The sequence below is a fragment of the Stenotrophomonas sp. K-6 genome (assembly GCF_056861555.1).
In genome coordinates this window covers 178,015-235,685 of record NZ_JBSPUC010000004.1, presented here as the reverse complement: position 1 = coordinate 235,685, position 57,671 = coordinate 178,015, and the positions used below count along the sequence as shown (strand labels likewise).

Annotated in this window: 40 protein-coding genes (2 of these 40 only partly in view); 18 read left to right on the top strand and 22 right to left on the bottom strand. The window is 68.1% G+C overall.

Annotated features, from left to right (window positions below; all coding sequences use genetic code 11):
* The 5 genes from AC13F7_RS14015 to glnA form a co-directional block, all read right to left on the bottom strand.
* Positions 1 to 9,333, bottom strand: partial view of a hemagglutinin repeat-containing protein gene (locus tag AC13F7_RS14015; RefSeq protein WP_483001443.1) — the 5' portion only. The gene continues 7,128 nt to the left of window position 1, outside the view; only the first 9,333 of its 16,461 coding nucleotides appear in the window; its start codon is at positions 9,331 to 9,333; its stop codon lies beyond the left edge, outside the window.
* A gap of 69 nt (positions 9,334 to 9,402) precedes the next feature.
* Positions 9,403 to 11,115 (bottom strand): ShlB/FhaC/HecB family hemolysin secretion/activation protein, encoded by a 1,713-nt coding sequence (locus tag AC13F7_RS14010; RefSeq protein ID WP_483001785.1) that lies wholly within the window; start codon positions 11,113 to 11,115, stop codon positions 9,403 to 9,405.
* A 403-nt stretch (positions 11,116 to 11,518) separates the two neighbouring features.
* Positions 11,519 to 12,952: an ammonium transporter gene (locus AC13F7_RS14005; RefSeq protein ID WP_123731038.1), complete on the bottom strand. Its 1,434-nt coding sequence runs from the start codon at positions 12,950 to 12,952 to the stop codon at positions 11,519 to 11,521.
* An 18-nt stretch (positions 12,953 to 12,970) separates the two neighbouring features.
* On the bottom strand, positions 12,971 to 13,309 hold the full coding sequence (locus AC13F7_RS14000; RefSeq protein WP_019184907.1) for a P-II family nitrogen regulator: 339 nt from the start codon (positions 13,307 to 13,309) through the stop codon (positions 12,971 to 12,973).
* Between the two features lie 339 nt (positions 13,310 to 13,648).
* Complete coding sequence (gene glnA, locus AC13F7_RS13995; RefSeq protein ID WP_346471594.1) at positions 13,649 to 15,058, bottom strand: type I glutamate--ammonia ligase; 1,410 nt, start codon at positions 15,056 to 15,058, stop codon at positions 13,649 to 13,651.
* A gap of 223 nt (positions 15,059 to 15,281) precedes the next feature.
* Between glnA and AC13F7_RS13990 the strand changes: the two genes are divergently transcribed.
* On the top strand, positions 15,282 to 16,076 hold the full coding sequence (locus tag AC13F7_RS13990; RefSeq protein WP_481467798.1) for an undecaprenyl-diphosphate phosphatase: 795 nt from the start codon (positions 15,282 to 15,284) through the stop codon (positions 16,074 to 16,076).
* Positions 16,077 to 16,147: 71 nt separating this feature from the next.
* A complete protein-coding gene (locus AC13F7_RS13985) occupies positions 16,148 to 16,984 on the top strand; it encodes a DUF4377 domain-containing protein (protein ID WP_483001440.1) in 837 nt (278 codons plus the stop codon).
* Between the two features lie 133 nt (positions 16,985 to 17,117).
* On the opposite strand, the gene AC13F7_RS13980 is transcribed toward AC13F7_RS13985, so the two are convergent.
* The 9 genes from AC13F7_RS13980 to AC13F7_RS13940 all read right to left on the bottom strand — a co-directional run bounded on the left by AC13F7_RS13980 (position 17,118) and on the right by AC13F7_RS13940 (position 26,135).
* Positions 17,118 to 17,729, bottom strand: a complete 612-nt coding sequence (locus AC13F7_RS13980) for a YbhB/YbcL family Raf kinase inhibitor-like protein (protein WP_483001438.1) — start codon at positions 17,727 to 17,729, stop codon at positions 17,118 to 17,120.
* 10 nt (positions 17,730 to 17,739) lie between these two features.
* Positions 17,740 to 19,809: a tetratricopeptide repeat protein gene (locus AC13F7_RS13975; protein WP_483001436.1), complete on the bottom strand. Its 2,070-nt coding sequence runs from the start codon at positions 19,807 to 19,809 to the stop codon at positions 17,740 to 17,742.
* Between the two features lie 63 nt (positions 19,810 to 19,872).
* Positions 19,873 to 20,868 (bottom strand): YheT family hydrolase, encoded by a 996-nt coding sequence (locus AC13F7_RS13970; protein WP_483001783.1) that lies wholly within the window; start codon positions 20,866 to 20,868, stop codon positions 19,873 to 19,875.
* Between the two features lie 57 nt (positions 20,869 to 20,925).
* Positions 20,926 to 21,717: a lysophospholipid acyltransferase family protein gene (locus tag AC13F7_RS13965; protein ID WP_265309910.1), complete on the bottom strand. Its 792-nt coding sequence runs from the start codon at positions 21,715 to 21,717 to the stop codon at positions 20,926 to 20,928.
* A 181-nt stretch (positions 21,718 to 21,898) separates the two neighbouring features.
* A complete protein-coding gene (locus tag AC13F7_RS13960) occupies positions 21,899 to 22,336 on the bottom strand; it encodes a hotdog fold thioesterase (protein WP_483001434.1) in 438 nt (145 codons plus the stop codon).
* A 19-nt stretch (positions 22,337 to 22,355) separates the two neighbouring features.
* Positions 22,356 to 24,416: a phospholipase D family protein gene (locus tag AC13F7_RS13955; protein WP_483001432.1), complete on the bottom strand. Its 2,061-nt coding sequence runs from the start codon at positions 24,414 to 24,416 to the stop codon at positions 22,356 to 22,358.
* Positions 24,413 to 24,970 carry a YceI family protein gene (locus AC13F7_RS13950; protein WP_481467898.1) on the bottom strand — a complete coding sequence of 186 codons (558 nt, stop codon included), beginning with the start codon at positions 24,968 to 24,970 and terminating at the stop codon, positions 24,413 to 24,415. The genes AC13F7_RS13955 and AC13F7_RS13950 overlap by 4 nt, the downstream gene beginning before the upstream one ends.
* A gap of 42 nt (positions 24,971 to 25,012) precedes the next feature.
* Complete coding sequence (locus AC13F7_RS13945) at positions 25,013 to 25,489, bottom strand: SixA phosphatase family protein (RefSeq protein ID WP_123731027.1); 477 nt, start codon at positions 25,487 to 25,489, stop codon at positions 25,013 to 25,015.
* 13 nt (positions 25,490 to 25,502) lie between these two features.
* Positions 25,503 to 26,135: a ParA family protein gene (locus AC13F7_RS13940; protein WP_483001429.1), complete on the bottom strand. Its 633-nt coding sequence runs from the start codon at positions 26,133 to 26,135 to the stop codon at positions 25,503 to 25,505.
* A 132-nt stretch (positions 26,136 to 26,267) separates the two neighbouring features.
* Here AC13F7_RS13940 and AC13F7_RS13935 point away from each other — a divergent pair, with 132 nt between their 5' ends.
* Positions 26,268 to 27,752, top strand: coding sequence for an AAA family ATPase (locus AC13F7_RS13935; protein WP_481467786.1), 1,485 nt, complete (start codon positions 26,268 to 26,270; stop codon positions 27,750 to 27,752).
* Positions 27,753 to 27,777: 25 nt separating this feature from the next.
* Here the strand turns inward: AC13F7_RS13935 and AC13F7_RS13930 are convergent, their stop codons facing one another.
* From AC13F7_RS13930 to AC13F7_RS13920, 3 genes are all read right to left on the bottom strand, one after another.
* Positions 27,778 to 28,710: an AEC family transporter gene (locus AC13F7_RS13930; RefSeq protein WP_483001427.1), complete on the bottom strand. Its 933-nt coding sequence runs from the start codon at positions 28,708 to 28,710 to the stop codon at positions 27,778 to 27,780.
* Between the two features lie 110 nt (positions 28,711 to 28,820).
* Positions 28,821 to 29,459, bottom strand: coding sequence for a tetratricopeptide repeat protein (locus AC13F7_RS13925; protein WP_481467782.1), 639 nt, complete (start codon positions 29,457 to 29,459; stop codon positions 28,821 to 28,823).
* A 92-nt stretch (positions 29,460 to 29,551) separates the two neighbouring features.
* Positions 29,552 to 30,175 (bottom strand): DUF938 domain-containing protein, encoded by a 624-nt coding sequence (locus tag AC13F7_RS13920; protein ID WP_483001425.1) that lies wholly within the window; start codon positions 30,173 to 30,175, stop codon positions 29,552 to 29,554.
* A gap of 144 nt (positions 30,176 to 30,319) precedes the next feature.
* Between AC13F7_RS13920 and AC13F7_RS13915 the strand changes: the two genes are divergently transcribed.
* The 9 genes from AC13F7_RS13915 to AC13F7_RS13875 all read left to right on the top strand — a co-directional run bounded on the left by AC13F7_RS13915 (position 30,320) and on the right by AC13F7_RS13875 (position 42,896).
* A complete protein-coding gene (locus AC13F7_RS13915) occupies positions 30,320 to 31,948 on the top strand; it encodes a TldD/PmbA family protein (RefSeq protein WP_483001423.1) in 1,629 nt (542 codons plus the stop codon).
* A 132-nt stretch (positions 31,949 to 32,080) separates the two neighbouring features.
* The gene (locus AC13F7_RS13910; protein WP_483001421.1) at positions 32,081 to 33,715 is read left to right on the top strand and encodes a TldD/PmbA family protein; all 1,635 of its coding nucleotides are present in this window, start codon (positions 32,081 to 32,083) and stop codon (positions 33,713 to 33,715) included.
* Between the two features lie 20 nt (positions 33,716 to 33,735).
* Positions 33,736 to 35,070, top strand: a complete 1,335-nt coding sequence (locus tag AC13F7_RS13905; RefSeq protein ID WP_346471609.1) for a TldD/PmbA family protein — start codon at positions 33,736 to 33,738, stop codon at positions 35,068 to 35,070.
* A 67-nt stretch (positions 35,071 to 35,137) separates the two neighbouring features.
* Positions 35,138 to 35,839 carry a DUF4159 domain-containing protein gene (locus tag AC13F7_RS13900; RefSeq protein ID WP_481467773.1) on the top strand — a complete coding sequence of 234 codons (702 nt, stop codon included), beginning with the start codon at positions 35,138 to 35,140 and terminating at the stop codon, positions 35,837 to 35,839.
* A gap of 63 nt (positions 35,840 to 35,902) precedes the next feature.
* Positions 35,903 to 36,886, top strand: a complete 984-nt coding sequence (locus AC13F7_RS13895; protein ID WP_483001418.1) for an AAA family ATPase — start codon at positions 35,903 to 35,905, stop codon at positions 36,884 to 36,886.
* A gap of 10 nt (positions 36,887 to 36,896) precedes the next feature.
* Positions 36,897 to 37,793, top strand: a complete 897-nt coding sequence (locus tag AC13F7_RS13890; protein WP_483001416.1) for a DUF58 domain-containing protein — start codon at positions 36,897 to 36,899, stop codon at positions 37,791 to 37,793.
* Positions 37,790 to 38,908, top strand: coding sequence for a BatA domain-containing protein (locus AC13F7_RS13885; RefSeq protein ID WP_483001414.1), 1,119 nt, complete (start codon positions 37,790 to 37,792; stop codon positions 38,906 to 38,908). The genes AC13F7_RS13890 and AC13F7_RS13885 overlap by 4 nt, the downstream gene beginning before the upstream one ends.
* Positions 38,905 to 41,067 carry a hypothetical protein gene (locus tag AC13F7_RS13880; RefSeq protein WP_483001412.1) on the top strand — a complete coding sequence of 721 codons (2,163 nt, stop codon included), beginning with the start codon at positions 38,905 to 38,907 and terminating at the stop codon, positions 41,065 to 41,067. Before AC13F7_RS13885 ends, AC13F7_RS13880 begins: the two co-directional genes overlap by 4 nt.
* Entirely contained in the window at positions 41,064 to 42,896 is a 1,833-nt protein-coding gene (locus tag AC13F7_RS13875) for a hypothetical protein (RefSeq protein WP_483001410.1), read from the top strand. The genes AC13F7_RS13880 and AC13F7_RS13875 overlap by 4 nt, the downstream gene beginning before the upstream one ends.
* 33 nt (positions 42,897 to 42,929) lie before the next feature.
* Here the strand turns inward: AC13F7_RS13875 and AC13F7_RS13870 are convergent, their stop codons facing one another.
* Positions 42,930 to 43,436 carry a hypothetical protein gene (locus AC13F7_RS13870; RefSeq protein WP_483001406.1) on the bottom strand — a complete coding sequence of 169 codons (507 nt, stop codon included), beginning with the start codon at positions 43,434 to 43,436 and terminating at the stop codon, positions 42,930 to 42,932.
* Positions 43,437 to 43,581: 145 nt separating this feature from the next.
* On the opposite strand from AC13F7_RS13870, the gene AC13F7_RS13865 reads away from it, so the two are divergent.
* The 3 genes from AC13F7_RS13865 to AC13F7_RS13855 are packed head-to-tail and all read left to right on the top strand — an operon-like array spanning position 43,582 to position 47,561.
* On the top strand, positions 43,582 to 46,062 hold the full coding sequence (locus AC13F7_RS13865) for a DEAD/DEAH box helicase (RefSeq protein ID WP_483001403.1): 2,481 nt from the start codon (positions 43,582 to 43,584) through the stop codon (positions 46,060 to 46,062).
* Entirely contained in the window at positions 46,059 to 47,177 is a 1,119-nt protein-coding gene (locus AC13F7_RS13860) for a ribonuclease H-like domain-containing protein (RefSeq protein WP_483001401.1), read from the top strand. Before AC13F7_RS13865 ends, AC13F7_RS13860 begins: the two co-directional genes overlap by 4 nt.
* A gap of 48 nt (positions 47,178 to 47,225) precedes the next feature.
* Positions 47,226 to 47,561, top strand: coding sequence for an I78 family peptidase inhibitor (locus tag AC13F7_RS13855; RefSeq protein ID WP_483001399.1), 336 nt, complete (start codon positions 47,226 to 47,228; stop codon positions 47,559 to 47,561).
* 49 nt (positions 47,562 to 47,610) lie between these two features.
* Here AC13F7_RS13855 and AC13F7_RS13850 read toward each other — a convergent pair whose 3' ends face one another.
* The 3 genes from AC13F7_RS13850 to AC13F7_RS13840 form a co-directional block, all read right to left on the bottom strand.
* Complete coding sequence (locus AC13F7_RS13850) at positions 47,611 to 49,446, bottom strand: M56 family metallopeptidase (protein ID WP_483001397.1); 1,836 nt, start codon at positions 49,444 to 49,446, stop codon at positions 47,611 to 47,613.
* A 15-nt stretch (positions 49,447 to 49,461) separates the two neighbouring features.
* Positions 49,462 to 49,848: a BlaI/MecI/CopY family transcriptional regulator gene (locus AC13F7_RS13845; protein ID WP_481467756.1), complete on the bottom strand. Its 387-nt coding sequence runs from the start codon at positions 49,846 to 49,848 to the stop codon at positions 49,462 to 49,464.
* Between the two features lie 269 nt (positions 49,849 to 50,117).
* Positions 50,118 to 51,239, bottom strand: coding sequence for an SDR family oxidoreductase (locus AC13F7_RS13840; protein ID WP_483001394.1), 1,122 nt, complete (start codon positions 51,237 to 51,239; stop codon positions 50,118 to 50,120).
* A 209-nt stretch (positions 51,240 to 51,448) separates the two neighbouring features.
* On the opposite strand from AC13F7_RS13840, the gene AC13F7_RS13835 reads away from it, so the two are divergent.
* Positions 51,449 to 51,790, top strand: a complete 342-nt coding sequence (locus AC13F7_RS13835) for a hypothetical protein (protein ID WP_481467752.1) — start codon at positions 51,449 to 51,451, stop codon at positions 51,788 to 51,790.
* A 9-nt stretch (positions 51,791 to 51,799) separates the two neighbouring features.
* On the opposite strand, the gene AC13F7_RS13830 is transcribed toward AC13F7_RS13835, so the two are convergent.
* Positions 51,800 to 52,864 carry a DNA topoisomerase IB gene (locus tag AC13F7_RS13830; protein ID WP_483001388.1) on the bottom strand — a complete coding sequence of 355 codons (1,065 nt, stop codon included), beginning with the start codon at positions 52,862 to 52,864 and terminating at the stop codon, positions 51,800 to 51,802.
* A gap of 135 nt (positions 52,865 to 52,999) precedes the next feature.
* Between AC13F7_RS13830 and AC13F7_RS13825 the strand changes: the two genes are divergently transcribed.
* Together AC13F7_RS13825 and gltB are read left to right on the top strand one after the other, a co-directional pair.
* Positions 53,000 to 53,401, top strand: coding sequence for an I78 family peptidase inhibitor (locus AC13F7_RS13825; protein ID WP_483001382.1), 402 nt, complete (start codon positions 53,000 to 53,002; stop codon positions 53,399 to 53,401).
* Positions 53,402 to 53,572: 171 nt separating this feature from the next.
* Positions 53,573 to 57,671 carry the 5' portion of a glutamate synthase large subunit gene (gltB, locus tag AC13F7_RS13820; protein ID WP_481467747.1) on the top strand. 356 nt of this gene lie beyond the right edge of the window, so only the first 4,099 of its 4,455 coding nucleotides appear in the window; it begins with the start codon at positions 53,573 to 53,575; its stop codon lies beyond the right edge, outside the window.

Below are 57,671 nucleotides of genomic sequence, written 5' to 3'. Positions count from 1 at the left end.
GTAATAGACCTCGTAGGGCTGGAAGTTGGAGGTGTCGCGCAGATTCCGGGCGGTGTTGTTGCCGTTCTTGAACCAGCCCGGCTGGTTGAGCGTGACCGGCCCATGCTGGATGGTCTGCTGCTGCACCACCACGTTCTCGCGGATGTTGTTCACCGCCAGCGCGGACATGTCCAGGTTACCGGCGATCTCGATGGTGGAGCTGAGGTTGTCGATGCGCTGTGCGCTGCCCACGGCCGTCAGCCCGTTGAGCGCCCCGCCGATGGCCGCATCGCCATCGCTGAAGATGAGGCTTTGGCCGCGGTTGTTCAGCACGCCCACGCCGAGGTCCAGACGCTGGCGTGCGGCGATGGTGGCCGAGCGCTGGGCGCCGCCCACGTTTTCGGCCAGGTTGTTGAGGGTGCCGGCCTGGATGGCGATGTGGTCGCCGTAGATGCGGCCGGTGCCGATGTTGTTCAGCGTGCCGGCGTCGATGTGGGTAATGCGGCCGTCCAACAGGCCGCGGTTGAGCAGCTCACCGCTGGCCACCAGCCGGGTCAGGCCGACGCTGCTGATCTCGCCGGAAGCGGCGTTGTGGATGTTGCCGGCGCTGATGTTCACCCCGGCGCCCTGCAGCTTGCCCAGGTTGTCCAGGTTGCCCTGGATGGCCAGGGTGAGGGTGCCGTTGGCGGCGAGCTCGCCGGTGTTGGTGTGGCTCTGGCCCAGCTCCAGGGTCATGTCGCCCTGCGAGAGCAGCTTGCCGTCACCGGTGATCTCACGCGTGCGCACGATCTGGTTGCTGCCGGCCACCAGTGAACCGCCGGCGTTGGCAATGCTGTCGGCGCGGATATCAGACGTCTCGGCGGCGGATATCTGGCCGCCGCTGTTGTTCAGCAGCCCGCCCACCTGCACCACCATGGTGTCGGCCAGGATCTGGCCCTGCTGGTTGTCCAGGCTGCCTGTGCCCAGCTGCAGGTGCTTGCCCTGCAGGCCCAGTGCCGGGCCAGTGGGCGCGCTCAGGGTGTATCGGTTATCGATGTTGCCCGCCTGCAGGGCGAGCGTGCCACCGGCGGCCACCAGGCCCCCGCGGTTGTCCAGCGCGCCGGGCAGGACGATGTCCGCATTGCGGCCCACCGTGATCTTGCCGCCGGCGTTGGCCACCGATTGCGCACGCAGGGTCAGGTCGCCTGCGCCCACCAGCGCGCCGCCGGCGGTGTTGTCGATGCTGCTGGCAGTGACGGTGATCGCGCCCTGGCCAAAGACCGAACCGGCACGGTTGTCGAACGCACCGCTGTGGATCTCCAGCGTACCGCTGCTGTTGATGCCGTTGCCGTTGGCATTCGTGTTGATCAAGGCCTGGCCGGCCGTGTCGATACGCAGGTTGCCGGCGGACTGCAGCAGCCCACCGCTGTTGTCCAGCTGGCCGGTGCGCAGCGCGGCGCCCCCGGTCAGGCTGGCCACGGTGCCTGCGCGGTTGTCCAGGGTGTAGCCGCGGGTATCCAGATCCACCGTGCCGGCGATGATCCGGCCGCTGTGGTTGTCGATGCCGCTGCTGCTCACGCGCAGATCGGTACCGGCCTGGATCAAGCCGGTGGTATTGCGTACCTGCGTGGCCGTGTCGAGCTGCAATGCGGCCCCGGCGGCCAGGGTGCCCGCTTCATTGTTCAGGGATTGCGTGGTGATGTGCGCGTTGCCACCCGACGACACCGTGCCCTGCGCGCTGTTGTCGAGCAGGCCATCGACGGTCACCGTCAAGCTGGAGCTGCCATCGCTGTGCAGGGTGCCACCGCGGTTGTCCAGGCCGGTGGCGGTGACCGTGGCATTGCCGGTGGTCAGGATGCGACCGCCCCGGTTCTCCAGTGCACCGCCGATGGCCAGCTGATTGCTCCCCGCCCCGGCCGCCTGCACGGTGCCCTGGTTGTTGAGCAGCTGCGCGGCGCGCAGATCCAGCGTGCCATTGCTGGCGAGGGTGCCGGCGGTGTTGTCCAGCCGGCCGCGCACCTTCAGCGCCAGCACGTCGGTGCCGGTGGCGGTGAGTGTGCCGCCTGCAGTGACCAGTTCCCCGGTCTCGATACGGATGCGCTGCGCGGCGGTAGTGCCATCGCGCAGGTCGGTGTTCTCGCCGATCAGCGCCAGGCTGCCATTGCTGAGCAGCCTGCCGCCTTGGCCGTTGAGGGTGTGAGCGTTGATCGCCAGCGTACCGGTGCCCGCCTGCTGCACGGTGCCACCGGCATTGCCGAGGGTGGCCGCGGTGATCTGCAGGTCGCCATTGCTGGCCAGCGTGCCGCCGTTGCCATTGTCGAGCACGCCACTGACGGTCAGGCTGCTGGCCTGCCCGCTCGTGGCCAGCACGGTGCCGCCCTGGTTGTTGAAGGCCTCGGCCTGGACGGTCAGCTGGGTCGCGTTGAGGGTGGCACCGCGGTGGTCCACCGCACCGGCGTGCAGCGCCAGTGCACCCGCACTGACGATCGTGCCCTTCGCACCATCGAGCTGGCCGACCGTCAGGCTCAGTGACTCGGTACCGCCGTGGCTGAGGGTGCCGTGCTCATTGATCAGGCGGGCGGCATCGATCTGCAGCTGGCGGCCATTGCTGGCCACATCGCCGCGGGTGTTGTCGAACGTGCCGAGCACGTTGATGCGGGTATCACCGGTGCCAGCTGCGCTCAGCGTGCCGTCGATGTTGGACAGCGAACCAGCCGTAATCTGCTGAGCGCCATTGGCGGCGATGGTGCCGCCGTTGTTGGTCAGCGCCCTGTCCACCTGCAGGGTCATGGCCTGCGTGCCGGTGGAGGTGAGCGTGCCCTTGCTGGTATCCAGGCTGCCAGCGGTCACCGTGACCTGGCGCGCGCCGGTGGTGGCGCCACTGACATCGAGCGTATCGCCCTTCAGTTGCAGCGCACCGTTGCCGACGATGCGGCCACCCGCACCGTGCAGGTCGGTCACCTCGATGGCGAGCGTGCCTTCACCGGCGTGCTCGATGCTGCCGGTCTGGTTGTCCAGGGTGGCGGCGGTGAGGTGCGCATCGCCGCCGCTGGCGATGACACCCTGGCCGCTGTTGTCCAGCCGCCCGTCCACGCCGAGGGTCAACGCCCCGCCGGTCTGCAGGGTGCCGCCGTGGTTGTCCACGCTGGCCGCACCGATGACGGTCGCGCCGGTGGCGAGAATGCGCCCGCCTCGGTTCTCCAGCGCCTGGCCCACCTGCAGCTGGTTGCTGCCCGCGCCAGCCGCCTGCAGCGTGCCCTGGTTGTTGATGAGGGTGGCCGCGTGCAGGTCCACCGTGCCATTGCTGGCCAGGGTGCCGCCGGTGTTGTCCAGGCGGTTGCGCACGTTCAGCGCCAGCGGCCCCGTGCCGGTGGCGACAAGGTTGCCGCCGGCGGTGGTCAGGTCACCGGTGTCGATGCGGATCTGCTGCGCCGAGGTGGTGCCGTTGCGCAGGTCGGTGGTATCGCCGCTGAGCGCCAGCGCGCCATTGCTGACCAGCGTACCGCCCTGACCATTGAGGGTCGCGGCGGTGATGCTCAGCGTGCCGGTGCCGGCCTGCTGCACGGTGCCGCCGGCGTTGCCGAGGGTGGCCGCGGTGATCTGCAGGTCGCCGTTGCTGGCCAGGGTACCGTCGTCGCCGTTGTCCAGGGTGCCATCCACCCGCACCGTGTTGGCCTGGGTGCCGGTGGAGAGCACGGTGCCACCACGGTTGTCGAGTGCGGTCGCGACGATGTCCAGCTGGCCGGCGCTGAGGGTGGCGTCGCGGTGATCGATCGCGTCCGCACGCAGGGTCAGCGTGCCGGCGGTGGCGATGCTGCCTTTCTGGCCCTGCAGGCTGCCGGTCTGCAGGGTGAGGCCGTTCTGGCCGGCGTGGTGGATCCGGCCGGTGTCATTGACCAGGCTGCCGGTCTGCACCGTCAGGGCGCCGCCGTTGCTGGCCAGGGTGCCGCGGGTGTTGTCGAACTGGCCAGCGACTTCAATGCGGGTGTCTGCAGTTCCTGCCGAACTCAGCGTACCGGCAATGTTGGACAGCGTACCGGCGCTGATCTGCTGCGCGCCATTGGCAGCAATGGTGCCGCCATCGTTGCCCAGCGCATCGCGCACCTGCAGCAGCATGGTCTGCTCACCGGTGCTGCTGAGCGTGCCACCGGCGTTGTCCAGGCTGCCGGCGGTCACCGTGACCTGGCGCGCTGCAGTGGTGCCCCCGCGGATATCCAGTGCTTCGCCCTGCAGGGTCAGCGCGCCATTGCTGATGATGCGGCCGCCAGCGCCCTGCAGCGTGCCGGTATCGATCTGCAGCTGGCCCTCGCCGGCCTGTTCGATGCTGCCGCTGCGGTTGTCCAGCGTGGCCGCGCGCAGCTGCGCATCGCCGCCACTGGCGATCAGGCCGGTGTTGCTGTTGTCTAACAGGCCATCCACGCCCACGCTCAGGTCGGTGGCGCTGTGGACCGTGCCGCCCTGGTTGTCCAGGCTGGCCGCGGTGACGTCGAGATCGCCGCTGGTGAGGATCTTGCCGCCGCGGTTCTGCAGCGCCTGGTCGATGCTCAGCTGGCTCGCGGCGGTCCCTGCGGCCTGCAGGTTGCCACCGGTGTTGAGCAGCGTGGCGGCGCGCAGATCCAGCGCACCATTGGTCGCCACGGTGCCGCCGCTGTTGTCCAGGCGGCCGCGGACCTGCAGCGCCAGTGCGTCGGTGCTGGTGGCCGTGAGCGTGCCGCCGGCGGTGGTGAGATCGCCGGTCTCGATGCGGATGCGCTGGGCCGAGGTGGTGCCAGCGCGCAGGTCGGTGGTATCGCCCTGCACGTGCAACGTGCCGTTGCTGAGCAGAGTGCCGCCGGCACCGTTGAGGGTGGCGGCGTTGATCGCCAGCAGGCCATTACCGGCCTGCTGCACGGTACCGCCGGCATTGCCGAGTACCGCTGCATTGAGGGTCAGGTCGCCATTGCTGGCAATCAGGCCGTCAGCGCCGTTATCCAGCGCGCCGGCCACGTCGATGCGGTTGGCCTGGGTGCCGGTGGCCACCAGTTGCCCGCCGCGGTTGTCGAATGCCTGTGCGGTCAGCGCGATCTGCGTGGCTTGCAGGCTCGCGCCGCGGTGGTCCACCTCGCCCGCGGTGAGCGTAAGGGCGCCGGCGGTGACGATGTGGCCATCCTGGCCCAGCAACTGCCCGGTGCTCAGGGTCAGGCCCTGGGTGCCGGCATGGCTGAGGGTGCCGTCGATGTTGTGCAGGCTGCCCGTTGCCACCTCCAGTGCAGCGGCGTTGCTGGCGATCACGCCCTTGCTGTTGTCCAGCTGACCCGCTACGTGGATCTGGCTGTTGCCGGTGCCGGCCGAACTCAGCGTGCCACCCCGGTTGGACAGCGCGCCGGCCTCGATGTGCTGGGCACCGTTGGCAGCGATCGTGCCGGCATCGTTGGTCAGCTGCTCGCGCACCTGCAGGCGCATGTCCGCTGTGCCGGTGGCGCTGAGCGTGCCACCGCTGTTGTCCAGGCTGCCGGCCTGCACGGTGATCTGCGTGGCACCCACCGCACCATCACGCAGGTCCAGCGTCTGCCCCTGCAGGTGCAGCGCATCGGCCGCGACCAGGGTGCCGTCGGCATTGCGCAGCACCTCGGCCTCGATCCGCAGATCGCCATTGCCCGAGATCGCGCCGCCGGTGTTGTCCAGCAGCTGCGTCACGCGCACCTGCGAGGCGGCCTCGCCAGCGGCGATGAGCTTGCCGTGGTCATTGATGAAGCGGCCGGCGTTGATGTCCACGGCGCCGTTGCTGCCAAGGGTGCCGCCACTGTTGTCCAGCAGGGTGCGTGCCTGGACCTGCAGTGCCTGGGTGCCCAGCGCGCTGAGCTGACCACCGGCGGTGATCAGGCGCTCGCTGTCGATGCGGATCTGCTGTGCCGAGGTGGCGCCATTGCGCAGATCCAGCGTGTCGCCCTGCAGGTCGAGCACGCCGTTGCTGAGCAGCGTGCCGGCGTGGCCGTTGAGCGTGTCCACCTCGATGGCCAGCGTGCCGGTGCCGGCCTGCTGGATCGTGCCGCCGGCGTTGCCGAGGGTGCTGGCGCTGATGGATAGATCGCCATTGCTGGCCAGGGTGCCGCCCTCGCCGTTGTCCAGCGTGTCTGTGACCTGCAGCGTGTTGGCGGCGGTGCCGGTGGCGATGATGCTGCCACCGCGGTTGTCCAGCGACTGCGCGGTGATGTCCAGCTGCTCGGCGGCCACGGACGCGCCGCGATGGTCGACAGCTCCGGCGCTGAGCTCGAGCGCGCCAGCCGTGCCGATGCGACCACGCTGACCGTCCAGTCGGCCAGTGGTGATGGACAGTCCGTTCTGACCGGCATGGCTGATCGTGCCATCGGCATTGACCAGGGCACCTGCCTGCAGCTGCAGTGCGCCTGCATTGCTGGCCACGGTGCCACCGGTGTTGTCCAGCGTGCCGGCCACGATCAGGCGGGTATCGGCGGTGCCAGCCGAGTTCAACGCGCCGCCCCGGTTGGACAGCGCGCCTGCCTCGATCTGCTGCGCGCCGTTGGCGGTGAGCGTGCCGCCGTCATTGACCAGGCTGCCACTGATGCGCAGCTGCATGGCCTGCTCGCCCAGCGAGAGCAGGGTGCCGCCGGTGTTGTCCAGCGACCCCGCACGAATGTCGACCTCGCGGCCGCGGGTCGTGGCCTTGTGCAGGTCCAGCGTCTGCGCCAGCAACTGCAACAGGCCGTTGCTGGCGACGTTGCCTTCGCCGCCGCTCAGGGTGGCCGTGGTGATCTGCAGCGTGCCGTTGCCGGCATGATCGATGCTGCCGCCGCCATTGAGCAGACGCTCGGCATCGATGCGCAGGTCGCCATTGCTGGAAAGCGTGCCGCCCTGATTGTGCAGCGCCTCGCTGGCGTGCAGCGTGGTCTGCCCGGTGCCGGCGGCGATCAGCTTGCCGCCGGTGTTGATCAAGGTGGTGCTGTCGATGGCCAGCGCGCCGTTGCTGCCCAGCGTGCCCCCGGTGTTGTCCAGGGTGCGGGCCACCTGCAGGTCCAGTACCTCGGGGCCGGCCGAGGTGAGCGTGCCACCGGCAGTGATCAGATCGCCGGTGGTGATCGCGATGCGCTGCGCGGAGGTGGTGCCATCGCGCAGGTTGGTGGTGTCGCCCTGTACCACCAGGCTGCCATTGCTGAGCACGGTGCCGCCCTGGCCCTGCAGGTTGACCGCATCGATACGCAGGCTGCCGGTGCCGGCCTGCTGCACGGTGCCACCGGCATTGCCCAGCTGCGCTGCGGTGATCTGCAGGTCGCCGTTGCTGGCCAGGGTGCCGCCGTCGCCGTTGTCCAGCGTGCCCTGCACACTGAGCGCGCTGGCCTGCTGCCCGGTGGACAGCACCCGCCCGCCGCGGTTGTCGAAGTCGCCGGCGGCAAGGCTCACCTGGTTGGCGATCAACTGCGCCTTGCGGTGGTCGGCACTGCCCAGCTGCAGGGCGATGTCGCCGGCGGTGGCGATGGTGCCCTGCACACCGTCCAGGCGATCAGCGCGCAGCTGCAGCCCGTTGCTGCCCGCATGGCTGAGGCTGCCGCGGGTGTTGATCAGATGGCCCAGGTCCAGGCCGAAGGTCGTGGCGTTGCTGGCCAGGCTACCGTCGCTGTTGTCCAGCGTGCCGATGGACCAGGCGGTGGCCGCGCTGCCACCGTGCGCGAGGGTACCGCCGCGGTTGAACAGCGACTGTGCCTGCAGCTGGAAGGTCTGCGCCAGCGCCATGTGGCCGCCGCTGTTGTCCAGCGTCTGCACCTGGGCCGAGGCCGTTCCCTGCACCTCCAGCCGGCCGCCGACATTGCGCAGCGCGTCGCCCTGCACCTGCAGGGTCTGTACCCCCAGCGTGCCGCGGGTGTTGTCCAGGCTGTTGCGGGCGCTCAGCTGCAGGATGCCGGTGGCATCGATGGCACCGCCGTCGTTGTCCAGCGAGGTGGCGATGTTGAGCGTGCCTGCCGCCAGCGGGGCGGTGGGCGTGGGCGGTGTGGTACCGCCGGTGCCGCCCTGGCCCGGCGTGGGCGTGCCGGTGCCGGGGGTGCTGCCGCTGCCCGGCTGTCCGGTAGTGCCGCCGGTGGTGCCGCCGCCGGTTTGCTGCCCCGGCGAGGTGCTGGCCACCGTGCCGATCCTGCCCTGCTCGTTGCTGATGTCCGCGCCGCTCAGTTGCAGCGTCTGGGCACCCACCTGTTCGATACTGCCGCCGCGGTTGCGCAGCGCATCGGCGTTCACCTCGATGCGGCGGGCATTGAGCGTGCCGCCGCTGTTGTCCAGATCGGCGGGCGTGTCCACGCGCAGCTCGCGCTCGGCGCTGAGCGTGCCCGCATTGGCCACGCCGCCGGCGGCGGTGATCCGGGTGTCCTGCTGCGCGTGCAGCGCACCGGTGTTCTCCAGCCGCCCATCGGCGGTGACCACCAGTTCGCCTGCCTGCGCGCCGATCTTGCCGGCGTTGCTCATGCCGACGCCATGTTCGTTACCGACCAGCCAGATGCGGTTGGCATACATGCCACCGAGCGCGCCGACATCCAGCGCGAAGGCCGGTGTGCCACCGGTGGGGGTCTGTGCGGTCACGCTGCTGTGGTCGGTACTGACCACGTTGGTGCCCAGGCTGGCCTGCAGCTGGTTGGCCCAGATGCCGGCGTTGACCTGCAGCGAGCGGGTGATGATGTCGGTGTAGTCGGTCAGGCTGGCATCCAGGCCCGCGCCGGATACGCGGATCGCGCCGCCCTCGACCCGGTAGCCATCCAGCGCGCCGTTGTTGAGGATGGGCGTGCCGGTGGTCAGGGTGACCCTGCTCGCATTGAGGAAGCCGGCACCGTCGATCTGGATGCCGGCCGGGTTGGCGATGACCACCTGGGCACGGGCACCGGCCACTTCGACATAGCCGTTGAGGTGGCTGGGGTTGCTGCCGTTGACTTCATTGAGGATGACCCGCGCGGCGCCGGTGGCCAGCCAGGGATTGCCCTGCACCCAGCCACCGATCTGCGTCTGCACGTCCGTGCGCGAATTGTTGAGGATGACGCCCTGGCGGCCGACATCGAGCTGTTGGTACTGGTTGCGCGAGACACCGGCCGCGCTGGGCGTGGTGATGTTGATCTGCGGTGTGCCGTTGGCCGAGGTGATCACGGTGGGCCGCTGCTGGGCCGGTGCGCCGGGGTCGGCGATGATGCGGCCGGCATCGGGCACCTGCTGCGCGGACAGCGGCTGTACCAGCCCTACCCAACCGAGCACCAGCCACAGCGCAAAGCTCATCGGCCGCAGCGTGGCCATCGTGTTGCCGCCGCGTGCATCGCAGCCCCCGCGGGGTGCGGTCACCAGTTCGGAGGCGACCTGCATGACACCCAGGGTACGGTTGAAAACCAGGCGATAGACTCGATTCACGGCGTTGCTTCCTTTCAATGCGGTGTGGGGTCGCGCACCGCAGCGGCGCGCAGGGCCGGACAGCTGGCGTCAGAACGAGATGCCGAGGTTCATGCCAAAGGTGGTGTAGGCGGTCTGGAAGCCATCGGGCTTGTGCAGCGGGCTGCCGACGAAGCCTTCCCATTGCACGTGACGCGAGCCGCCACGCAGGCCCAGCGCCATGCCGGTGAGGCGGTCGCCGAGCAGCCACTCGGTCGAGGGTCCGCCCACCTGGCCATGGTCCACGGCCACGAAGCTCTCGACACCGCCACCCATGGCAAAGGCCAGTTCATTGCGCAGCAGCCAGCCGCGTTCGCCGGTGAGCGAGAGTTCCCCGTCGAAGCCACGCACGGTGTAGCGGCCGCCGATGGAGAAGCGGTCCTGCGGTACCAGCCGCGAACGGTTCCACTGCGCGCGCCAGCTGCCGGTATAGCGCAGTGCCTGCCGGCCCCATTGCATCGGCACGGTGAGCTGCGCATCGGCGGTCACCACCTTGCCGCGCGCGGTGCCTTCACCAAAGCCCTCTTCCGGTGCCTGCAGCGCGTTGAACGCGCCGGTACCGCGGCGGTAGGCCAGGTTCGCATCCAGCGTGGCCTTGCCGATGAAGTGGCGGTGCGCGATCCCCAGCTCCCACCCGGCCATGCGCCGGCGCTGCACAAGGATCTCGGTGTCGTCGATGAAGTTGTCCGATTCACGGTACCAGCCGCGCGCGTGCATGCTGGTCTTGGCATGCGCATTGCGGAACAGCATGCGGGTCAGGCGCAGCTCGGCATTGCGGCTGGAGCCGCTGTACTCATAGCTCTCGTACGCGCCGGCCACGGTCTGCCGGTAGTCGTATTCGCTGGCGTTGGCCCCCAGCAGCCACCAGCCCAGCGGCACGCTGTAGTGGGTGGACCAGCTGTCGGTGCCGCGGTCGCTGCCGTTGAACACGGACTTGCCGGCATTGACGTAGAACAGGTCGCTCAGCCCGGCCAGGTTGTCCAGCGACAGCGTGGCGCCGGCCTGCAGCTTGCCGGTGGACTGGCTGCCGGCATCATCCAGGGTCAGGCTCACGCGCACCGGTGCGCGCTGCGCCCAGCTGATGACCAGATCGCTTTCACCGGGTTTGTCCTGTGCGCCCTCCTTCGGCGGGGCGATCTGGATGTCGACCGTGGCGGTGGGGACGCGCTGCAGGTTTTCCAGCGCCTGTTCGATATCGCGCAGGTTGAGCAGATCGCCGGGGCCCACCGCCAGCGCATTCCACAAGGCGGGCATACGCCCTTCCTCGCTGGAGAAGCGGACCGCATTGATGCGGCCGGGCACTACGGTGAGTGTCAACGTGCCGGTCTTCAGGTCCTGCGGGGCGGCCAGGATGCGGGTGGTCACGTAGCCGCGCGCGATGATCGCGTTCTGCATGCGCTTGATCACGATGTCCACGCCGCCGGTGCCCAGGCAACGGCCGGTGGCCGGATCGTCGCTCGGATCGGCCGCGCGCAGTGACCAGCGGAAATGATCGGCCAGTTCGCCCTCCAGCGCGATGCGCTGGATCGGGAAACAGGGCGATTCGTCAGCCGGGAGGCGACCCACCGCTTCTTCCGGCGTGGCTTGCAGGCGCACGTCGGGCGTGGCTTCCTGTTGCTCGCGCAAGGCGCGCTCGCGCTCCTGCTGGCGCAGCAGTTCCTGATCCGGGGGGGCGACCTGCGCGCACACGGTGGCCTGCATGCAGGCCACGACCAATGCGACACCCACAGCCAACCGCCACCGCAGCGCGCGGCTGCGTTCCATACGTCCTTGTTGCACGTTCACGCTCTTCCTTGGCAAGAATCCGTGCCGGCCGGCAGGGTAGCGGCGGGCGGGCCCGGAACTTTAAAGGAATCGGGTCACCGGAAACAGGGCCTTGAACGACCGTCTGTCGGCTGAAGTGTGAAGACGGCACTGTGAAAAAGTGATGCCGGTCCAAGCGATGACCGAGCGCGGATGCGCCCTGCGCGCGGCAGGATCGCGCGTTGAACAGGCAGTCCTGCGGACCGACGGCTCCGGGCGCGGCGTGCCGGAAACTGTGACCCTTGTCCGACGCCGGGCACCGGAACACCCTGACCAGGCACCCACAAAAAACCGGCGACCCGAAGGCCGCCGGCAAAGGTAAAACATCTCTCTCTCTCGTTTCTAATGCGGTATCGCGCGCGGATCAGGCCTCGTAGGCCGACTCGCCGTGCGAGGTGACGTCCAGGCCGGTGCGCTCTGCTTCTTCGGTGACGCGCAGGCCAAACACCATGCGTACCACCAGCAGGATCAGCACAGTGGCCACGGCACACCAGACGATGGTGAAGCCGACGCTGACCAGCTGCACCCAGACCTGATGACCGATGTCCAGGTCGGCCTTGGTGCCACCCAGCGATTGCGCGCTGAACACACCGGTAAGCAGCGCACCGACGATGCCGCCGATGCCGTGCACGCCGAACACGTCGGCGGTGTCATCGACCTTGAGCAGGCGCTTGAGACCGGTGACGCCCCACACGCAGACCACGCCGGCGACCAGGCCGATCACGATCGCGCCCAGCGGGCCCACGGTGCCGCAGGCCGGCGTGATGCCGACCAGGCCGGCAACGGCGCCGGAGGCAGCGCCCAGCGCGGACGGCTTACCCTTGCTGACCGCTTCGACCAGGGTCCAGCCCAGCACCGCCGCAGCCGTGGCGAGGATGGTGTTGATGAAGGCCAGCGAGGCGACGGTGTCGGCCGCGGCGGCCGAGCCGGCGTTGAAGCCGAACCAGCCCACCCACAGCAGCATCGCGCCGATGTAGGTGAACGGCACGTTGTGCGGCTTCAGTGCGGTCTGGCCGTAGCCGATGCGCTTGCCGACGAAGTACGCGCCCACCAGGCCGGCCACACCGGCATTGATGTGGACCACGGTGCCACCGGCGAAGTCGATCGCGCCCATCTCACCCAGATAGCCGCCGCCCCACACGATGTGCGCCATCGGGATGTAGCTGAGGGTGAACCACAGGGCCGAGAACAGCAGCACGGCCTTGAACTTGATGCGCTCGGCGAACGCACCGACGATCAGGGCGGTGGTGATGCCGGCGAAGGTCGACTGGAAGGCGACGAACAGGTAATCCGGCAGGCCGGCGATCGGCGTGTTGCCGACGGTGTCCGGGCCGAAGCCCTTGAGGAAGGCGAACTCGGTGAACGAGCCGAAGAAGGCGTTGCCTTCACTGAACACCGCGCTGTAGCCGTAGGCCACCCACAGCATCAGCACCAGCGAGAACACCACCAGGATCTGGCTGAGGATGGACAGCACGTTCTTGGAGCGCACCAGGCCGCCGTAGAACAGGGCCAGGCCCGGCACCACCATCAGCAGCACGAGCAGGGTGGAGGTGAGCATCCAGGCGACATCGCCGTGATCGAACGTGGCCGCAGCGGCGGCTTCGGCGACCGGGGCAGCCGTGGCCTCCGGCGCGGTCGGCAACGGCTCGACCGCCACCGTCTCCGACGGTGCCGGGGTGACCTGCGCCTGGGCGTGCGCGCTGCTGGAGAACGCACCAACGGCCAGTGCGCTGATCAGCATCATCAGGCACACGGCATGGAACCGGGCTTGCCACCCGGTGAACAAAGAGGTCTTCATTGTGGGCTCCGAGTGGGGTTAGAGCGCGTCAGCGCCGATTTCGCCGGTGCGGATGCGGACGACCTGTTCGACCGCGGTGACAAAGATCTTGCCGTCGCCGATCTTGCCGGTGCCGGCCGCGGTCTGGATCGCCTCGACCACGGCCTCCAGGCGATCGTCGGTCACGACGGTCTCGATCTTGATCTTCGGCAGGAAATCCACGACGTACTCCGCGCCGCGATACAACTCGGTGTGGCCCTTCTGGCGCCCGAAGCCTTTGACTTCGGTCACGGTGATGCCCGACACGCCAGCGTCGGAGAGGGCCTCGCGGACCTCGTCGAGCTTGAACGGCCGGATGATGGCGGAGATCAGTTTCATGCGCATATCCCGATGGTGGATGGAACCGGCCCGCGTGGGGCCGATGTCAGGTCAACCGGCGGCCACTTGCACATGGCCGCCGGTCGTTGCGCCGAACGTTGCATGGACCACGCCGTTGCCGACGCCCGAAGGGCGACGTCAGCGGTGACGCGGGAGGGAGGAAGGGCCCATGACGCGTCCGGTCTCTCTTGCCCCTGGTGGTACGTGTTGCCTGCGCTGCGGCTCCCCAGCTGCAGCGCATGTCCTGCGGACCCGTTGCCGCCCGGATGCGAGGGCTGCAAAAGGCGGCGACGATGACGAAGGGTGGGAGGGATATCCTTCGTCATCGTCACCAGTTGCTCAGTTCGCGTAGTACATCTGGTATTCGAGCGGATGGGTCGCCGCACGGAAGCGGGTGACTTCCTGCATCTTCAGCGCGATGTAGCCGTCGATGAAGTCGTCGCTCATCACGCCACCGGCCTTGAGGAACTCGCGGTCCTTGTCCAGCGCTTCCAGAGCCTGGTCCAGCGAGGAGCAGACCTGCGGGATCAGCTTCTCTTCTTCCGGCGGCAGGTCGTACAGATCCTTGTCGCTCGGTGCGCCCGGGTCGATCTGGTTCTTGATGCCGTCCAGGCCGGCCATCATCAGCACGGTGAAGGTCAGGTAGCCGGACTGGATCGGATCGGGGAAGCGCATTTCGATGCGGCGCGCCTTCGGATTGGACACCCACGGAATGCGGCACGAGGCGGAACGGTTGCGGGCCGAATAGGCCAGCATCACCGGGGCTTCAAAGCCCGGGACCAGGCGCTTGTAGCTGTTGGTGCCGGAGTTGGCGAAGGCGTTGATGGCCTTGGCGTGCTTGAAGATGCCGCCGATGTACCACAGCGCCAGCTGGCTCAGGCCGCCGTAGCCGTCACCGGAGAACAGGTTGGTGCCGCCCTTGGACAGCGACTGGTGCACGTGCATGCCGCTGCCGTTGTCGCCGACGATCGGCTTGGGCATGAAGGTGGCGGTCTTGCCGTTGCGGTGGGCGACGTTCTTGATGACGTGCTTCATGCGCAGCAGTTCATCGGCCTTCTGCACCAGGGTGCTGAACTTGGTGCCGATCTCGCACTGGCCGGCGGTGGCCACTTCGTGGTGCTGCACTTCCACTTCGATGCCGACCTGTTCCAGCGTCTTGCACATTTCCGCACGCAGGTCGTGCAGCGAATCGGTCGGCGGAACGGGGAAGTAGCCGCCCTTCACGGCGGGACGGTAGCCGCTGTTGGCGCCGTCGTACTTGTCACCGGTGCTCCAGGCCGCTTCTTCGGAATCGATCTTGAAGAAGGTGTGGCCCATGTCGTTGGCAAAGCGGACCGAATCGAAGATGAAGAACTCCGGCTCCGGGCCGAAGAAGGCCTGCTCGGCGATGCCGGAGGACTTCAGATAGGCCTCGGCGCGCTTGGCGATGCCGCGCGGGCAGCGGCCGTACGGCTGCATGGTGGCCGGATCGAGGATGTCGCAGCTGATGACCAGGGTCGGGTCGGCGTAGAACGGGTCGATGTAGGCGCTGGACGGGTCCGGCAGCAGGACCATGTCCGATTCGTTGATGCCCTTCCAGCCGGCGATCGAGCTGCCATCGAACATCTTGCCTTCTTCAAACAGCGACGGCTCCACGATGCTGACCGGGAAGGTGACGTGCTGCTCGATACCACGCATATCGACGAAACGCAGGTCGACGAACTCGATCTGGTTGTCCTTGATCAGCTTCTCAACATTTTCCACGGACATCGGTGAAACCTCAGATGGGTGATTGCCTATGTGGATAGAGCAATCCCCGTGCCAACTTTTCAGACTTCACAAACCCTTGATTTCACTGGGCTGGCACGCAACGTGGTGCGTGCCAGTGCGCACCAAAGTAGTGCACATCCTGCACCACGCACACATTTGGTGCGGCGCGCGGATGTTTTATGCTGCCTCCCGATGTCCCCCCTTCCGAGCCCCAGCACTCCCGATGTCCGATCTGCTCTCCGCCCTCCTTCTGGGCATTCTTGAAGGCCTCACCGAATTCCTGCCGATCTCCAGCACCGGCCACCTGCTGATCGCCCAGCACTGGCTGGGCGCACGCTCGGACTTCTTCAACATCATCATCCAGGCCGGCGCGATCCTGGCAATCACACTGGTGTTCCGCCAGCGGCTGTGGACGCTTGCGACCGGCCTGCACGAACGCGCCAACCGCGATTACGTGCTCAAGCTCGGGACCGCCTTCCTGGTGACCGCCGTGGTCGGCCTGCCGGTCCGCCTGGCCGGCTGGGAGCTGCCGGAGACAGTCACCCCGGTGGCCTGGGCGCTGATCATCGGTGGCCTGTGGATGCTCCTGGTGGAGGCCTATACCGCGCGCCTGCCCGAACGCGATGAGGTGACCTGGAAGGTCGCCATCCTGGTCGGCGTGGCGCAGGTGGTGGCCGGTGTGTTCCCGGGGACCTCGCGCTCGGCGGCGGCGATCTTCATCGCGATGCTGTTCGGTCTGAGCCGCCGCGCGAAGGCCACCGAATTTGTGTTCCTGGTCGGCATCCCGACCATGTTCGCGGCCAGCGGCTATGCCTTCCTGGAACTGGCCAAGGAGGGCAAGCTCGCCAGTGAGAACTGGACCGATGTGGGCGTGGCCTTCCTTGCCGCGGTCGTCACCGGCTTCATCGTAGTGAAGTGGTTGCTGGGCTATATCAAGTCGCACCGATTCACGGCGTTCGCGTTCTACCGCATCGCACTGGGCGCGGCCTTGCTGCTCTGGTTGCCGGCTGGCAACTGAACGGCCCGGCGCCGGTGCAACCCCGTTGTGGCTGCGCCGGCGTTTTTCCCCAGGTTCCCAAGGAGATGTACATGAAACGCACCCTGATGCTGATCCTGCCGCTGGCCATGATGGCCGCGTGCAGCAACCCGCCCGCGAATTCGCCTGCCGCCCCCGGCAGCGAGCCGTCCCCGGCGCCTGCATCGGCCCCGGTGGCCACGCAGAACGCCAGCGCAGCCTTGAGCGCGTCGCTGCTGCACGCCAACCATTGGCGGCTCGAGAGCGCCACCGATGCCAGCGGCAAGCGCATCGATGCGCTGTTCGCCCGTGCCGACAAGCCGGTCACGCTGGACTTCAAGGAAGACCGCATCGCGATCAGCAACACCTGCAACCGCATGGGCGGCGGCTACACGCTGGCCGACGGTTCGCTGACCATCTCGCCGATGGCCTCGACCATGATGGCCTGCACCGACAAAAACCTGATGGCGCTGGACCAGGCCGTCGGCAGCCGTCTGGAAGGCGCGCTCAAGACCGAGCTTGGCGATGCCGGCCAGCTGACCCTGCGCACCGCCAACGGGGATGTGCTGGTGTTCACCCCGGAGCCGACCGCTGAAACCCACTACGGCGGCGAAGGCGAAACGGTGTTCCTGGAAGTGGCCGCGCAGACCAAGCCGTGCCCACACCCGATGATCCGCGACAAGCAGTGCCTGCAGACCCGTGAGATCCGCTACGACGCCAATGGCATCAAGCAGGGTGAGCCGGGCGAGTGGCAGAACTTCTACGACGCCATCGAGGGCTATACCCACGAAGACGGCGTGCGTAACGTGGTGCGCGTGAAGCGCTACAAGATCGCCAACCCGCCGGCCGATGCCTCGTCCAATGCGTATGTGCTGGACATGGTGGTCGAGTCCGCGAACGAGAAAAAATAAGAAAGCAGAAGGGCGGCCAAGGGCCGCCCTTCTTCATCCTGTAGTGCCGGCCGCTGGCCGGCTCCCGATGGCGCAGTACCGACCAACGGTCGGTACCTACCGGGGCGAGCACCGACCAACGGTCGGCCTCACCTCAGGCCAGCGCCGGATTCAACGTGTAGGTGCCATGCAGCGAGGCTTCGGCCAGCACGTGCCCCTGCATCGCACGCAGCACGTCCGCTGCAGTGAAGGGATCGGGCAGCCCCAGCTGGGCCACGTCCAGTGCGAACACGCGGAAGAAGTAGCGGTGCACGCGTTCGTCGTTGAAGGGCGGGTACGGGCCGTCATAGCCCAGGTACTGGCCGGCCATGTCCGGATTGCCCGCAAACCAGCCGGTGAAATCGTTCAGGCCCTGGCGGCTGCCTGCCGGGCCCGCCGGCTGGGTCTTGCCGCCCACGATGAAACCGTCACTGCAGCTGCCGGCAGCGAGCTCGTGCACGTCGGCCGGAATGTCGACCATCGCCCAGTGGGTGAAGTGCGCGCGCGGTTGATCGCGCGGCACCGTGCAATCCTGGCGGCCCACGGTCTCCGGCACGGTCGGCACATCCGGGTCGATGCACAGCAGCGCGAACGACCGGGTGCCGGCCGGCACGTCGTGCCAGGCCAGCTGTGGGTTGCGATTGGGCGCGAAGCCCTCGGCGTTGCCGGCTGCAAACGTGGCGGCGATCGGCTGGCCGTTGGTAATGCTCTCACTGCTCAGATACATACAGGTCTCCTCACTCTTCCGGGTAGCCCAGGCGCACTGCGACCGAGGTCAGCAGTGCGAAGGCAGTGCCCATTTCATCGCGGTAATCGCGCCAATGGCCGGGGGCCATGCGGGCCGGACCGAGCGTGGACGCGGGCGGGAAATGCATGCCGAACAGGTTGCCCAGATGATGCGCCATGGCCTGCGCGTCGTTGCCGATGTCATCGATGCGCACCAGCGCGTTCGGGTACAGGTCCTGTTCGTGCAGCGTGGCGACCTGGGCCAGCGAACGCGCCAGCCATTCCGCCGCTTCATGCACCGAGTTCACCGCGAACGGCGCCGGTGCACCGAAGGCGATCCACTCCAGCAGCATGTCGCGCGGGTCACGCACGGCAATGATCAGGCGACCTTCCGGCAGTTGCGGGCGCAGCGCCCACAGCAGTGCGTTGTCCCACCACAGCAGCCAGTCGATCACCGCGCCCTCGGTGATCCCGCGCGCGGGCAGCTGCTCGCGCCACTGGGTGACCAGACCTTCCGGGGTCAGCTTGCCGGTCGAGAGGTCCTGCAGCGTGTGATAGCTCTGGAAGGCATCATTGGGCGGCGTCGAGCCGAAGCGATCACCGCGGACCACCGGACTGGCAGCGGCCATCGCCGCGACCACACGCTCCACGCCCGAGCCTGGCGCACCCCAGACGAAGATCGGCGCAACAGCGTTGCCTTCGGGCACCGGCGCCAGGTCCGGCCAGCTCAGCGGTGCCTTGGCCTGCGGCGGCAGCGGCAGACGCTGCGGTGCTTCAGCGGCGTGCAGTTCGACCCACGTCCGGACCGCCTCGCGGTACTGGCCGGCACGGTCCTGGACCGAGCCCAGCCACGCGCGCAACGACGGCTTGGCCGCCTCCGGCGCACCATCGTGCAGCGCCTGTACGCGGGCGATGGCGGCCGAGGGATCCCGGGTGAGCAGACCGTCGACCAGACGCGTTTCGCCACTGGCACGGCCCGGCTCAAGGGTCACGATCCGTTCGGCCACGGCTTCGGCGGCCTCGGGCTCGTTGTTCATGTCATGCAGGCGCAGGCGGGTTTCCAGCGCCGGCAGATGCTCGGGCATGGCCTGCAGCCAGCGTTCGCCCACGGCAACCGCCTCCGGCCCACCGACCGGTTCGACGGTCAGGCGCGCCATCCACAGGTCATGCACCTCGGGGTGATCGGCCAGGGCCGCATCGAGCGTCTCGCGGGCCTGCTGTTCGCGGCCCAGGCGCTGCCAGGCCATCAGCAGCAGTTGCAGCGTGTGGCGATCGGCTGGCCACTGGGCCAGCACCGGCAGCAGCTGCTCGAGCGCCTGCAGCGGTTGCCCGGCCTGCAGTTCCAGCTCGCCGGCCAGGCGGCGCATGGCCGGGCTGTCGCCGGCCGGGGTGGCCAGCACGTGACGCATCATCTCGGCGGCCACATCCACGTGGCCCTGGCGCAGCGCCAGCTGCACGATCAGGCCCTGCAGCGAGGTGACGCTCGGGTTCAACTCCAGCACGCGGCGGAACGCCTGCTCGGCGAAGGCCAGCATGTCCTTGCCCAGGTAGGCAAAGCCGAGGGCGTACAGCACGCGCGAATCACCCGGCAGGGCTTCGCTGGCGGCCGACAGCAGCGACAGCGCGCGATCCACCTCGCCCCGGCGCAGCGCCACCATGCCGGTCAAGGCCGCCAGTTCGGGATGGTCTTCATCCACACGCGTGGCCAGGCGGGTCAGTCGGTCGGCTTCATCGACGTCATTGCGGGCCAGCGCCAGGTGCGCCTGCATCACGTAGGCGGACAGCTCATTGGGGTTGAGTTCGGCGGTGCGGTCCAGCGCCGAACCGGCGGCGTCGAACTGGCGCAGGGCCAACAACAGGCCCGCCTGCTGCAGGTGCAGATCGGCATTGTCCGGGGCGAGCGTCAGCGCCTGCTGCAAGCTGGTCAGCGCATCGTCGAACTGGCCCTGCTGCTGCAGCGACAGCGACAGCCAGCGGTGCGCCTGCGGCTGCTCCGGCTCGGCCGTGGTCCATTCGCGCGCCAGCTGCACGGCGTCGTCCACCGCATTGCGGCGCAGGGCTTGAAGAATCTGGTCTTGCATGACGGTCCGGAACTCGAGGGTCAAACCGCGATTGTAGCGGGGCCGGCCCGCCAGAACGGCCGATCAGGCGGACGCGTTCGCCTCGAGCCGCAGCCGCTGGGCCACCCAGCGCTCGGAGAAGCCATCGCCACGCCAGTTCTCCAGGAACCCGCAATGGCCGCCCCACGGGGCGATTTCCAGATGGGCATGGGCCGGCAGGCGCCAACCGTTGAAGGTGGTGAACGGGATCACCGGGTCGTCCTGGGCCATCAGGATGTCGGCCGGCACCTGCAACCCGGCCAGCCGGTCGCCGGCGATCGAGTAGCCATCGAAGTACGCCTGCAGGGAGCCGAAATCGGTGTGGTGCTCGACCAGCCAGGCGGTCAGCGCGCGGATGTCCAGCTTGAGCACGCGGTCGTCCCAGTCGCTCAGCTCGGGGAACAGATCACGCTTGCGGCGCAGCGAGCCGGCCCATTTGCGCCGGAAGTACCAGTCGTACATCGCCGGGCCATTCTCGATGCTCTCCATCGTGATGGCCGGATCCAGCACCGGGCAGACCGAGGCGACCCGGCGCAACGGCACCCCGGCCGATGGCGCGCGCAGGGCCAGGCGCAGCACGAAGTTGCCGCCCAGCGAATAGCCGGCCGCGACCAGCGGCAGCTCGGGCCAGCGCCGGGCGATGTCGCCGGCGGCGTGCACCACTTCATCGATGCGGTTGGAGTGGAAGATGCCAGGGTTGAGGTGATGGGTGTTGCCGTGGTCGCGGAAGTTCAACCGCACCACGTCATAGCCTTCTTCAAGCAGCCGGGCCGCCGTCATGCGCATGTAGCTGGATTCGGCGCTGCCTTCCCAGCCATGCAGCAGCAGGGCCATGCCGATTGGCTGACGGCCCTCGATGTAGCTGTGCCAGCCCTGCAGGCGCACGCCTTCGCCACCGTCGAGAATCAACTCTTCGGTATGCGCACCGGTGGCGGCCAGCAGCACCAGGCCGCGCTGCATGCGCATGCGGCTGGAGCTGAGCATCGACTGCAGATGCGGATTGCGCAGCCAACGCGGCGGTTGGTAATCGGCAGCGGTCAACATGGGCGCGAGCCTGCTCCCGGCTTGGACGCTGGCGCGTGAAGGAACAGCACCGGGTTACTCGGCGGACATGGCCGCCAGGATGCGCGCGCGCGAGGTTTCCGCGATGCGGCGACGGCCTTCCAGATCGTGAGTCCCAATAGGCGCGAGGAAATGCACCTCGGCCCGCCGTGCCGGCTCGCCCAGCAGCCGCAGGAAGTTGGCGAAAAAGCTCTCCTTCGGGCCGAACGCGACAATGGTCTGCGCATCGCCGCGCACGCCATAACGCAGCGCCACCGGCTGGATCGGCACCTGGGTTTCGACTGCGGCCTGGAAGATGCGCGCGTGGAACGGGCCCACTTCATGCCCACCGCGGGTGCGCCCTTCCGGGAATACGCCAACCGCTTTGCCCTCGCGCAGGCGCACGACCATTTCCTGCATCACGCCACCGAGCGACTCGGTGCTGCCACGCTGATGGAAAATCGTCTGCCCACGTGCGGCCAGCCAGCCGACCACCGGCCACCCGGCGATCTCCTGCTTGGCCACGAAACCCATCATGCGCTGGCTGTGCAGCATCGAGATGTCGACCCAGCTGACGTGGTTGGCCACGAACAGCACCGCACCCGGCAGCGGCGTGCCGATCCGGTGCAGGCGGAACCCGAAGATCCACATCAGGCCGGCCGACCAGGCATTGACCGCCGCGTGCTCGAACGTGCGCTCGCCCACACGCATACGCCCCCACGGCGGCAGCATGGCGATCAGCAGCATCGGCAGGAACAGCAACAGGTGGACCAGCAGCAGCGGTACGCGGTACAGGTAACGGCACACACGCGCCACGCCGCCACGTGAGGCCGGAGTGGGGGAATTCATCCGCGAACGATACCCGAGCGCCGCAGGCTCTGCCAGCGGAATCCGGACAATTCCATGACAGCGGCACGCCACTCGCCGGACGCGGTCAAGCCGGTGCCCCTGCACGGCACAGCCACCGGGGCGACATGCGCCGGCGCACTGTCATGGCCGGTGCAACACAGCGTCCATGCCATGCCGCCGATCAGCCCGGCCGGACCGCCGCAACCACCGCCAGCGTCAGCCGCGAGGTGCAGACCAGCTTGCCGGCCTCATCTTCGATACGGATGTCCCAGACCTGGGTGCTGCGGCCGACGTGCACCGCACGCGCGGTGCCGGTGACGGTGCCGGCACGCACAGCGCGGATGTGGTTGGCGTTGATCTCCAGCCCGACACAGACCTGGGCGGTGGTATCCACGCACAGGTTACCGGCACTGCTGCCCAGGGTTTCAGCGAGCACCACCGACGCGCCGCCATGCAGGATGCCGTACGGCTGGCGGGTGCGTTCGTCCACCGGCATGGTCGCGCTGATCCAGTCCTCACCCGCCGCGGTGAACGTGATGCCCAGGTGCTCGATGAGCGTGTTGCGGCTGAGCGCGTTGAGCGCCTGGATCGACACCGCGTCGCGGAATACCTGGGACATGCAGCTTCTCCGTGGAGGGTTACAGAATCGGAACCAGCCCGGCGCCGAAGGCGGTCAGCATGCGCACCAGCAACCACTTCGGCCCGACATTCACCTCGGGGAAGTCACCGACGGCGACATAGCAGGTGTGGAACGCCGGGTCCTGGCGTTTGAGCGGCTCCGGGCATTCAGGGCCCGGCTGGAATTCGTAATCGGTGGCGTAGCGCCATGGCCAGAAATCGAGCACGGGCAGCGCTTCGGAGGCCTTGCCGACGCTGTAGTTCAATCCGGACAGCACTGGCGGCTTGGCACGCGGCGCCACCACCCAGGAGTTCTGCGGGTGGATGTCGCGCAGGATGCTCTGCGCCAGCGCCTCGGCGAACACCGGGTCATCGATGATCACCGCGCCCTCGGTGTTGTAGTTCTCGCTGCGCGGGTCGAAGTTGTGCGTCCCGATCACCCCGATGCGGCGGTCCACCACCAGCGACTTGGCATGCAGACCCATGCGGGCGCCGGTGCGGGTGACCGGCAACGGTTTGTTGACTGCCTTGGTACCGAGGAAGGACGGCCGGGTTTCAGCACGCAGCACGCGCCGCCCGACCACGCTGCCATCCATGCGCCGCCGCGCGGAGGGGCCCGGCGTGGGCTGGCGCGTGACCCGGGGAACGGCATCGGCATCACTGCCGGTATCACTGCCGCGACGGCTGTCGCCACTGCCATTGCTGCGGGCATTGCTGCCTGCGGCACTGCCGCCCAGCAGGCTGCTGCGCCGGCCCTGCGACGGTGGCGCCTCGGTGCCAAGCGGTGCGGGCAGCAGATTGCGGTAATCCACCGGCGCATCCAGCGGGAACGGCTTGAACTCGTAGACGTTGAAGCCCAGCTCGCGCAGGTTGCGGCGTTTGTACTTGTAGGACAGCGCGTAGACGATCGGGTTGTCGGTGGCGGCCAGGCTGTTGGTGGACACCACCACGCGCGGTGCATGTTCGCGCTTGCGCAGGTCGCGGAACAGGCGCTGGGCCGGCTTGGACAGCACCAGGTACGGGGTCTGCAGCAGCACCTCGGTCTGTGCGCTGGCAATCAACGAATCCAGCTGCGGCTCGGTCACGTGCTGGCCGTTGGCCGGTTGGCTGGCCCGTTCGCGGCGGTGCTTGCGCGGCAGGTCGGCCACGTACTGCACCGAGGCCACCGGCAGGGCGGTATCGACGAAAGTGCGGCGGACGTAGTCGGGGTCGTTGGCTTCTTCGCTGACCCGTTCGAGTCGCTCCGGTCGCCGGACGTCGGCCGGCGGCATGGCCGGGACGCCCTGGCGCAGCAGGGTGCGGCCAACGTCGTTGAGGCGTTCGGCCGGCACGCTGCGCGGCGCGCGCCAGAACGCATCGAAGTTGGCGGCCATCTCGCGCACTTCCGGGCCGGCCACGATCACGTCGCGGTCGCGGAAATTGTATTCGCTGTCCCAGTCGTAATAGTCGTCCTGGTAGTTGCGCCCGCCGACCACGCCCAGTGCATCGTCGACCACCAGCAGCTTGTTGTGCATGCGCTGGTTGAAGCGGCGGAAGCAGCACACCACGCTGGCCGCGTAGTCGAAGTAGTTCAGGCGCGCTTTGCCGAAGGTGGGGTTGTAGACCCGCAGCTCGAAATTGGCATGGCTGCCGGACAGTGCCCCCAGGATTTCCAGATCGGAGATGGCCGAGAGCTGGTCGATCAACAACCGGACCTTGACCCCGCGGCGCGCGGCCGCCTGCAGCTCATCGAGCACGAGCCGGGCGCTGTCGTCCTTGTCGAAGATGTAGGTCTGCAGGTCGATGCTGCGCGTGGCACTGCGGATCAGGTTCAAACGCGCGACAAGGGCGACTTCGCCCTCATCCAGGATGGTGGCGTAGTGGCGCGGCTGGCCGGCGTGGGATTCGGCGAACGCGCGGCCCCCGAGGGCGCGCAGCGGTGAATCCAGGGCGCAGCGGTCGGCCTGGGCACAGTCGACCACGGTTGATCGCGCCTGCACGGCGATGCCGGCCGCGCGGTCGCGCTCGGCGTTGGACAGCGAGGCACAGCCGCTGCCCAGCAACAGCGTTGCCAGCACCAACAGACGCAGCAATGGGTTCACGGTTTCGGCGCCTCGCTCAGACGCGCACGCAATACAAAGGTCACTCGATCACTCAAGGCAAGCTGCCAGCTGTCCATTCCATACCGGCCACGTTGGACGGTACCGCGGCTGACGACGTCGCAATCATACCCGGCCCGGGCACACTCCGGCGGTTCCACCCGCAGGGTCTCCGGGTGGCTGACCCCGCGCAGGATCAGGCGGCCCTGGATGCTGCCGCCCTTTTCCACCACTTCCGGCCAGTACGGCAGCGAGTCGAACTCGACCACTGGATACCGGGCCGAGTCAAAGAACTCCTCGCCACGCATCCAGCCGGTGTAGCGGGCCTTGCCGGGAATCTCCACATAGCGGGTGAACATCCTCAGGTGTACCTGGTGGCGACCGTCGGAGAGCACCTCGATGTTGCCTTCAAAGCGCGGGAACACGCCCTCGATGCGTTGGCCGATCCGGGTCCGGATTTCAAACCCGAAGCGCGACTTGACCGTATCCAAGGCCAGCGCATGGCTGGTCGGTGACGGTACGGACGACGGCGGGGCGGCATGCACCGCCCCTGCCATCAGCAGCAGCCCCACCCACGCCGCGCGGACTGCCCACACGGGTTATGGCCACCAGAACGCGGTCAAGCTGGCGACACCCGGCTCGATGGCAGCGTCGCGATCAAATGCCAGCACCGCGATCCCGCCCGGTGGCATGCCGCGATAGTCGCTGCTGGTGCCTTCACTCATCAGGGCGACCAACTGTTCCAGACCGGGGTTGTGGCCAACCACCAGCAGACGATCAACGTCGCGACGCGCATCGATCAGCCCCATCAGGGTGCCCGGGGTGGCGTCATAGACGGCGTCCTCCAGCCGCTTCTCGACGAAGCCGGTGATGCCCAGCACGGCCTCCAGGGTTTCGCGGGTCCGCCGCGACGGCGAGCACAGCACGCAGTCCGGCAGCAGGTTGTTTTCCTTCAGCCAGCGGCCGGCGGCCTCGGCTTCGGCCAGCCCGACCGGCGACAGCGGGCGGTCCAGATCGGCCTGGCCAGTGCTGGCGGCTTCGGCATGGGCGTGACGCAGCAGTATCAGTTCTCGCATGGGATCTCTCGTGTCAGGCGTTCTTCAGCCACTTCAACAGCGGCTCCCAGTCACTCTGGTGCTCGCGCACCTGGGCCGAGCGGTAGTCGAACAGACTCCGTCCCAGCCCGACCATCACCACATAGCTTTGGCTGTCGCGCAACTGCGCGACGACCTCGTACGGCCAATCGGCCAACATCTGCATCGCCTGCTGCGAGGTCTGCGTCCAGGGCTTGGTGCGGTTGAGCACCAGGCCGACCGGCAGGCGACGGTTATGCACACGGGGAACTTTGGACAGGCTGTTGAGGAAGCCGACGATGGCTTCGATGTCCAGCGCGGACGGCAGCACCGGCACCACGACGGCGTCGGCCGCGTCAAGGAAATGAGGAATATCGTCGGCCATCGCACCGGCCGGGGCATCGATGATGACCTCGTCGGTACCCTCGGGAACCAGTCGTTCCCAGCTCTTTTTGCGATACACGTCGATCGGCAGCACGGCACTTTCCAGGACCGAGCGGCGTTGCGCCCAGCGGGTGCTGGAGCCTTGTGGATCGGCATCGGCCAGGACGGTCCGCTTGCCTTCCAGTGCCGAATGCGCCGCCAGGTGGGTGGCGACGGTGGTCTTGCCCACCCCGCCCTTGGAACCGGCCACCAGGATCGTCTTCATGCAAGCCTCGCTTCCGGGGAACGTTCGGGCAGCCTACACCGGCGCCTGTGACGGAGATAGTCGCAGCGCTGAACCAGAACGGTCGGCCGCGCCTTTGCTATCGTGGATGGTTCCAACGGACTGACCGCCCGCATGAGCGAACTACAGGACCTGAGCGCGTTGATCCGCGCCAACACCCCGCTGATCATCATCGAGACACAGGATGAAGGCCGCGTGGTGGAGCTGTTCCGGCAGACCCTGATGCATGTCTGGCGCGCCCTGCACCGCTGGTCGATCACCGAAGGCCTGCGCCGGATCGACATGGACCGCGAGGACGACCCCGTCGGCCCGCCCGATGCCAGCGCGGCCCTGCAGATGATCCGCCAGGCCGAACAACGCGGCATCTACCTGCTGCTCGATTTCCATCCTTACCTGGGCTATGCCAGCCACCAGCGCGCGCTGCGCGACCTGATCCAGCGGCGGCATTGTGAGGCCCACGTGCTGGTACTGATCGGGGCCAAGGTGGAACTGCCTGCCGAGCTGGAAGCGCTGGCCACCCGGTTCAATCCACGCCTGCCCGACCTCAACGCCCTGCTGAAGATGCTGCGCGAGGAAGCCGAAGCCTATGCGCGCGAGAACGGCGGGCGACGCGTGGCCGTGGACAATGAGGCGGTCCAGAAGATCCTGCACAACCTGCGCGGGCTGAGCCTGGTCGATGCACGGCGGATCGCCCGGCAGCTGATCTTCGCCGACGGCGCGCTCAGCCAGGACGACCTGCCGCAGCTGGCCCGGCTCAAGTTCGAGCTGCTCAACCGTGCCGGCCACCTGCACTTCGAGTACGACACCACGCGCTTTGCCGACGTGGCTGGCGCCAACCGGCTCAAGCGCTGGGTCAACCAGCGTCGCCCGGTGTTCCTCGGCGGTGCCGGCCCGGCCGGCCTGGACCCGCCCAAGGGCATGCTGCTGCTCGGCGTGCAGGGCTGCGGCAAATCGATGCTGGCCAAGGCCACCGCCGCCGGCTTCGGCGTGCCGCTGCTCAGGCTGGATTTCGGCAGCCTCTACGACAAGTACCACGGCGAGACCGAGAAGAACCTGCGCGACGCACTCGCCTCGGCTGAGCAGCTGGCGCCGTGCGTGCTGTGGATCGATGAAATCGAGAAGGGCCTGGCCAGTGGTGGCGAGGATGGTGGTGTGTCGCGCCGGGTGCTGGGTCATCTGCTGACCTGGCTGGCCGAGCGCAAGAGCACGGTGTTCATCGTCGCCACCGCCAACCAGGTGCATGAACTGCCAGCCGAACTGCTGCGCAAGGGCCGCTTCGACGAGATCTTCTTCGTCGATCTGCCCGATGCCAACACCCGGGTGGAGCTGCTGCGCCTGCACCTGGGCAAGCGCCAGCTCAATGCCGACGACTTCGCGCTGCCGGCGTTGGCCGCGGCGGCGGAGGGCTTCTCGGGCGCGGAGATCGAGCAGGCGGTGGTCGCCGGGCTGTATGCCGCACATGCCGAGTCACGCGTGCTGGATACCGAGCTGCTGATGCAGGAGATCCGCGGCAGTCGCCCGTTGTCGGTGCTGATGGCCGAACAGGTGACCGCGCTGCGCGAGTGGGCGCGCGGGCGCACCGTCAGCGCCGACGCGTAGCGCCGACCGTTGCTCGGCTACCGGATCATGGCGGCCCAGGAAGACCGGCCACGCGCTGCAGCACCCACACCCAGGCCGGCAGGGTGACCAGCGACAGCAGGATGCCGTAGCCGACCAGCGCGGCCGCCAGGCGCGGGGCCAGGCGATGTGACATCGCCAGCGCGGCGGCGGTGATCATGGTCGGCATCGCCGACTCCAGCACATTGGCCTGCAGCATCGTGCCGTGCAGCCCGAATGCCCAGGAGATCGGCAGCGCCAGTGCCGGCATCACCAACAGCTTGAGCAGCAACCCGACGCCCAGCGGCGTGAGCTCGTCCAGCGGCAGGCGCAACTGGATGGAGAAACCCACCGCCAGCATCACCAGCGGCAGCATCGCATCGGCCAGCTGCTTCAGCCCGGTGCCGATCCAGCCCGGCGGCTGCTCAGGCATCAGGGTCAACGCGAACAGCAACGCCCACAGCGGCGGGAACCTGGCGATCCGCAGCAGGATCTGCGCGGCGGTAGGCGGGGTGTCGCCGCTGTAGCGCGCGATCACATACAGACCGAACGTGGACAGCAGCACGAACGTGCCGAACTGGTCGTAGACCACCGCGTACGGCAGCGCGTGGTCGCCCAGCAGTGCGCGCACCATCGGGTAGCCGATGAAGCTGGAGTTGGCCAACGCCACGCAGATCAACAGCACGGCATGCACATCACGGGCGAAGCCGAAGGCGCGCGTGGCCAGGCTCACTGCCGCGAGTGTGCACAGCATCAACAGCCACGGTGTGGCGACCAGCCCGATCAGGCTGATATCCAGATGCAGGCGTGGGACATAGATCAGCACCGCCGCGGGCAGGCAGACGTACAGCACGATGCGGTTGAGCACATCGGCCGTGTTGTCCGGCAGTGCGCGCAGGCGCGAAAAGACCATGCCCAGGCCGAGCATGGTCAGGATCAGCGCGAATGCATCGAAAGCCATCGCGACAGCCTAGCCCACCCGGCCGCGACCGGTGCCCCGACGATGGTCGAAGCACGATCCTTCCCTGGCATGCGCCGGGCCTGCCCGCTCACCCGGGCAGGCCCGCGCGGTCACGGCCAGGCCGGCGGCTTTTGCGCCCACGCCTGCTGGACCTCGGCCAATGTGGCGCGTTCGCTGTCGCGCCAGCCCGGCAGCAGCTCGGCGTAACGATCCGGGGTAGTCCACTGCTGTGGCTCCGTACGTACCGCGGCGGCGTACCACTGCACAGCCTCGCTCCGGCGTCCCAACGACCACAGCGCCAGCGCGAAGGTAGGCGGCACCCAGGACGGATTGCTACGCAGGCTGCTCTGGGACAACGTCCATTGTGCCAGGGCAGCGTCCACCTCCCCGAGCCGGTACAGATCCCAGCCATAGTTCCAGCGAACCGAGCGACCTTGCGCGGACGTGGCCGCGGCCGACGCGCTGGCTTGCTCGTACAGGCTGCGCCCAAGCTCCGGCCGCCCCTGCGCGATGGCGACGCCTGCCAACTGGACGGTCGCCTCCAGCGATTTGCGGCCGCGCTCGCGGTGTTTCATCAATTGGTCGACGAGATCCCCACCCTCGCCCTGCACCACCACCATCGGGGCAGCGGCCACGTCGTTGTCGAAGTAGAACTCCTGCACTGCCGGCAGCGATTGCGCCGACGCGTTGAACACACAGGCCCCTACGGCCAGCGCCAGGCTGGCCAGCATCTGTCTTGCAACTGCCATGCAAACTCCCCCAGGTTGTCACAACAACCTCCCCTCCTGATCCTAACCGCAGCGCGCGCTCAGAACCAAGGGCCGCCGACCAACGGTCGGATCTAGCGGGTGCGCCGCCAGACCCGCAGCCGGTTGTTGGCCGGCATCGCGGCATCCTCGATCAGCACCAGGCCCACTCCGGCCGCCAGCGCATCCACCGCCTCGGCATCGCGGATGCCCGAGGCCGGATCGCGCGCCTTCAACCACCCATCGAACTGTCGGTTGCTGCCGCTGCTGAAGGTCCCGTGGTCGTTGAAGGGCCCGTAGACACACAACAGGGCGTCGTCGGCCATGACTGTCGGCAACCCGGCGAACAGGGCCTGGACGTGCGCCCAGATCATGATGTGCAGTGTGTTGGCACTGAACACCGCATCGAACGCCAGCGGCGCGGGGGGCAACGGAGCCAGCCCCGGCGCCGGCGACAGCACCGCCTGCAAGGGCCACGGCGCCGGGGTGTTGGGCAGGCCGGCGGCCTGCAGCCGCTCGGCGATCCCGGGCAGATGGTCCGGATGATCGCTCGCCTGCCACTGCAGATGCGGCATGGCCCGCGCGAAGTGCTCCGCGTGCTGGCCGGTGCCGCTGCCGATCTCCAGCACCCGGCGGCGCGTGGCAAGGTGGCCCTGCAGCACCGCCAGGATCGGTGCGCGGTTGCGCTCACAGGCCTCGGACCAGCGCATCTGACTCATGGGAATGTCACATCGGCAGGGAATCGGTGTCCATCCAACCATGACCGCAGTCACTTGTGCCACCCTGTCATGGCGTTGAAAGTCGACGGCTTGTCCAACGCCGTCGGCCTGCGCGCCGTCGGCCGTCTTTGGGGGATGTGAGCTGTGCAACGTCGTGAGTTCCTAGCGCTGTCTGGAATGGGCCTGGCTGGCCTGGTACTGCCGCACGGTCGGCTGATCGCCGCCGAGCAACTGCTCGAACCGGGCGATGTGGGCCGCCAGAAGGCGCTGGCCGAGGCTGCGCTCGCCGCCGCCAAACGCGCCGGTGCCAGTTACTGCGACGTGCGCATCGGCCGCTACCTCAACCAGGCGGTGATCACCCGCGAGGCCAACGTCCAGAACGTCACCAACAGCGAGTCCTCGGGCATCGGCATCCGGGTGATCGTCAACGGTGCCTGGGGCTTTGCCGCGACCCATCTGCAGACCCCGGCCGCGGTACTGGCCACGGTCGAGCAGGCCGCGGCGATCGCCCGCGCCAACGCCGGCATCCAGACCCGGCCCGTGCAGCTGGCGCCGGTCACCGGGGTGGGCGATGTGAGCTGGAAGACGCCGATCCGCAAGAACGCGATGGCGGTGCCGATCAAGGACAAGGTCGACATGCTGCTGTCGCTGAATGCAGCCGCGCTCAATGCCGGCGCCGACTTCATCAACTCCACCCTGTTCCTGGTCAACGAGCAGAAGTTCTTCGCCTCCAGCGATGGTTCCTTCATCGACCAGGACGTGCACCGCATCTGGCTGCCCTTCACCGCCACCGCGATCGACAAGGCCAGCGGCAAGTTCCGCACCCGCGCCGGGCTGTCCTCGCCGATGGGCATGGGTTATGAGTTCCTGGATGGCGAGGCGCGCGGCAAGATCGCGCTGCCCGGCGGGGTGGTCGCCTACCGTGACTCCTACGATCCGGTGGAGGACGCGATCGCCGCGGCCCGCCAGGCGCGGGAGAAGCTCAAGGCGCCGTCGGTCAAGCCGGGCAAGTACGACCTGGTGCTGGACCCGTCCAACCTGTTCCTCACGATCCACGAGAACGTCGGCCACCCGCTGGAGCTGGACCGCGTGCTCGGTTACGAGGCCAACTACGCCGGCACCAGTTTCGCCACGCTGGACAAGCGCGATGCGGGCTTCCGGTGGGGCAGCGAGATCGTCAACTTCTTCGCCGACAAGACCGCCCCGGGCAGTCTCGGTGCGGTGGGATACGACGATGAAGGGGTCAAGACCAAGCGCTGGGACCTGGTCAAGGACGGCATCCTGGTCAACTACCAGGCCACCCGCGACGAGGTGCACATCCTTGGCGAGAAGGAGAGCCACGGCTGCAGCTATGCCGATTCGTGGTCCAGCGTGCAGTTCCAGCGCATGGCCAACGTGTCGCTGGCGCCGAGCAAGGCCCCGCTGAGCGTGGCGGAGATGATCAAAAACGTGGAGAACGGCCTCTACATCCACGGCCGTGGCTCGTACTCGATCGACCAGCAGCGCTTCAACGCGCAGTTCGGTGGGCAGCTGTACTACCAGATCAAGAACGGTGAGATCACCGGCATGGTCGAGGACGCCGCCTACCAGATCCGCACGCCCGAGTTCTGGAATGCCTGCAGCGCGATCTGCGACGAGCGTGATTTCCGCTTCGGCGGTTCGTTCTTCGATGGCAAGGGCCAGCCCGGCCAGGTCTCGGCGGTCTCGCACGGCTCGTCGACCACGCGCTTTGATGGCATCAACATCATCAACACCGCGCGCAGCCTGGGATGAGCCTGTTCCCGCTCCGTGCCGAATGTCACTACCGCGGCGCCCGCATGGCCGCAAGAATCGGCTGTGCCGCCGCGGCGGTCGCCCTGATGTCGCTGTTTCCCTGCCACCCCCACACCGACGTGGAGAGCTGCCTTGCAAAGACGTGACTTTCTCGCCCTGACCGGGCTTACCGCTGGCGGACTGATCGTGCCGTCGTTCTTCGGCAAGGTCATTGCCGCCGAACAACTGCAGAGCACACTCGATCCGGCGCTGAAGAAGCGCTTGGCCGATGCCGCCCTGGCCGCCGCGCGCCAGGCCGGGGCGACCTACTGCGACGTGCGTATCGGCCGCTACCTGCGCCAGTACGTGATCACCCGCGAGGACAAGGTCCAGAACGTGGTGAACACCGAATCGACCGGTGTGGGCATCCGCGTGATCGTCAACGGCGCCTGGGGCTTTGCCGCCACCAACCAGCTCGGCACCACCGATGTGGCGCGTGCCGCACAGCAGGCCGCCGCCATCGCCAAGGCCAATGCCGGCGTGCAGACCGCTCCGGTGCAGCTGGCTGCCGCACCCGGCGTGGGTGAGGTGTCCTGGCGCACGCCGATCCGCAAGAATGCGATGGACGTGCCGATCAAGGAGAAGGTCGAGCTGCTGCTGGACGTCAATGCAGGCGCGATGGGCGCCGGCGCCAGCTTCGTCAACTCGATGCTGTTCCTGGTCAACGAGCAGAAGTACTTCGCCTCCACCGACGGCTCCTACATCGACCAGGACGTGCACCGCATCTGGGCACCGATGACTGTCACCGCCATCGACAAGAGCACCGGCAAGTTCCGCACCCGCTCCGGGCTGTCCTCGCCGATGGGCCTGGGCTACGAGTACCTCGACGGCGTCGGCACCGGCAAGGCGGTCTCGCCCAACGGCGTGGTCAACTACCGCAACTCCTACGACATGAAGGCCGATGCGATCGCCGCGGCCAAGCAGGCGCAGGAGAAGCTCAAGGCGCCGTCGGTGAAGCCGGGCAAGTACGACCTGATCCTGGATCCGTCGCACACCTGGCTGACCATCCACGAGTCGATCGGCCACCCGCTGGAACTGGACCGCGTACTTGGCTACGAAGCCAACTACGCCGGCACCAGCTTCGCCACGCTGGACAAGCGCGAGCAGCATTTCCAGTACGGCAGCGACAAGGTCAACATTTTCGCCGACAAGACCCAGCCGGGCAGCCTCGGTGCGGTCGGCTACGACGATGAAGGCGTCAAGACCAAGCGCTGGGACCTCATCAGCGAGGGCAAGCTGGTGGATTACCAGACCATCCGCGACCAGGCCCATATCCTGGGCAAGACCGAGTCCGACGGCTGCTGCTATGCCGATTCGTGGTCCAGCGTGCAGTTCCAGCGCATGGCCAATGTGTCGATGGCGCCGGGCAAGACCAAGCTGAGCGTGGCCGACATGATCAAGGACGTCGAGAACGGCATCTACATCATCGGCGACGGTTCGTTCTCCATCGATCAGCAGCGCTACAACGCGCAGTTCGGTGGCCAGCTGTTCTATGAAATCAAGAACGGCCAGATCACCCGCATGCTCGAGGACGTGGCCTACCAGATCCGCACGCCGGAGTTCTGGAACGCCTGCACCGCCGTGGCCGATGAAAGCGACTACCGCCTGGGCGGTTCGTTCTTCGACGGCAAGGGCCAGCCCGGCCAGGTCTCGGCGGTCTCGCACGGTTCGTCCACCGCGCGCTTCAACGGCATCAACGTCATCAACACCGCGCGCAGCCTCGGCTGACCGGTCAGGAGCCCCAATCCATGAGTATCTTCACCGAAGCCCAGGCCAAGGCCATCCTCGACAAGGTCATCGCGCTCTCCAAGGCCGATGAGTGCACCGCCGTGCTGGCCGGCTCGATCGACGGCAACATCCGTTTCGCGCTCAACAACGTCTCCACCAGCGGCATCGTCGACAACACCGAACTGGCCGTGACGGTCGCCTTCGGCAAGCGCGTCGGCACCGCCTCGATCAACGAGTTCGACGATGCCGCGCTGGAACGCGTGGTGCGCCGCGCGGAAGATCTGGCCCGCCTGGCCCCGGAGAATCCGGAGTTCCTGCCCGCCATCGGCAAGCAGACCTACCGGCCCAGCCCGACCTTCAGCGAATCCACTGCGGCGATCGACCCGGCGTTCCGCGCCAAGGTCGCCGCCGACTCGATCGCGCCCTGCCGTGGCAACGGCCTGATCGCGGCCGGCTTCCTGGAGGACGGCCAGAGCTTCCAGGCCACGGCCAACAGCAACGGCAACTTCGGTTACCAGCGCGGCACCAACTTCGATTACACCTGCACCGTGCGCACCGAAGACGGCCGCGGCTCGGGCTGGGTCGGCCGCAACCTCAAGGATGCCGCCGATTTCAAGGCCGACCAGGACATCCGCATCGCCATGCGCAAGGCCACCGAATCGGCCGAAGCCAAGGCACTGGAACCGGGCAAGTACACGGTGATCCTGGAGCCGGCGGCCGCAGCCGGCCTGATCAGCTTCATGATGAACTTCTTCGACGCGCGCTCGGCCGATGAAGGCCGCAGCTTCCTCTCCAGGAAGGGCGGTGGCAACAAGCTCGGCGAACAGGTCTACGACCCGCGCGTGAACATGGTGGCCGACCCGTGGCATGCCGATGCCGCCGTGCTGCCGTGGGACAACGAAGGTCAGCCGCGCGAGAAGCTGGACATCATCAAGGATGGCAAGATCGCCAACCTCAACTACTCGCGTTTCTGGGCGCAGAAGCAGGGCAAGACCGCCAACGCGCGGCCGGGCAACCTGCTGATGGCCGGTGGCGACAAGAGCACCGCCGAGCTGGTCCGGGGCACGCAGAAAGGCATCCTGGTCACGCGTACTTGGTACATCCGCATGGTCGATCCGCAGACCGTGCTGCTGACCGGCCTGACCCGCGATGGCACCTTCTACATCGAGAACGGCCAGATCAAGCACCCGGTGAAGAACTTCCGCTTCAACGAGTCGCCGGTGATCATGCTCAACAACATCGAAGAACTGGGCAAGCCGGTGCGTGTGGCCGGTGACGAGTCCAGCCTGGTGATGATGATCCCGCCGATGAAGCTGCGCGATTTCACCTTCACCTCGTTGTCCGACGCGGTCTGATGCACGGTCGTGACGGCCACTGGCCGTCTCTTCGCCTGACCGGTCGCTTCTGGGAACGTGCGCGGCGATGAACCGCGCACAGTTCCTGCGCCTGATGCTGGGCAGTGCCGCGTTCGCGGCATTGCCCGCGCCGGCACGCGCCCAGGCAGGGCGTTATGACTTCTGGTTTACCCGCCTCAAGTACGACTCCGGGGACTGGGACGTGGATGCGCGCATGCCATCCAACGTGATCACCTCGCTGATCGACTACACCTCCCTGCGCGTGGACCCGACCGAACACGTGATCGCACTGTCCGATCCGCGCATGCTGGAGGCGCCGTTCTGCTACCTGGCCGGGCACAAGCTGGTCGAGTTCAACGCCGCCGAACGGCAGAACTTCGTGCGCTATGTGCGCAATGGTGGGTTCGTGTTCGTGGATGACTGCAACCATGACATCGACGGCCTGTTCGCCACCTCCTTCGAAGCGCAGATGGCCAAGCTATTCGGACCCAGAGCGCTGAACAAGCTGCCGAACACCCACGCGCTGTACCGCAGTTTCTTCCGCTTCCCTGAGGGCCCGCCCGCCACCGGGTTCGAGCTCAACGGGTGGGGCGATGATCTGGTCCACGATTACCTCAAGGGCATCCAGATCGATGGCCGCCTCGGCGTGCTTTACAGCAACAAGGATTACGGGTGCGAGTGGGACTACGACTGGCGCAACAAGCGGTTCCTGGCCGAAGACAACACCCGCTTCGCGGTCAACATCGTGATGTATGCGTTGAACAGTTAGGTTTCTTCCTGCTTTTTCAGCCACGCGTGGCGTGGCTCTACACCGATCTTCTGCGAGTGCCTTATGACGACCGACAGCCTTGATGTCCTCCTGCCCCGACTGGATCACCTGCGCAGCGCGCTGGCCCAGGCCGTGGTCGGCCAGCACGCGGTGGTCGAGCAGCTGCTGATCGGCCTGCTGGCCGGCGGCCACTGCCTGCTCGAAGGCGCGCCCGGGCTGGGCAAGACCCTGCTGGTGCGCTCGCTCGGACAGGCGCTGGAGCTGCAGTTCCGGCGTGTGCAGTTCACCCCCGATCTGATGCCCAGCGACATCCTCGGCACCGAACTGCTGGAAGAGGACCACGGCACCGGCCACCGGCACTTCCGCTTCCAGAAGGGCCCGATCTTCACCCACCTGCTGCTGGCCGACGAACTCAACCGTACGCCGCCCAAGACCCAGGCCGCGCTGCTGGAGGCGATGCAGGAACGCACCGTCAGCTACGCCGGCACCACCTATACGCTGCCCGCACCGTTCTTCGTGCTGGCCACGCAGAACCCGGTCGAGCAGGCGGGCACCTACCCGCTGCCCGAAGCGCAGCTCGACCGCTTCCTGCTGCATGTGCGGGTGGACTACCCCACCGAGCAGGAAGAGCGCGACATCCTGCTGCAGACCACGGGCAGCGCCAGTGGCAGCGTGCCCAAGGTGATGGACGCCGAGGACGTGCTGGCGCTGCAGGACGCCGTGCGCCAGGTCCACATCAGCGAGGATGTGCTGACCTGGATCACGCGCCTGGTGCGTGCCAGCCGCCCTGGCAGCGATGCACCGGCGGCGGTGAACCAATGGATCAAGTGGGGGGCCGGCCCGCGTGCCGGGCAGTCGCTGGTCCTGGCGGCCAAGGCGCGCGCGCTGCTGCAGGGCCGTTTCGCCGCCACGCGCGAGGATGTGCAGGCGCTGGCGGCACCGGTGATGCGCCATCGCCTGCTGTTGTCCTTCGCCGCCGAGGCCGAGCAGAAGAGCGCCGACGACGTGGTCGCCGCGCTGCTGCAGGCCGTGCCGTTCCCGGGGTGATCCACACGCCGTGAGCCGCAACGCACCGATCGCCATCCCCGCCGATGTCCGCAGCCGCCTCAAGGCGCTGCGGCTGCTGCCACGCCGTGCGCGCGGTGCGCACGGGATCGGCCAGCACGCCAGCCGCAGCCGTGGCGCCGGGCTGGAGTTCGCGCAGTACCGTGCCTACGAACCCGGTGATGAGCTGCGCCAGATCGACTGGAAGCTCTACGCGCGCTCGGACCGGTTCTTCGTGCGCGAATCCGAGCGCGAAAGCCCGATCACCGCCTGGGTGCTGATCGATGCGACCGCCTCGGCGGGCCAGCGTGATCGCGCGCGAGCGGACTGGTCGCGGCTGGACCACGCCTGTGCCACCGCCGCCTGCCTGGTCGAACTGGCCCTGCAGCAGGGTGACCGTTTTGGCGTCATCGTGGTCAGCGGTGGTGGCGTGCAGCTGGTGCCGGCCGGGCAAGGTCCACGCCAGCGCGATCGCGTCCACCTGCTGCTGCGCCAGCTGCAGGCCAGTGGCAGCTGGCCGCCGGTGACCTCGCTGGCGCCGATCTGGGAACGCGTGCAGGCCGGTGATCTGCTGGTGGCACTGGGCGATGGGTTTGACGAGGCAGGCATCGTCCTGCTGGAACGGCTGGCGGCCGCGCGGCGCGAGGTACTGCACCTGCAGCTGCTGACCGCCGAGGAGCGCGATTTCCCGTTCACCGAGGGTCACCGCTTCCGCGATCCGGAGACCGGCGAAGAACTGCTGGGCGATGGCCGCGCCATCCGCGAGGACTATCTGGTCCGCTTCGACGCCGCGCAGCGTGCGTTGCAGGCGCGTCTTCAGGGCAGCGGCATCGTGCACGCGACTGGCTATCTCGACCAGCCGCTGGATCAGCCCTTGCGGGTGCTGCTCGGCGTCGGAGGGGGGGCGTGAGCCTGCTGTTCCCATTCGGCCTGTTCGCACTGGCGGCCTGGCTGGTGCCGCTGCTGATCCACCTGGCGCGGCGCCACCAGTACGCACCGCTCGATTTCGCTGCGCTGCGGTGGTTGCGGGCCAGGATCCGGCCGCGTCAGCGCGTGCGTTTCGACGAGTGGCCGTTGCTGCTGGTGCGGCTGCTGCTGCTCGCTGCGCTGGCCCTGCTGCTGGCGCGCCCGGTGCTGCACGGCGGCGCGGCCGACACGCACCCGGTCACGGTGGTCGCCCCCGGTCTGGATGGCACCGCCCTGCGTGGCCAGGACACCAAGGGCGACTGGCGGTGGCTTTCACCCGGCTTCCCCGCGCTGGCCGACGCCGCCCCGCCGTTCCCGCAACCCTTGGCCAGCCTGCTGCGTGAGCTGGACCAGCGCCTGCCGGCCGGCTCTCCGCTGACGGTGTACGTGCCCGACCCGATGTCCGGTCTGGATGGCGAGCGCCCGCGATTGTCGCGCCCCGTGACCTGGCGACCCGTGCCCTTGGCGCCTCCCGCCACGCGCGTCGCCGCCGTGCCCCTGCTGCAGATCGGTGGCGGCATCGCCGAGCGCGAGCAGCGCGTACTGGCGGCGATCCAGCGCGCGTGGTCGAACCAACCCCTGTCTCCCGCGCGGGCAGCGACCACCGCCCCGGATGATGGGCAGCTCGGCGTGTGGCTCGCCACCGAGCCGTTGCCGACCGTCTGGCAGGCATGGGTGCAACAGGGCGGCAGCGTGCTGGTCGCATCGGGTTCGGCGGGGACCGGTTGGATGCCGGCCCTGCGCGATGCGCGGGGCGCGTCCGTACTGGAGCAGCGCGCAGAAGGGCGCGGTCGTCTACTGCGCTTCACCGCAGCGCTGTCGCCGCCGGAACTGCCGGCACTGCGCGATCCCGACCTTCCGCGCCAGTTGCTGGGGGTGATCGCGGCGCCGGCCGCCCCCACCCTCGCACCGGCGGCCACACAGCTGCCGTTGCGTGGCGGCTCCGCACCGCTCCCGGCACCGCGTGAGCTGGTCCCCTGGCTGCTGGCGCTGATCGTGCTGCTGTTCGCGCTTGAAAGGGTGATGGCCACGTCGCCACGCCGCGGAGCCGGCGCATGAATGCCGCTATCCAGCACGGCTGGCAGCGCGCACGCCGTCGCCAGTGGTGGATCACCGCCGTAATCGCGGTGCCGATCGCGTTGGCACTCAGTGCGGTGACGTGGCGGATCGCAGGGTTCAACGCCTTCAGCGTGGTCCTGCTGCTGGCATTGCTGATCAGCGTCGGATTGGCGACGTGGCGCGCACGCCGGCTGGATCGCCAGTGGCTGGTTCGCCGCCTGGATGACCATGCCGTCACGCAGGACAGTGCCGATCTGCTGTTCACCGCACCGGACGCATTGAATCCGCTGCAGCAGCGTCAGCGCGCGCATGTCCACGCGGCCCTGCAGTCGCGCATGCCCGAGTTGCGGCCCCTTTGGCCCGGCCGCTGGGTGCTGGCATCGGTGTTGATGTCGGGGGTGGTGATGGCACTGGCGTTCAGCTGGCCGCGCGGCCAGAACGCGGCGCGGCTGTTCCCTGGCATTGCAGCACCGCCCGCCACGCCGGCGCAGCCGCCGCAGCTGCGTTCGACGCGGCTGGAGATCACCGCCCCGGCTTACACCGGCCAGGCCGCGCGCGTGCAGAACGCGCTGGATGGCAAGGTCGCGCAGGACAGCCGCCTGCAGTGGTCGCTGCGCTTCACCGCGCAGCCGCAGACCGCTGCCCTGCAGTTCCATGATGGCCAGCGCATCGCGCTGCAGCGCGATGGCGACCAGTGGACCGCGCAGTGGACTGCAACACGTCCAGCGCTGTACCGCGTGGTCACCGAACCTGCCCTGCGCGACATCCGTCTGTACCGGCTCGATGTCGTGCCGGATCGCCCACCGGTCGTCCGCGTGATTGCCCCGGACCGCAGTCTGGTACTGGGTACGCCCGGCCAGCGCCAGTGGCCGCTGCAGTTCGAGGCCACCGACGATTACGGCGTCGTTGCCACCGCACAGTTGAAGGTCACGCTGGCGCAGGGCAGCGGTGAGAACATCACCTTCCGCGAACAGACCTTCAGCCTGGCCGGCACCGGCCGGGCAACGCAGCGGCGCTTTGCCCGCACGCTCGATCTCGCTGCGCTGGGCGCCACCGAAGGCAATGATGTGATCGCGCAGCTGACAGTGCGCGATATCCACACTCCCATCGCGCAGAGCGCCCAGAGCAGCAGCGTGATCCTGCGCCTGCCCAGTGCCGCGGAAATCCAGGGCACCGACATGGAGGGCATGGTCAAGAAAACCCTGCCAGCGTACTTCCGCAGCCAGCGCCAGATCATCATCGATGCCGAAGCGCTGATCAAACTGCGCGGCAAGCTGCCGGCCGAGGAATTCGTCAAACGCGCCGATGCGATCGGCGTGGACCAGCGCATCCTGCGCCTGCGCTATGGCCAGTTCCTTGGCGAGGAAAGCGAAGGCGGGGCCAAGCCTCCGCCGACCAGCGATACCCTGCCCACCAGTGACGTCCCGGCCAGCACGCACGACGATCATGATCACGATGGCGAGCCTGCGCAGGCCCAGGCCGGTCACGACGATCACGACCATGGGGCGCCGACCGACGGCACAGCCGCTGTGTTCGGCAGCGCCACGGATGTGCTGTCCGAGTATGGCCATACCCATGATCACGCCGAGGCCGCCACCCTGCTCGATCCCAAGACGCGCGCCACGCTGAAGGCGGCGCTGGATCAGATGTGGTCGTCGGAGGGCGAACTGCGCCAGGGCCAGCCTGAGCGTGCCCTGCCCTACGCCTACAAGGCACTGGGCTTCATCAAGGACGTGCAGCAGGCCGAGCGCATCTACCTGGCACGGGTCGGCCCGGAGCTGCCGCCGATCGATGAGGGCCGGCGCATGACCGGCGATCGCGCCGAGCTGGCCAGCCGCACCTTGCCGCTGCGGGCACTGGACGCTCCGGACCAGGCGATCGTGGCGGTCTGGCAGCAGCTGGCCGATCCCGCCAGCGCGCCCGATCTGGACGCACTGACCCAGTGGCTGCAGCGCAATGAGGCGCGGCTGCCGGATCCGCTGAGCCTGGCGGCCGCCATCGAAGAGCTACGCATCGCACCGGACTGCGCCGATTGCCATCACGCCCTGCGCGCGCAGCTATGGCGTGCCCTGTTGCGGCCGTTGCCGCAGGTCCCTCGTCGCATCGCCCCCGATGCCATGGGTCAGCGCTACCTGGATGCCCTGGAGGCCACACCGTGAGCGAGGCGCGCTGGATCCTGATCGCACTGCTCGCCGTACTGTTGCTGGCCAGCGTGCGTCTGTGCTGGCAGCAGTGGCGTGGACCGGCGCGCACGCGCATTGTGTTCGCCAGTCTGCTGCTGTTGCAGGCCGCGATGACGACGCTGCTCTACCTGACGCTGGTGCCACCGACGCAGCGCGCCCCCGGTGGTCAGCTCACCGTGCTGACGGCAGGGGCCGATCAGGTGCGCTGGGCCGCCACGCCAGGCGAGATCGTCATCGCCCTGCCGGAAGCGCCGAGAGCGGCCGAAGCGCTCCGTGCGCCCGATCTCGCCACGGCATTGCGACAGCATCCGGGGAGCACCGCGCTTCGGCTGATCGGTGATGGTCTGCCCGCGCGTGATCGCGCCACCGCACTGCCGGGTGGCACGCGTACCGAGGCACCTGCCGCACCGCAGGGTTGGGTCGCATTGCAGCCGCCCCCCGTCACGGCGCCCGGTGCAGTGTTCACCGTCAACGCGCGTGCCCAAGGGGTCCCAGGTGTGCGCGCCGAGCTGCTGGATCCGGCGGGTGTGGTGGTTGACCGTGCTACGCCCGGCGAGGATGGCAACGTGCAGCTCGACGGTGTGGCACGCGCACCCGGACAGAGCACCTTCCGCCTGCGGCTGCTGGATGGCGAACAGCATGTGCTCGACACACTCACCGTGCCTGTGGATACGGCCGCGGCGCCGGCCACGCGCCTGCTGATCCTGGCCGGCGCGCCGGGCCCGGAACTGAAGTACCTTCGCCGCTGGGCCACCGATGCCGGGATGCGCGTGCAGGCGCAGGCCAACGCGGGCGGCGGGGTTTCAATCGGCGATGCTCCGATCGCGCTCACCGCTGCCACCTTGGCTGAGACCGATGTCGTGGTATTGGATGAGCGCAGCCTGGCTGGGCTGTCGGCCGCGCAACGCAGCGGGCTGCAGCAGGCGATTCGCGGCGGGTTGGGCGTGCTCGTCCGCACCAGCGGCCCGCTCGGCGATGGCGCACGCCAGACGCTCCGCAGCTGGGGACTGTCCGTCACCGGCGGCAACCAGGCCGCGCCCCTGTCACTGACGGCCGATGCCGACGCGGCGTTGCTGCAGGCACGTCGTGGCCCACAACGACCCGCATCGGACACCACCGCCTACATCGAGGACGCCGACACGGCCTCGCACCAGGCTGCGCTGCCGGTGTTGGAGCAGCTGGGCCTGAAAGCCACAGATGCCAGCGCTCTGCTGCACGATGACAAGGGTGCTGCCGTCGGCGGTTATCGCGCCCTCGGACGTGGCCGCGTTGCGCTGCTGCCGGTCACGGACAGCTATCGGCTGGTGCTGGCCGGCCGCGACGATCGCCACGCCGAACTGTGGAGCGGCGTGCTGGCCAGCGTGGCGCGCGCGCTTCCCACCGCAGATGTGCCACGCCTGGACACAAAGACGCCGTGGGCCGGCGAGCGCATGGCGCTGTGCCAGCTGCAGGCGGCTGCACAGGTGCGCGCACCGGATGGCACGCTCATTCCGCTTCGGGTTGACCCGGCCAGCGGTGCCGAACACTGCGCCGGTTACTGGCCGACGCAGGACGGCTGGCATCAGCTGCAGCAGGGTGAGAACCGTCACGCGTTCTACGTGTTCGATCCAGCCACTGCGCGATCGTTGCATCGCCAACAGCTGCGGGAGGCCACCGCGCAGCGTCTGACCACCGGAACCGCCGCGGCATCGCCGGGCGTTATCCAGACCCCGGGCACGCGCTGGCGGTGGCTGCTGGCCTTCGTAGTGGCAGCGGGTCTGTTGTGGTGGCTGGAGCGGCGACGGCCAGGACCTGCCGCGCATTGACGCGCTGCGCTGCGCAGCACAGCGCTGGAATGATTACTTCAACGGCAGCGCCAGGCACCCACCCTGCTGCGCACACACCTCCTCCGCGCGACGCTGCTCTTCCTCGGTCAGTTCCGGCGGTGGGCGCGCGGTCGCGGACTGGATCTGATCCGGTCCGCCAGTAAGTTTGTTCACGCCCTGCGCGGCGGCGGCCAGCCCCTTGTTGATGCCCATCATCAGATAACCACCGCTCATGCCGACCTGCTCAGGCGACGGCGGCTCGCTCCAGGTGCGGCTGAAGCGGTTGGGCTGCACCTGTACCGGATTCTTGAAACGGTACAGATCCAGCGGCTCATCATCGGGCTTGAGGGCACGCACCTCGCCCAGCGTGGTGACATCGCCCTGCGTTGGCGCGGGCGGCGGTTCCACGACTGCAGGTGGATCGGCCTGCTGGGCCTGTGCGGCGGTGACCAGCAGCAGGCTGGCCAGCAGAACTGCACCTTGGTGTCCACGTAATGCCACTGCGGCGCCATCCTTGTGTGTGCGGGCTCCCTCAAGCATACGGATGCCGCCTTCAGATTTCGTTGCTGGCGGCTGTCCAGAAAACGCCGGCGCGCACTGAACCATTCACCCCGCCGATTCGTGATGTCTCAGACATTGAGACGCCGTCATGGTTCCATAGCGTCCTTTGCAGACCGTTGTGACCATGGCTTACGAACTCGCCAAGCGCACCGAGGACGCCGAGCGCAACCTCGCCACCACCGATGGGCTGCCCTCCCGCGATGGTGCGCTGCTGACCGCGCGCCTGCAGCGCCGCTACACCGACCGCATCACCGGCAGTTTCACGATTCCCGCCCGCGAGGGCCAGTACGCGCCGATCCCGGCCGATGTCCCCGAGGCCCTGGTCAACGCGCTGAAGGCGCGCGGCATCGAGCAGCTTTACAGCCACCAGGCGCAGGCCTGGGAGGCCAGCCAGCGCGGCGAGCACGTGGCCATCGTGACCCCGACCGCCAGCGGCAAGTCGCTGTGCTACACCCTGCCGGTGGTCAGCGCCGCCATGCAGGGCAAGGCCAAGGCGCTGTACCTGTTCCCCACCAAGGCGCTGGCCCAGGACCAGGTGGCCGAGCTGCTGGAGCTCAACCGCGCCGGCGACCTGGGGGTCAAAGCCTTCACCTTCGATGGGGATACGCCGGGTGACGCGCGCCAGGCGATCCGCCTGCATGGCGACATCGTGGTCTCCAACCCGGACATGCTGCACCAGGCAATCCTGCCGCATCACACCAAGTGGGCGCAGTTCTTCGAAAACCTGCGTTACGTGGTGATCGATGAGGTGCACACCTACCGCGGCGTGTTCGGCAGCCACGTCACCAACGTGCTGCGCCGGCTCAAGCGGATCTGCGCGTTCTATGGCGTGGAGCCGCAGTTCATCCTGTGCTCGGCCACCATCGGCAACCCGCAGGCGCATGCCGAGGCATTGATCGAAGCGCCGGTCACCGCGATCACTGAATCCGGCGCGCCCAGCGGGCCCAAGCACGTGCTGCTGTGGAACCCGCCGGTGGTCAACGCCGATCTTGGCCTGCGCGCCTCGGCACGCTCGCAGAGCAACCGCATCGCCCGCATCGCGATCAAATCCGGGCTGAAGACGCTGATCTTCGCGCAGAGCCGCTTGATGGTCGAAGTGCTGACCAAGTACCTCAAGGACATCTTCGACCACGACCCGCGCAAGCCGGCCCGTATCCGCGCCTACCGCGGCGGTTACCTGCCCACCGAACGGCGCGAGACCGAGCGGGCGATGCGCGCCGGGCAGATCGACGGCATCGTCAGCACCTCGGCGCTGGAGCTGGGCGTGGACATCGGCAGCCTGGACGTGGTGATCCTCAACGGCTATCCGGGCAGCGTCGCCGCCACCTGGCAGCGTTTCGGCCGCGCCGGTCGGCGCCAGCAGCCCGCACTGGGCGTGATGGTGGCCAGCTCGCAGCCGCTGGACCAGTACGTGGTACGCCATCCGGACTTCTTCGCCGAGGCCTCGCCCGAGCATGCGCGTACTGCGCCGGACCAGCCGCTGATCCTGTTCGATCACATCCGCTGCGCCGCCTTTGAGCTGCCGTTCCTGGCCGGCGACCCGTTCGGCCCGATCGACCCGCTGGTATTCCTGGAAGCCCTGGCCGAGACCGAGGTGGTGCATCGCGAAGGCGACCGCTGGGAGTGGATCGCCGACAGTTATCCAGCCAATGCGGTCAGCCTGCGCTCGGTCGCCGATGGCAACTTCGTGGTGGTGGATCGCAGCGATGGCAAGCAGCAGATCATCGCCGAGGTGGATTACTCCGCCGCCGCGCTGACGCTGTATGAGGGTGCCATCCACATGGTGCAGTCCACCCCCTACCAGGTGGAGCGGCTGGACTGGGAAGGCCGCAAGGCTTACGTCACCCGCACTCACGTGGACTACTACACCGACAGCATCGACTTCACCAAGCTCAAAGTGCTGGACCGTTTTGACGGCTGCATCGCCGGGCGCGGCGATTCGCACCACGGCGAGGTGCACGTGGTGCGCCGCGTGGCCGGCTACAAGAAGATCCGCTACTACACGCACGAGAACATCGGCTACGGCCCGGTCAACCTGCCCGACCAGGAGCTGCACACCACCGCGGTGTGGTGGCAATTGCCGCAGGCGCTGCTGCTGACCGCGTTCGACAGCAAGCAGGAAGCGCTGGACGGTTTCCTCGGCGCCGCCTACGCGCTGCACATCGTCGCCACGGTGGCGGTGATGGCCGATGCGCGCGACCTGCAGAAGGCGGTCGGCAATGGTGATGGTGCGTGGTTCGCGGTGGCCGACCAGAGCGGGCGCGGGCAGCTGCGTGGCGCCGAGTTCGATGCCAGCGCGATCGAGCTGCAGCAGCAGTTCGTGCCCACGGTATATCTGTACGACAACTTCCCCGGCGGCGTGGGCCTGAGCGAGCCGCTGTGGGTGCGCCAGGCCGAGCTGCTGCTGCGTGCGCGCGAACTGGTGCAGGGCTGCGACTGCAAGGCCGGCTGCCCGGCCTGCGTCGGCCCGGTGCTGGCCGGCCAGGAGGACGATGCCACCACGCCGAAGGCGCTGGCGCTGAAGGTGCTGGCGCTGTTCGACAGTGCGGCGTTGCCCTCTGCGGCCGAGCAGGAGCGCCTGGACGCCGAGATGGTCGCCCCGTGAGCCTGAGCCTGGACAAGCTGCGCCTGCTGCGCCGGCAGGCCGGTGATGCGACGCCGGCACCGGCCCGTGAACCGGCCACCGGCACCGAAGCAGCATCCGTTGCCGGTGACACCGGCGCTGCCGGCGATGCAGCCACCGCTGCCCTCCCGGCCGCCGCCAACGACGCACGCGCACGCACACCCGCGCCTACCTCCGTCTTCGGTTGGGTGGAGCAGGAGATCCGCCACAAACCGACCGGCGCCGCCGCACGCGAGACCTCGCCGGCGGTGCCTGCTGTTCCTGTTCCTGTCCCCGCGCCCGCGCTGCGCAAACCCGAGATCGGTGGCCTGCGCCGTCTGCTCGGGCTGCGCGATCGCGGCCTCGGCACGGCCCACCCGCGCGAGAACGCCAAGGACCGCCATGTGCCGGGTGATGAGATCGCGCCGGGCCTGTTCCTGATCGAATCGTTCGTCACCCAGGCCATTCCGACCGAACCGTTGTCGCTGGCGTTTGCCAAGCGCGACGGCGAGCAGGTGCGGCCGCAGGACCTGTTGTTCTTCGATACCGAAACCACCGGCCTGGCCGGCGGCACCGGTACCCGCGCCTTCATGATCGGTGCCGCGGACTGGCACACCCATCCCGAGCGCGGCGACGGCCTGCGCATCCGCCAGTTGCTGATGACGACGATGGCCGCGGAAACCGCGATGCTGCGCGAGTTCGCCGGCTGGCTGCAGCCGAGCACGGTGTTTTCCAGCTACAACGGGCGCTGCTACGACGCCCCGCTGCTCAAGACGCGCTATCGGCTGGCCCGGCAGCGCTGCCCGATCACGCCGCTGGATCACGTCGACCTGCTGTTCCCGACGCGCCGCCGCTATCGCGGCACCTGGGAGAACTGCCGGCTGGCCACGATCGAGCGGCAGCTGCTGCAGATCGTGCGCGAGGACGACCTGCCCGGCTCGGAAGCCCCCGCGGCGTGGCTGAATTACCTCCGGGGTGGTAGCGCGGTGAACCTGCGCCGGGTGGCCGAGCACAACCACCAGGATGTGGTGACCCTGGCGCTGCTGATGCGGCGGCTGGTGGCCGAGGAGCAGCGTGATCGGGAGACGTTGGCCCTGCAGGCCATTGACGCGGTGTAAAGGCCGACCCACGGACACTGCGGGTACTTACCGTGGGAGGACCACCGCATGCGTCTGAACCTTCTGTTCGCCCTGGGCTGTGCCCTGCCGCTGGCCGCCTGCAGTCATCCGGGCAAGACCGCCGCACCGCCGGCTGACAGCCCGACCTCGACGGCCCCACCCGCGGTGGCCGGCAGCGGGGGTCAGTGCGATCCGGAAACGCTCACCGGCCTGACCGGGCAGGCCGCTACCGAGGCGGTCATCCAGAAGGCGGTGAAAGACAGCGGCGCCCGCAATGCGCGCGTGCTCAAACCGGGCATGGCGATGACCATGGATTACCGCGAAGACCGCCTCAGCATCGAAGTGGACGAACAGAACAGGATCGTGCGCGCCAACTGCGGGTGATCGGTTGCAACCGGCGGCCTGGCACGCAGGCCGCCCTGGCGTGTACCCATCAGTGACGCACGCGCTGTGCTTTTCCGTTGGCCAGCGCCTGATCGATCGCGGCCCGCACGTCGCGCACCGCACGCGCCGAGGCCACACTCTGCTGCTGTGCCAGCCGGGCCTGTTCCTTGCCCAGCTCAGCCTGCTCACGCGCCACCAGGGCAATCTGCCGGGCGTCCACCGCCCTGGCCGAGGCGGTGCGTGCCTCGCGTGCGGCCTGGCTGGCGGCGGAAGCCGATGCGCGCGACTGGCGGGCCGCCCGGTCGGCTTCCACAGCCGCATCCAGACCGGCATCGCGGATCGCGCTGTTGACCACCGCGCTGACATCCACCGAGGCCATTGCATCGGCCGTGATCTGCAACGACGCCGCCGCGATCTGTTGACCGATGGCCGCTTGGCGGTTGCCAAGCTCGGCCTGCGCGGTTCCGAGCGCGGCCACTTCCGTCTGGGCGTGTCCCAGCGCCTTGAGCACGGCGGGATCGCGGATCAGATAGCGGTCCTGGCCTCGGCGGACCCACAAGGTCGGTTGATCGTTGCCGGCATCGCGTCGGGCCTGTTTGAGGTCGGCGACGGAGGCATCGACGAAATTGCTCTCGCCGCCGATCAACACGAAGGCCTGCGCAGGCTGCCGGCTGATGTTGAGCTGACCGTGGGTGACGAAGGACATGCCGTCATCCAGATCCTTGGGCGGCTCCGGTGCATGTGGTGCAGCGGGGGGCTCCGGGGCCGAAACAGGCTCAGGTGCCGGAACAGGTTCGGGCGTCGGCACCGGTGCCGGACGCGGGGCAGGAGCAGGCAGCGGTGCCGGTGGGGTCGGCGCGACAGGTGCCGGCGGTACCTGGGGCGGGGCCGGCGGCGGCGGTGCAGCCACCAGCCGCAACGGGGCAACGCCGATCACCACGAACAGCGCGGTGATGGCCAGCGCGGCCACGCGCGGGACGCTGCGGGTCTGCTGCAGCGTCCGCAGCCGGCGCTTGAGACTGCGCAGGTTCGGCGAGGCACTGGCCACGCCGACGGCGGGACGAGGCGCCACACCCAACTGCACCAGCAAGCGGCCGTAGTCATGGCGGCAGTGATCATGCCCGGCCACCACCGCACCATCGCAGGCTTCCTCGCGGGCCAGCGCATATTCGCGGGCCGCCACATGGACCAGCGGGTGGAAGAAGAACAGGTGTTGGGACAGCGCCGGCAGCAGGCCCCACCACAGGTCGCGACGCTGCAGATGAATCAGTTCGTGGGTCAGCGCCATGTCCAGATCGTCCGCCGACATCATCGGCAGCTCGCGCGCCGGGAGCAGCAGCACCGGCCGCCACGGGCCGATCAACTGCGGCGACCGGATCTGCGCGGAGAGTTTCAGCTGCGGGGAGCGCCGCAGGCCATGCGCTTCGGCGGCCAACTGCAGCGCCTGCTGCAGGCCGGCGTCGGTGCACTCGGTGGCGCTGCGGACCAGCGCGCGGCTGGCGCGGTAGCCGCGCAGGCTGTGCACCAGCATCAGCAGCACACCGGCAGCCCACACGGCCAGCAGCAGCAAGGGCCAGGACGCTGTCATCGTCGCGGTCTCTGCCGCATTGGCGGCGTACGTGACCGGCGCGGCCTGCACAGCAGCGTCGAACGCGGGTAGCGCCATCGCCGGCGCTGTCACTGCTGCCGGTGCCGGCAGCACCGCCAGTTCCAGCGGGCTGCTCCAGAACAGGCCCAGCACCGCCTGCGCGGCCACCAGCCACCACAGCCGGCAGCGGGTCGCGGACGGCAGCTGTGGCAGCAGGCGGCATACACCCCAGACCAGCGCCACCAGCACCGCACTCTGCACACTGGTCCAGCCCAGCCGCATCAGCACTTCACTCATCATCATGTCCATCACTCAGCCCTCCCGCTTGCGTGACTGCAACTGTTCGACCAGCGCTTCCAGCTCGGCCAGTTCCTGATCGCTGACGTCCACCTTGTGCGACATGAACGCCACGAACGGCGACACCGAGCCCTGCAGCGTCTTCTCCACGAAGCTGGCCACCGCGCCCTGTACCACGCTGTCCTGGCCGCTGGTGGTGGCATAGCGGTAGACGCCGCCCACCTGCTTGCGGCTCAGGTACGACTTGGCGCGCAGGCGCTCCATCATGGTCAGCACGGTGGAGCGTGCCAGCCCGCGCGGCTCACCGAACCCGGCGGCGACTTCGCCGACACTGGGGCGGTCCTGTTCCGCGATGTACTGCAGCAGGGCCAGTTCCTGGTCCCCGATGGTCTTGCCGCGCATGGCGCACTCCCTATGACTACACGTGTCGCTACCGTGCCAGTGACTACAGATGTCGTCAAGTGCCGGAGGGTGCGTGCCGACGAACGGTCAGCTGCGCTCGGCCGCTGGCCATGCGCCAGCGGCTGCTTAGTCAATGTGCGGATGGGATGGACGGGAGATGGACGCCGAACGGCGGAGGGCCATGGCGGCATGTTCACGCCATCGGCCTGGGTACTGATGGGAACCACCGAGGTGATCCTCGGTGGCCCTTCTGGACAGGATGCCGTCTGTCAGCCGCGCGGCCCCCCCATGACCGGCAGGATCACGCCGCTGATATAGCTGGCGGTGATCGGCGAGGCGAGGAAAACGTACGCCGGCGACAGCTCTTCTGGCTGCGCCGGACGGCCCATGTCGCTGTCCTGGCCGAACTCGGCGACATCCGGTGCCTTCTTGTCGGCCGGGTTCAGCGGGGTCCAGACCGGACCCGGGGCGACCGCATTGACCCGGATGCCGCGTGGCAGCAGCTGGCTGGCCAGCGCCTTGGTGAAGGCATGGATCGCGCCCTTGGTCGCCGAATAGTCCACCAGCGATTTGCTGCCGAACAGCCCGGTCTCCGAGCCGGAGTTGATGATGCTGGCACCCTCGCCCAGATGCGGCAGCACCGCGCGCGCCATCTGGATGTAACCGCCGATGTTGGTCTGCAGGGTTTCTTGCAGGTGGTCGTCCTCAAGGTCTTCCAGGCGGTCGCAGTGCAACTGGAAGGCGGCGTTGTTGACCAGGATGTCGACACCGCCGAACGCCTTGACGACCTGCTTCACCGCCTTGTTGCAGAACGCCGGATCGCGCACGTCGCCGGCGATCACCACGCAGCGGCCACCTTCCTTCTCGACGTGCTCGCGGGTGATCTGCGCGTCCTTCTTTTCATCCAGGTGCAGTACGGCGACATCCGCCCCTTCGCGGGCGAACAGCACGGCCACCGCGCGGCCGATGCCCGAATCCGCGCCGGTGATGATGGCGCGCTTGCCCTTGAGCTTGCCGCTGCCCTGGTAGTCCGGCGCGAGGAAGCGCGGGGCCAGCTGCATTTCGTGTTCGTTGCCGGGTTTGGCCAGCTGCTCGGCCGGCATTTTCTCAGGCTGGCGACGCGTGCCGGCCTGGGTGGCCTTCTTGGTCTTGGACGTAGCGGCCTTCTTCGCCGCACGCGCGTCCTTTGCCTTCTCCTGGTCCTGCAGACGGCGCTGACGGGCGGCCACGCGCGCAGCGCGCGGATCGGTGGCGGCGGCCTTACGTGTAGCGGTTTTGACGACCGGGGTGCGGGTACGCGGTTCGGCCGCAGCGGCAGCCGCCTCTCCCGGACGCGGGCGCTTGCGGGAGGTGGGGGTCTTGGTGGTCTTACGGGTTTTGGCCGTGGCCATGTTCGACTCCTGTTGCCGGATCAGATGCGTGGATCTCACGCGGGCGCTTGTTCGTCGCGGCGATGGCCGCCGTGGAAATGCGCAGCCCCACTATGGTCAACCCGGCGGCCAGGGACAGTGAATGGAACGTGCCCACACCGTGTAGAGGATTCATGCGCCGCATACGGGCACCATTGCACCCTGAGCGTAATTCCCATGGAGTGCGTCGCATGCTTCGTTACCTGTCCGCGGCTGTGGCCGTCCTTGCTTTGTCCGCCTGCAGCAGCACCCCTGTCGCGCAGGTCCAGCCGATCGACGGCGTCATTTCCGGCCAGTGCCACGTGGACAAGGTGCGCGGTGCCGTGGGCCTGGCAGCATCGCAAGCCACCGTCGAGCGTGCCCGCGTGGACAGCGACAGCCTGCAGGTCATCGTCGTGCGCAGCGAACGTGCCGCGAGTGGCGCCACTGCCAGTGGCGCGGCCAATCCCACCCCGGGGGCAGCGCAGGGCGGCGAACGGCTGACCATCGAAACCGGTCGTACCAACAACATCACCGCCCTCTACTGCGGCTGACCGCTGCGCTCATCCCGCGCGGGCGCGCCGGACGGTGCGCCGCGCGGCTTTGAGTACTTTCAGCGTGGCCAGTTCCCACTGGCGCTCGCCGCGCAGGCCGGCGAGGGCCTTCAATGAGCCGGCCCGCCAGCCATCGAAAACGCAAGGATCGATATAGGCCTTGCGGCACACCGACGGTGTGTTGCCCAGCAGGGTGGCGACCTCGCATACCACCTGTTTCTGCAATGCCGCCAGCGCGCGCTCACTGGAGGGCTCGGGCAATTCGGTCGCGGCAAGCTGACGGATCGCCTCCAGCGTGCCGCCCCAGGTGCGGAAGTCCTTGGCGCTAAAATCCTCGCCCATCGCATCGTGCAGATAGTCGTTGACCATGCCCGAGTCCACCGGTTGCACCGCGCCCTCGTCATCGCGGTACTGGAACAGCGCCTGCCCGGGCAGCTGCTGGCAGCCCCGGATCAGCTTGACCAGTTCGCGGTCATCCACATCCACCTCATGCGCCTGCCCGGACTTGCCCCGGAAGCGCATCTGCGCCCGGCCACCCTTTACCAGCGCGAGGTGTCGGTTGCGTAGCGTGGTCAGCCCGTAAGAGCGGTTGTCACGTGCATAGACTTCATTGCCAACGCGCACCAGCGTCTGTGCCAGCAGCGCCACCACGATCGCCAGCACCTTGTCGCGCGGGAAGCCGGGCAGCTTCAGATCGCGGCGCAGGCGCCGGCGCAGCGTGGGCAGGGCGGTACCAAAGGCAATGATGCGATCGAACTTGCCATCGCCCCTCACCCGCGCCCAATCAGCGTGGTAGCGGTACTGCTTGCGCCCGCGCGCATCCCGGCCAGTGGCCTGCAGATGGCCGTTGGGCAGCGCGCAGATCCACACATCGGTGTACGCCGGGGGGATCGCCAGCGCGCGGATCCGGGCCAGGGTGTCGGCATCTCGTACCGCCGCGCCATCGGCATCGCGGTAGGCAAAGCCCTTGCCGGCCTTGCGGCGGGCAATGCCGGGCAGTTCATCGCTGACGTAGCGCAGGCCGGCCTGGCGGGCGGCGGCGGCTTCAGGGGTGGCAGTGCGGCTCGGGCTCATGGAGGCGGCGCGGATCAGGGGAACGCAGTGTCGCCGGTGCCGGTGCGGCACCGCGTCAATAACGCAACACAAACACCTCACACCGCGCTTGGCGATATCCTCCAACGTTTACTGGGTCGCTTTTCAGGAGTATCGATGTCGCCTCTGTCGTTCCGCCGCGTGCGGCGTTCTTTCGGGCTGATCGCCCTGTTCCCCGCCCTGCTGGTCCTCGGTGCCTGCAGCGCCCCGCCCATGGACGAGCAGGAAGCGGTCGCCACCGATGCACAGAAGGCGGCCGAAGCCGCCGCCGCGCCCACCGATGAGACAGGCAAGGCGCTGGAAGCGCCGCCGGTCGGCAACTGTGATGCCACCCAGGTGCAGAGCCTGGTCGGCCAGCCCTACACCGAGCAGATCGGCAGTCAGGCCCAGCAGGATGCCGGCGCTACCACGCTGCGCGTACTCAAGCCCAATGACATGACCACGATGGATTTCGTCGGTGAGCGCCTGAACATCGAAGTGGACGGCAAGAACGTGGTCGCCAGCGTCCGCTGCGGCTGAACAGGGAGCGGAAAAACACGGGAAACACAGGGGTTTGGTTGCGCCTGCAACCGTGTATTGCGGCGTTGCAACAACTGTGATCTAGTCGGGTCATCCGGTGCTTCGACCCGCGCTGCAAGGACTGAGCGGGGACGAGTGTCGCCGCTCACCTGACATCGCATCGAGGCAGAGATGGCCCCCCGCAACCGCCAAGGGCTTTACGACCCGCAAGATGAGCGCGACGCCTGTGGTTTCGGCATGGTCGCCCAGCTCGACGACCAGCCGTCCCGACTGCTGGTCGATACCGCCATTGCCGCGCTTTCGCGCATGACCCACCGCGGCGGCGTTGCCGCCGACGGTGTCACCGGTGACGGCTGCGGCCTGTTGCTGCGCCGCCCCGACGTATTCCTCAAAGCACTCGCCGCCGAAGCGGGCCTCACCCTGGGGGCACGCTTCGCTGCCGGCGTGGTGTTCCTGCCGCATGACACCGCCGCCGCCCAGGCTTGCCGCGACACGCTGGAACAGCAGCTGCGCGACGCCGGCTGCCAGCCGGTCGGCTGGCGCGTGGTGCCGACCGATCCCAGTGTCTGCGGCCAGCTCGCACGCGATACGCTGCCGCACATCGAGCAGGTGTTCGTCGACGCCGGCGCCGCGCAGGACGAGGCCGCCTTCACCCTGGCGCTGTTCCTGGCCCGCCGCCGCAGCGAACAGCAGCTGCGCGGGCACGCCGATTACTACGTCACCACGCTCAGCCCGAATGCGATCAGCTACAAGGGCATGGTGCTGCCGGACAAGCTCAGCCGCTTCTACGTGGATCTGCAGCGCAACGATCTGGCCTCGAGCGCGATCGTGTTCCATCAGCGCTTCTCCACCAACACGCTGCCGCGCTGGCCGCTGGCGCATCCGTTCCGGATGCTGGCGCACAACGGCGAGATCAACACCATCGAGGGCAACCGCCGCTGGGCGCAGGCGCGCAGCAAGGTGTGGAAGACCCCGCGCTTCGACATCGGCGAGTTCGATCCGGTGATCTCCATGCACGGCTCGGATTCGCAGAGCCTGGACAACATGCTGGAGCTGATGGTCAGCGCCGGCATGGACCTGATCCAGGCGCTGCGCATCCTGGTTCCGCCGGCGACCCAGTCGCTGGAGTTCAAGGATCCGGACCTGGCCGCGTTCTACGAGTTCTATGGCCTCAACAGTGAGCCGTGGGACGGCCCGGCCGGCATCGTGGCCTGCGATGGGCGCTATGCCGCCTGCACGCTGGACCGCAACGGCCTGCGCCCGGCGCGTTGGATGCTGACTTCCGACCGCCACTTCCTGGTCGCCTCCGAAGCCGGCGTGTGGGAAGTGCCGGCCGAGCGCGTGGTGCGCAAGGGCAAGCTCGGCCCGGGTGAGATGATGGCGATCGACCTCAAGCGCGGCGACCTGCTCGACTCGGACGCCATCGACCGCATCAACCGCGGCCGCGCGCCGTACAAGCAGTGGCTTCAGCAGGGCGTGACCTACCTGCAGACCGAGCTGATCGATCCGTCGCTGGTGGAAGAACCCTTCGACGAGCGCACCCTGCGCAGCTATCACAAGCTGTTCCAGCTCAGCACCGAGGAAGTGGAGCAGATCCTGCGCCCGCTGGCCGAGACCGAGCAGGAAGCCACCGGTTCGATGGGCGATGACACCCCGATGGCGGTGCTGAGCCAGCACAGCCGCCCGCTCTACGATTACTTCCGTCAGGCGTTCGCGCAGGTCACCAACCCGCCGATCGATCCGCTGCGCGAAGACTGCGTCATGTCGCTGTCCACCCAGCTCGGCAAGGAGACCAACATCTTCCACGCCGGCGCGGAGACGGTGAACCACGTCATCCTCAACTCGCCGGTGCTCAGCCAGCGCAAGCTGCGCCAGCTGATCAAGATGGAGCAGTACGCCGACAAGAACCGCCTGATCGATCTGTCCTACAGCCTGGACGAAGGCTTGAAGGCCGGCATCGAGCGGATCTGCGCCGAGGCCGAAGCCGCCGCGCGCGAAGGCATCGTCATGCTGCTGCTGAGCGACCGTTACCCGGTGGCCGACCGGCCGATGGTGCATGCCCTGCTGGCCACCAGCGCGGTGCACCACCACCTCTCCAACGCCGGGCTGCGCTGCGACGTCAACCTGATCCTGGAAACCGGCACCGCGCGCGATCCGCACCACATGGCCTGCCTGCTCGGCTTCGGTGCCACCGCGGTGTACCCGTACCTGGCCTACCAGACCCTGTTCGATCTGGGTCGGCGCGGCATCCTGCAGCTGAGCAAGGGCGGCGAGCAGTCGCAGATCGGTCGCCGCTACCGCAAGGGCATCTACAAGGGCCTGTCCAAGATCATCTCCAAGATGGGCATCTGTACCGTGGCCAGTTACCGCGGCGCGCAGCTGTTCGAGATCGTCGGGCTGGATGACGAGGTCGTGGACCTGTGCTTCCCGGACACCGCCTCGCGCGTGGCCGGCGTCGGCTTCGCCCGTCTGGACGACGAGGCACGCGAGCTCACCGTGCGCGCCTGGAACGACCTGCTGCGCCCGGATGTGGGCGGCGTGCTCAAGTACGTGCACGGCGGCGAATACCACATGTACAACCCTGACGTGGTCATGACCCTGCAGCGCGCCGCGCGCAGTGGCGATGCCGCGGACTGGCAGCGTTACTGCGAGGCCGTGCACGGCCGCCCGGTCTCGGCGCTGCGCGACCTGCTGCAGCTCAAGGCCGCGCCCACCCCGACCCCGCTGGACGAGGTGGCGCCGGCCGAAGACCTGTTCCGCCGCTTCGACACGGCGGCGATCAGCCTCGGTGCGCTGTCGCCCGAAGCGCATGAAGCGCTGGCCATCGCCATGAACCGGCTTGGCGGGCGCAGCAACTCCGGCGAAGGCGGCGAAGACCCGGTGCGCTACGGCACCGAGAAGCGCAGCAAGATCAAGCAGGTGGCCTCGGGCCGCTTCGGCGTCACCGCCGAATACCTGGTCAACGCCGAGGTGCTGCAGATCAAGGTCGCGCAGGGCGCCAAGCCCGGCGAAGGCGGCCAGCTGCCCGGGCACAAGGTCAACGAACTGATCGCGCGGCTGCGCTATGCCAAGCCGGGCATCGGTCTGATCTCGCCGCCGCCGCACCACGACATCTACTCCATCGAAGATCTGGCCCAGCTGATCTACGACCTCAAGCAGGTCAACCCGACCGCACTGGTCTCGGTGAAGCTGGTCAGCCATGCCGGTGTCGGCACCATCGCCGCAGGCGTGGTGAAGGCCGGTGCCGATCTGATCACCGTGTCCGGGCATGACGGCGGCACCGGGGCCAGCCCGGTCAGCTCGATCCGCTATGCGGGCGTCCCGTGGGAACTGGGCGTAGCCGAATCGCACCAGGCACTGGTGGCCAACGACCTGCGCGGGCGCACCCTGCTGCAGACCGATGGCGGCCTGAAGACCGGCCTGGATGTGATCAAGGCCGCGTTGCTGGGTGCGGACAGCTTCGGCTTCGGCACCGCGCCGATGATCGTGCTGGGCTGCAAGTACCTGCGCATCTGCCACCTCAACAACTGCGCCACCGGCGTGGCCACCCAGGACGAGCGCCTGCGCGCGCAGTACTTCACCGGGCTGCCCGAGCGCGTGGAGAACTTCTTCCGGCTGCTGGCCGAGGAAGTGCGTGGCTGGCTGTCCTACCTGGGCGTGCGCTCGCTGGACGAGATCGTCGGCCGCACCGACCTGCTGCAGCAGCTGGAGGTCTCCCCGCGCCCCGGCGTCAAGGTGGATCTGTCGCGTCTGCTCAACCCGGCCGAGTACGCCGGCAGCCACTGCGCCGCGCAGCGTCTGTACGAATCGCCGGACAGTCTGGCCACGCAGATGGACGGCCTGCTCGCGCCTGCGATCGCCGGCAAGCTCGGCGGCGAACACCGCTTCCTGATCCACAACACCGACCGCTCGATCGGCACCCGCCTGTCCGGCGAGATCGCACGCACGCATGGCAACCAGGGCATGGCCGATGCGCCGCTGACCCTGCGCTTCCGTGGCACGGCCGGGCAGAGCTTCGGTGCGTTCAACGTCGGCGGCCTGCAGTTGGAGGTCGAGGGCGAAGCCAACGACTACGTCGGCAAGGGCATGGCCGGCGGCCGCCTGGTGGTGCGCCCGCCGCGCGGCGCGCGCTTCGAGGCGCGCAACACCGCGATCATCGGCAACACCTGCCTGTACGGCGCCACCGGTGGCGAGCTGTTCGCCGCGGGCCGGGCCGGCGAGCGCTTCGGTGTGCGCAACTCCGGCGCGCTGGCGGTGATCGAAGGGGCTG

Bases quoted from the DNA above. Each gene is read 5' to 3' on its own strand.
- AC13F7_RS13945 (WP_123731027.1), bottom strand. From the start codon at position 25,489: ATGCGAGAACTGATACTGCTGCGTCACGCCCATGCCGAAGCCGCCAGC.
- AC13F7_RS14000 (WP_019184907.1), bottom strand. From the start codon at position 13,309: ATGAAACTGATCTCCGCCATCATCCGGCCGTTCAAGCTCGACGAGGTC.
- AC13F7_RS13935 (WP_481467786.1), top strand. From the start codon at position 26,268: ATGAGCGAACTACAGGACCTGAGCGCGTTGATCCGCGCCAACACCCCG.
- AC13F7_RS13990 (WP_481467798.1), top strand. From the start codon at position 15,282: ATGTCCGATCTGCTCTCCGCCCTCCTTCTGGGCATTCTTGAAGGCCTC.
- AC13F7_RS13950 (WP_481467898.1), bottom strand. From the start codon at position 24,970: ATGGCAGGGGCGGTGCATGCCGCCCCGCCGTCGTCCGTACCGTCACCG.
- AC13F7_RS13940 (WP_483001429.1), bottom strand. From the start codon at position 26,135: ATGAAGACGATCCTGGTGGCCGGTTCCAAGGGCGGGGTGGGCAAGACC.
- AC13F7_RS13900 (WP_481467773.1), top strand. From the start codon at position 35,138: ATGAACCGCGCACAGTTCCTGCGCCTGATGCTGGGCAGTGCCGCGTTC.
- AC13F7_RS13925 (WP_481467782.1), bottom strand. From the start codon at position 29,459: ATGGCAGTTGCAAGACAGATGCTGGCCAGCCTGGCGCTGGCCGTAGGG.
- AC13F7_RS13835 (WP_481467752.1), top strand. From the start codon at position 51,449: ATGCTTCGTTACCTGTCCGCGGCTGTGGCCGTCCTTGCTTTGTCCGCC.
- AC13F7_RS13920 (WP_483001425.1), bottom strand. From the start codon at position 30,175: ATGAGTCAGATGCGCTGGTCCGAGGCCTGTGAGCGCAACCGCGCACCG.
- AC13F7_RS13930 (WP_483001427.1), bottom strand. From the start codon at position 28,710: ATGGCTTTCGATGCATTCGCGCTGATCCTGACCATGCTCGGCCTGGGC.
- AC13F7_RS13985 (WP_483001440.1), top strand. From the start codon at position 16,148: ATGAAACGCACCCTGATGCTGATCCTGCCGCTGGCCATGATGGCCGCG.
- AC13F7_RS13840 (WP_483001394.1), bottom strand. From the start codon at position 51,239: ATGGCCACGGCCAAAACCCGTAAGACCACCAAGACCCCCACCTCCCGC.
- AC13F7_RS14005 (WP_123731038.1), bottom strand. From the start codon at position 12,952: ATGAAGACCTCTTTGTTCACCGGGTGGCAAGCCCGGTTCCATGCCGTG.
- AC13F7_RS13975 (WP_483001436.1), bottom strand. From the start codon at position 19,809: ATGCAAGACCAGATTCTTCAAGCCCTGCGCCGCAATGCGGTGGACGAC.
- AC13F7_RS13880 (WP_483001412.1), top strand. From the start codon at position 38,905: ATGAATGCCGCTATCCAGCACGGCTGGCAGCGCGCACGCCGTCGCCAG.
- AC13F7_RS13980 (WP_483001438.1), bottom strand. From the start codon at position 17,729: ATGTATCTGAGCAGTGAGAGCATTACCAACGGCCAGCCGATCGCCGCC.
- AC13F7_RS13895 (WP_483001418.1), top strand. From the start codon at position 35,903: ATGACGACCGACAGCCTTGATGTCCTCCTGCCCCGACTGGATCACCTG.
- AC13F7_RS14010 (WP_483001785.1), bottom strand. From the start codon at position 11,115: ATGGAACGCAGCCGCGCGCTGCGGTGGCGGTTGGCTGTGGGTGTCGCA.
- AC13F7_RS13850 (WP_483001397.1), bottom strand. From the start codon at position 49,446: ATGAGTGAAGTGCTGATGCGGCTGGGCTGGACCAGTGTGCAGAGTGCG.
- AC13F7_RS13905 (WP_346471609.1), top strand. From the start codon at position 33,736: ATGAGTATCTTCACCGAAGCCCAGGCCAAGGCCATCCTCGACAAGGTC.
- glnA (WP_346471594.1), bottom strand. From the start codon at position 15,058: ATGTCCGTGGAAAATGTTGAGAAGCTGATCAAGGACAACCAGATCGAG.
- AC13F7_RS13845 (WP_481467756.1), bottom strand. From the start codon at position 49,848: ATGCGCGGCAAGACCATCGGGGACCAGGAACTGGCCCTGCTGCAGTAC.
- AC13F7_RS13870 (WP_483001406.1), bottom strand. From the start codon at position 43,436: ATGCTTGAGGGAGCCCGCACACACAAGGATGGCGCCGCAGTGGCATTA.
- AC13F7_RS13865 (WP_483001403.1), top strand. From the start codon at position 43,582: ATGGCTTACGAACTCGCCAAGCGCACCGAGGACGCCGAGCGCAACCTC.
- AC13F7_RS13855 (WP_483001399.1), top strand. From the start codon at position 47,226: ATGCGTCTGAACCTTCTGTTCGCCCTGGGCTGTGCCCTGCCGCTGGCC.
- AC13F7_RS13830 (WP_483001388.1), bottom strand. From the start codon at position 52,864: ATGAGCCCGAGCCGCACTGCCACCCCTGAAGCCGCCGCCGCCCGCCAG.
- AC13F7_RS13960 (WP_483001434.1), bottom strand. From the start codon at position 22,336: ATGTCCCAGGTATTCCGCGACGCGGTGTCGATCCAGGCGCTCAACGCG.
- AC13F7_RS13825 (WP_483001382.1), top strand. From the start codon at position 53,000: ATGTCGCCTCTGTCGTTCCGCCGCGTGCGGCGTTCTTTCGGGCTGATC.
- AC13F7_RS13965 (WP_265309910.1), bottom strand. From the start codon at position 21,717: ATGAATTCCCCCACTCCGGCCTCACGTGGCGGCGTGGCGCGTGTGTGC.